Genomic DNA, 52,951 nt, shown 5'->3' with positions numbered 1-52,951 from the left:
GTCTCGCCGATCTTCAGCTTGTGCAGGTCCTGAAGGTTCGGAAGGCCTTCCAGGAACAGGATGCGATTGATCAGCATGTCGGCGTGCTTCATCTCGCCGATGGATTCGTCGTAGGTGATCTTGCCCAGGCGCTTGAAGCCCCAGTTGTCGTACATCCGGGCGTGCAAGAAGTACTGATTGACCGCCGTCAGCTCGTTGGTGAGCACCGCGTTGAGCAGTCGGATAATGCCGGGATCGCCCTGCATGGCGGCCTCCTGAGGTCTTGAGGGATTCGTCGTCCAGGCGACCCTGGGCCAAGCCGAACGCGGCTTCAACCTCCATGGCGCGACCAAACCGCTCGGCGCGCCGAAAATCCTAGGGAATACGGCGCCTTATTCGGCGGCGAAGGCCAGGGCCTCGCGGCTCTCCTGGATCATCTGGCGCATCTCGCACACGCACTTGGCGCATTGGGCCTGGCAGTCCCGGGCGCGGAAGATCTCGGCCGGACGCGCGGCGCCGGCCTCGATGGCCGCGCGGACTTCGCGCTCGCGGATGCCGTTGCAGTTGCAGACGTACAAGGAAGAACGCCCTACCGAATGAGTTTCATTCTCATCTAGCTGAACGCGCGACGTTTTGCAACTGACTCGCATTGCGATGGACGAAAGGCCGCAATGCGCCCCCTCCGTCTCGTCGCTGCGCGCCGATCCACCTCCCCCGCTACGCGAGGGAGGATGACGCTTGTTCCTCCTCACCCGCATCGCGGGGGAGATGGCGCGATGCGGATACGCATCGTGACGGAGGGGGCGCTCGTGCTATGCCCCACCCCATGACGCTCGACTGCCGCCTCTATCTGATCACCCCGCCCGCCCTGCCCGACCTCGCCGGCTTCGGCCGACAGCTGGCCCAGGCGCTGGAGGGCGGCGACGTGGCCGCCTTGCAGATCCGGCTGAAGGACGTTCCAGACGACGTGATCAGGGCCGCCGTCGATGCGCTGGCGCCGATCGCCCAGGCCCGCGACGTGGCGGTGATCCTCAACGACCGTCCCGACCTGGCCGCGCGCCTGCCCGTCGACGGCGTCCATGTGGGCCAGTCGGACATGGCCTATCGCGACGCCCGCAAGCTGATGGGCGAGCGCATGGTCGGCGTCACCTGTCACGACAGCCGGCACCTGGCCATGGAGGCCGCCGAGGCCGGGGCCGACTACGTCGCGTTCGGCGCCTTCTTTCCGACGACGACCAAGGACGCCCCCACCACCGCCGAGCCCGAGATCCTGACCATCTGGCAGGAGACAATGGAGACCCCCTGCGTGGCGATCGGCGGGATCACCGCCGCCAACGCCGCCGGCCTGGCGACCGCCGGGGCCGACTTCCTGGCGGTCTCGGCCGGGGTCTGGGGCCATCCGGACGGTCCCGCCGCCGCCGTCGCCGCCCTCAACGCCGCCATCGCCGAGGGCCTCTCCGCGCGCGCCTGAGCGTCGCGTAACGGCGATATTGTGACGCGCCGCACACAGGCCTAGCTTGCTCCCCAGCGAACAGAAACGGGGGAGGACGCGACATGAAGCGACTCGGAGTGTGTTTGCTTAGCGTAAGCCTGGGCGCGTCGGCCCTGGCTCTGGCGGGCGGCGCGGCCGCCGAGACCTGGAAGCTGGCGCCCGGCGAGACCAAGACCTACTACGACGCGGACTTCACCCGCGTGGACGAGGCCTCGGGCCTGGTCGTGACCCGCATCGCCGAGGGCAAGGCCAACGGCCCTTACAAGGCCTGGCCGGCCGGCAAGGGACCCATCCTGCTCTTCGCCTTGGACTGCGCGGCCAACAAGTGGATGGACCTGGGCATGGACTTCGACGGAACCAAGGGCCTGCCCAAGGGCTGGCGCAAGGAAGCCAAGGTCGACGACATCTCCGGCGCCGTCGGCAAGGCCGGCAAGCTGGCCTGCGAGACCAAGGACAGCCTGCCGAAGGTGGCGCTGCCTTAGGAGGCCGCGTGGCCTAGGGCGCGCTGGGTTTAAGCGTGAGCGGTTAAAACTCTCGGACGCGCGCTCAATATTTGACTCTAGAGCCCGTCGAGACCGGAGAGCTTCTCGGGGTTGCGCATCGTATAGACCGCGGCGATCCGGCCGTCCTCGATCTCCAGGCTCATGGTCTGGAAGACGACGCCGTCGGCGGCCAGCACCAGGCCTGGCTGGCCGTTGACGCGCGCCAGCCGCGCGGTCGTCCCCGCCGGGGGCGGCCACTTGCGGCGCACTCCCAAGATCAGGGCGATGGCCTTGGCCGCGCCCTTCACCGGGTTGAGGGTAGCGTTGACCTTGCCGCCGCCGTCGGCGTGCAGGACGACGTCCTCGGTCAGCAGCCCCCGCAGCGCGACCTCGTCGCCGTTGAACACCGCGTCGAGGAAGGCCGTCGTCAGCCTCCGCTCCTCGTCGACGCTGGGGGCATGGCGCGGGCGGTCGCGGCGCACGTGCGCGCGGGCCCGGGCGGCCAGCTGGCGGCAAGCGGTCTCGGTGCGTCCCAAGGCCGAGGCGATCTCGGCGAAGGGCGTGTCGAAGACGTCGTGCAGCAGGAAGGCCGCCCGCTCCAGCGGGGTCAGCCGCTCCAGGGCCAGCAGGAAAGCCACCGAGAGATCGGCGTCGCCGCCGGCCTCGAAATCGGGCTCGACCACCGGCTCGGGCAGCCACTCGCCGACATAGACCTCGCGCCGGGCGCGGGCCGACTTCAGCCGGTCCAGGGCCAGGCGGGTGACTACGCGATTCAAGTATGCGTCGGGCGACTCGACCGTGTCGGCATCGACCTTGCGCCAGCGCAGCCAGGCGTCCTGCACCACATCCTCGGCCTCGGCCCGCGAGCCCAGCATTCGATAGGCCAAGCCGGTCATGGCCGGCCTGCGGGCCTCGAAGATCGCGTCCGCCCCAAAAGACCTTGGCGTCATGCCCGCACCACCGCCGCCTCGCCGCCGACCCGCACGCGCGAGCAGGTCCTGCCGTGCCCCATGGCGTACTTGATCGTGGGATAAACCCGCGCGGCCGCCATGGCGAGCGCGATGGCGGCCAGGCCCTTGGGCCCCCAGCGCTCCAGCACCGCGTCGCGCAGCGGGTCGGTGGTCGCCATGTCGCGGGCCAGCGAGGCGTTGGCGAAGCGGTGGACCAGGCTAGCGTCCGGCCCCATCCGGTCGTGGTCGCCGGCCAGGATGCCGCGCAGCGTCTCGGCCGGCACGCGAGCCTCCTCGCCCAGCTTCACGGCGATCTGCAGGCAGGGCCCGCAGTCCTCGGCCATGGTCGCGACGATCCGCGCCGCCGCCAGGGCCGCCGGCGGCGCGCCCTCCTCGAACCCCGCCAGGGTCAGCACGCCTTGGAAGGCCCGCAGCGCCCTGGGACTGGCCTCCAGAAGATCGCGAATATAGGTCGCGTCGTAGTCGTAGCGCTTCTCGAACCGATCGATCGCGGCCTTCATGATCGCCTTCAGCATCTCAGACCTCCTGGGATCGGAAGGCGACGACCGCCAGCCAGACGCTCAGCAGGGTGGGCAGGAAGACGCCCGGAAAGTCGCGGGCCAAAAGCGGCCACGGCGTTCCGCTTCCGCAGAAGGGCGTGATCAGATGAATGGCGGCGTGGACGGCCTGGAAGGTCGCGGCGACCACCACCGCCCCGGCGTGACGGCGAAGGTCCAGCGCGCCCAGCAGCGTCCCGACGCCGCAGGTCAGGTAGGCCGCGCCGATGTCGCGCACGAAGTGGTCGTTGAAAGCCCCGGTCTGGATGACCCCGGGAATGGTCAGGTACCAGGGATAAGGCGCGGTCAGCATCACTAGACCGTTGCCCAAGAACAAGACCGTCAAAGCTATCGCGACCCAGCGCATCCTCTCGCCTCCGAAGTGGTTTCGACGACAGGACGAGACACCTTCGGCCGGCGTGACACGGGTCGGCGAAAATCGCCGTTAAGGCTCTCGAATCCGCCCAACTTGCTTTCCCGCCTGTGGACGACTAGGTTCCGCGCCCGTTCTTTCACACCGTCGACCTACCGCTCCGCCGCCGGACGTTCCGGCGGGCGTCGACGGCTTCATTCGAGGATAGCCGACCGTGCCCACGCCTTCCGCCCTCCTGAACGTCATGATCGACGCGGCCCGGAAGGCCGCCCGCGGCCTGGCCCGCGACTTCGGCGAGGTCACGGAACTGCAGGTCTCCAAGAAAGGCGCGGCCGACTTCGTCACCAACGCCGACCTGAAGGCCGAACAGACCCTGTTCGAGATCCTGACCAAGGCCCGCCCGGGCTATGGCTTCCTCGGCGAGGAGCGCGGCATGGTCGAGGGCACCGACAAGACCCACACCTGGATCGTCGACCCGCTGGACGGCACCACCAACTTCATGCACGCCATCCCGCACTTCGCGGTCAACATCGCCCTGCAGCGCGAGGGCGAGGGCGTGGTGGCCGGCGTCACCTACAACCCGATCACCAACGACCTGTTCTGGGTCGAAAAGGGCAAGGGCGCGTTCCTGGGCGCGGAAAAGCGCCTGCGCGTCGCCGCCCGCCGGAACCTCGAGGAGAGCGTCCTGGCCACGGGCGTGCCGTTCGCCGGCAAGCCCGGCCACGGCCAGTTCCTGAAGGAGCTGCATCAGGTCAGCCAGAAGGTCGCCGGCGTGCGCCGCTTCGGCGCCGCGTCGCTCGACCTGGCCTGGGTCGCGGCCGGCCGCTTCGACGCCTACTGGGAGCGCAACCTCCAGCCCTGGGACGTCGCCGCCGGCGTGCTGATGGTCCAGGAGTCGGGCGGCAAGGTCACCACGATCGACGAGAACGACCACGACGTCGTGGCCGGCAAGTCGATCCTGGCCAGCAACCAGGACCTCTATCCGCAGATCCTGGAGCGACTGCGGGCGGCTTGAGGGCGGGGCTCAGCGCCCCCTCCGGCCCTCCGGGCCACCTCCCCCGTTTGCACGGGGGAGGATGGAAGCGGTCCCTCCTCACCCGCATCCCGGGGGAGGTGGCGCGGCGTGAATACGCGCCGTGACGGAGGGGGCGCAAACCGCCTTAATTCCCTAGCCAAACCGTCACATCCGCGCGCTAAATCGCGCGCCATGACCCTGCTCACCCGTCGCGCCCTGACCACCGCCGCCCTCGCCGGCACCTTCCTGCCCGGCCTCGCCCGCGCCCAGGCCAAGAAGCCCCTGATCATCGGCCATCGCGGCTGCAGCGGCGAGCGGCCCGAGCACACGGCCCTCAGCTACGAGCGGGCCATCGACCAGGGCGCGGACTTCATCGAGCCCGATCTGGTGCCGACCAAGGACGGCCACCTGGTCGTGCGTCACGAGAACGAGATCGGCGGCACGACCAACGTCGCCAGCCATCCCGAATTCGCCAGCCGCAAGACCACCAAGGTCATCGACGGCCAGCAGATCACCGGCTGGTTCACCGAGGACTTCACCCTGGCCGAGCTGAAGACGCTGCGCTGCCGCGAGCGGCTGCCGCAGCTGCGTCCGGCCAGCGCGGCCTTCGACGGCCAGGCCCAGATCCTGACCTACGAGGAGATGGTCGCCATCGCCAAGGCCGGGACCCAGCGCACCGGCCGGGTGATCGGCACCTATCCCGAGCTGAAGCACCCGACCTATTTCGCCTCGATCGGCCTGCCCACCGAGGACCGCCTGGTGGCCAAGCTGAAGGCCCTGGACCTGAACTCGGCGACCGCGCCGGTCTTCGTCCAGTGCTTCGAGGTCGGCACGCTGAAACGCCTGCGGGCCAAGACTCCCGCGCGCCTGGTGTTCCTGGTCGCCGGCGAGGGCGGTCCGGCCGACCTGCCGAACGTCAAATACGCCGACCTGGTCACCGCCCAGGGACTCAAGGAGGTCGCGGTCTATGCCGACGGCCTCGGCCCGGAAAAGACCATGGTCATCCCGCAGAACGCCGACACGTTGCTGCCGGCCACGGACCTGGTGAAGAACGCCCATGCCGCCGGCCTGGTCGTCCACCCCTGGACCGTGCGAGCCGAGAACTTCTTCCTGCCCGCGTCCCTGCGCAAGGGAGACCCGAAGGACCCGGCCTATCTGGCGACCCAAGGCGACGTGACGCCGCTGTTCAAGGCGCTGTACGCCGCCGGGATCGACGGGATCTTCAGCGACTTCCCCGGCATGGCCGCCGCCGCGCGCGGTTGACCGAACCGCGTTCTTCGCGAGACAATCGGCGGGCTTTCGGGGGACTGACCACATGCGTCGCGGCGCTGCTGGCCTCTGGAGATCGCCAGCCTCTGACCCGCCCCTTGCGGATGCCGGCCGGAACGGTGCAGCGTGCCGGCCTGAATTTCAGGGGAAGCTCATGAAGCGCCGTCACGCCGTTCTCGCGACCGCCGCCGTCGTCCTGCTGCTGGGCGCGCCCGCCTTCGCCGCCCCGGCGTCTCCGACGCCGGCCGCCGTCGCCTCGGCCAGCCTCGACCAGATCGCCGTCGACTATGTGAAACTGACCCTGGAGGCGGGCGAGCGCGAGCCCGGCTATGTCGACGCCTATTACGGTCCGCGCGAATATCTGACCGTGGCCAAGACAGCTCCGCGCCCGGTCTTCATGCTGCGCAAGGAGGCCGATCGCCTGCGAAAGCTGCTGGCGAAGGTCGCCGACAAGGACCTCTCGCCCGATCTGCGCCGCCGCAAGCTGTTCCTGGCGGGCCAGCTGAAGGCCGCCCAGACCCGCCTGGCCATGCTGGCCGGCGACAAGTTCAGCTTCCAGGACGAGGCCGAGGGCCTGTTCGGCGTGCGTCCGGTCCTCAAGCCCCTGAAAAGCTACGACCCGATCCTGGCGCGGATCGACAAGCTGGTCCCGGGCAAGGGCGACCTGGCCGCCCGGGTCGACGCCCTGCAGAACCGCTACGTGATCCCGACCGACAAGGTCGAGGCGGTGATGCGGGCCGGCATCGCCGCCTGCAAGGCCAAGACCGAGGAACACATCAAGCTGCCGGCCGGCGAGCGCTTCGACCTGGAGTTCGTCACCAAAAAGCCCTGGAGCGGCTACAACTGGTACAAGGGTGACGCCCACAGCCTGATCCAGATCAACACCGACCTGCCGATCTATATCAGCCGCGCCTTGGACCTGGGCTGCCACGAAGGCTATCCCGGCCACCACGTGCTCAACAGCCTGCTGGAAGAAAAGCTGACCAAGGGCAAGGGCTGGGTCGAGTTCAGCGTCTACCCGCTGTTTTCGCCGCAATCTTTCATCGCCGAGGGCTCGGCCAATTTCGGCATCGAGCTGGCCTTCCCCGGCCAGGCCAAGACCGCGTTCGAGCGCGACAAGCTCTACGCCCTGGCGGGCTTGGATCCGAAGACCGCCGAGGTCTACGGCCAGTTGCAGGACGCCAAGGCCGCCCTGGCCAGCGCCAGCAACACCATCGCGGCCGACTACCTGGCCGGCAAGCTGACCAAGGACCAGGCCGTCCAGCTGTTGATGAAATACAGCCTCTATTCGCGCGGCGGAGCCGAGAAGCGGGTGTCGTTCATCGAGACCTACCGCTCGTATGTGATCAACTACAACATCGGCCAAGACATGGTCCGCGACCACGTCTACCGCGCCGGCAAGTCCGAGGCCGCCCGCTGGAAGGCCATGGAGCACGTGATCAGCGAGCCGACGACGCCGGCGGACTTGCGGAAGTAGTTTAAGCCGCCTCGACCCCGAACTGCAGGCTGGCCAGCCGGGCGTAGAGCCCGCCCTTGGCGAAGAGTTCGGCGTGCGTGCCCTGCTCGACCACGCGGCCCTCCTCCATGACCACGATGCGGTCGGCCTTCAGCACGGTGGCCAGGCGGTGGGCGATGACCAGCGTGGTGCGGCCTTCCATGGCGGCGGTCAGGGCCTGCTGGACCAGGCGCTCGCTTTCGGCGTCGAGGGCGCTGGTGGCCTCGTCGAGCAGCAGGATCGGCGCCTCGCGCACCAGGGCTCGGGCGATGGCCAGCCGCTGGCGCTGGCCGCCCGACAGGGTCTTGGCCCGCTCGCCGACCGGGGTGTCGAAGCCCTTGGGCAGGGCCGACAGGAAGCCCGCGGCCTGGGCGGCCTCGGCGGCGGCCTTGAGCTCGGCGTCCGAGGCGTCCTCGCGGCCGAAGCGGATGTTGTCGAAGGCCGAGCCCGAGAACAGCGGCGAGTCCTGGGCGACCAGGGCCATGCGGGCGCGGACCTCGGCCGGCTCGGCGTCGCGCAGATCGACGCCGTCCAGGCGGATCCCGCCAGCCTGCGGGTCGTAGAACCTCAGGAGAAGCCGCAGCACGGTGCTCTTACCCGCCCCCGAGGGGCCGACCAGGGCCACGGTCTCGCCGGGCTTCACCGACAGGGTGAAGCCGTTCAGGGCGGGCAGGTCCGGGCGGCCCGGATAGGCGAAGGTGACGTTGTCGAAGGCGATCGCGCCCTGGGCCGGAACCGGCAAGGCCTTGGGCGTCTCCGGCGCGGCGATGCCCGGGCGGGCGTTCAGCAGCTCGGAGATGCGGTCCATGGCGCCAGAGGCCTTCTGGACATCGCCCCAGACCTCGCCCAGGGCGCCGATCGAGCCGGCGGCCATCACGGCCAGCATGGCGAACTGGGCCAGGGTGCCGCCGGTCATCTCGCCATCCAGCACCAGGCGCGCGCCGGTCCACAGCAGCAGGGTGATGCCGCCGAAGGCCAGGACGATGACCATGGCCGTCATGCTGGCGCGGGTGGCGATGCGGCGCACCGAGGCCTTGTAGGCCGCCTCCACGGCCGCGCCGAAGCGGGCGGTCGAGGTCGCCTCGCGGCCGAAGGCCTGCACCGTCTCCAGGGCGTCCAGGCTCTCGCCGGCATAGCCCACCGCGTCGGCGAACTTGTCCTGGGCGCTGACGGTCAGCTTGCGCACGCGGCGGCCGACCAGGAACATCGGCGCCAGGATCACCGGGACCATCAGCACGATGAAACCGGCCAGCTTGGGCGAGACCACCGCCATATAGGTCAGCCCGCCCACCAGGCTGAGAATATTGCGCAGGGCGATCGAGGCCGAGGCGCCCACCAGTTGCTCGATCAGCGACACGTCGGTGGTCAGGCGCGACAGCACCTCGCCCGTGCGGGTTTCCAGGAAGTATTGCTGGTCCAGGGTCAGGGTGTGGCCGTAGAGCGCCCGGCGCAGGTCGGCCACGACCCGCTCGCCCAGGCGCGTGATGAAGAAGAATCGGCAGGCCGTGGCGATGGCCAGCACCAGGGCCACCGCGCCGAGGCCCAGGAACGAACTGTTGATCGCCGCGACATGGCCCTTGGCGAAGCCGTGGTCGATCACCCCCTTGAAGGCCGCCGTCAGGCCCAGGGTCGCGCCCGTCGAGAACAGCAGGAAAAACCCCGCCGCGAAGCCGTCGCCCTTATGCGCGGCCACGAACGGCAGCAGGTGGACCAGCGGACGGATGTCCTTGCGGCGCGGCCGACGCGCCTTGGCCTCGGCCATGCCCTGGACCAGCTCGGCCCCCGCGCCGGGGCGGCCTTCGACCTTTTGGTCGCCGCTGCTCGCGTCAGTCATCAACAGTCCCTTGCCAAAATCGCGCGGGTTCTTTATAGCCGCGCGTCTTCGAGGGCCACCCCGCGCGTGCGCGGATGGCGCCCATCCCAATTCACTCTCGCCGGCTTAGTCGGTCTGGATCGCCGCCATGAAACAAGACATTCACCCCGACTACCACTTCATCACCGTCACCCTGACCGACGGTTCGAGCTACAAGACCCGCTCGACCTACGGCAAGGAAGGCGCGAACCTCGCGCTCGACATCGATCCGCGCACGCACCCGGCGTGGACCGGCGGCAACGCCCAGCTGATGGACCGCGGCGGCCGCGTCTCGCGCTTCAACGCCAAGTTCGCCGGCTTCACCGGCAAGAAGGCCTAAAAGTCCTTCTCGCCGTAAGGGCGACGAGAGGCCGGTTCCGCGTCGCGGGCCGGCCTTTTTCGTATCTGGGGTCCCGGCCGAAGCCTACGGTCAACCGCCTTCCACCACGTGGGTGTGCAGCCCGGCCGCCTCTACCAAGGCCTTGACCTTGTCGGCCTGCGCGGCGTCCGACAGGATGATCCAGTGGGTCATGTCGAAGCCGAAAACCCAGCGCGCCCCGAATTCGGGAAAGTAGATATCGCTGCTGAACTTCTCCCTTAGCGATCGTCGCACAAGAGCCCGATAGCGAGCGCCGCCGGGTCGCAGCGCCTTGAGCCGCGCGGGCTTGTGGATCAGCGCGACGCCGCCCTCCGCAAGCCGGTCCACCAGGGCGACAAAACGCCGCTCGACCTCAAGGTACTGTGCCTCCAGGCCCTTCTCACGCGCCTGGCGATGGAAGAAGAAAGGGACCAGTTCCGGGTCGGCGCATTCAGCCTCGGTCAAGACGTGGTCGAAGACCGAGACGCCCAACAGCATGAATCCGGCGCGGGCGGCTTCGTCTACCTCACAGGCGGCCAGCCGCCGAAAATCGCTCACTCCTCCTCAGCCTCATACGGATCATCCCCGCGATCGCGCATCAGGTCCATCGCGGTGAAGTCCAGCGCGTCCTCGGCGTCGGCGAAGCACAGTTCCGACACGGTCTGATCGCGCACCGAGACGCCGGCCTTGTGGGTGCTGTCCGGATCGCCGGTGACCAGCGGGTGCCAGGCCGGCAGGGTCTTGCCCTCATGGATCCGGCGATAGCCGCAGGAGCGCGGCATCCATTCCAGGTCCTCGATATTGTGCGGCGTCAGCTTGATGCAGTCCGGCACCGTCTTCTTGCGGTTCGGATAGTCCTTGCAGCGGCACAGGTGTTCGTCGAATAGCTGGCAGTGCACCCGCGTGGGGATGATCTCGCCGGTGTCTTCGTCTTCGAAGCGAACCAGGCAGCAAAGACCGCAGCCGTCGCATAGGCTCTCCCACTCGGAGACGGTCATTTGCAGGAGCGTCTTCGTCTCCCAGAAAGGTTTGCGTGGCGTCATGCCGCCGTCCTAAACCCGATTTAACCGGCGACCAAATAGAGCCTGACCTGAAACCGTGAACGATTGGACGCTGCCGCCCTACAAGTTCGACGATCAGGACCCGCGCGAGCCGGCGCGGGAGCCTCGATCCGGCGCGCCCGAGACCCCGCATGATCCTTGGGCGCAAGAGCCCGCGCCGCAGGACCCTTTCCAGCTTTCCGACGGTCCGCCCCCGCCTCCCCCTCCGCCGACGCCGCCATCGGGTCCGTCGCCCGAGGAGCCGTTCCGGGCCGATCTCCAGCACGCCGCGTCGCGGAAGAAGGCCAACAAGTGGGGCTGGGTGCTGGGCACCCTGGCGGCGCTGGTCCTGATCGCCGTCCTCGCCGTCGGCGGCGGCGCGGCCTATGTCTGGACCAAGTATCTGAAGGACACGCCCCAGCTGCCCTCGCGCGAGGCGCTGTTCGCCGTGAACCGCGCGCCCGGCATCCGCTTCGAGGACCGCAACGGCCAGGTAATCGCCACGCGCGGCCCGCGCTATGGCCAGCGCATCACCCTGGGGTCCGTGCCCAACTACGTGCCGATGGCCTTCCTGGCCGCCGAGGACCGCCGCTTCTACCAACACGGGGCCATCGACGTGCAGGGCATCGGCCGGGCGGCCTGGGCCAACTGGCGCGGCGGCAAGACCCGCCAGGGCGCCTCGACCCTGACCCAGCAGCTGGCCAAGGGCCTGTTCCTGACGCCCGACCGCGTGGTCAAGCGCAAGCTGCAGGAGATGCTGCTGGCCTATCGGCTGGAGAAGGTGCTGACCAAGGACGAGATCCTCGAGCTCTATCTGAACCGCATCTATTTCGGGGCCGGCACCTATGGCGTCGACGGCGCGGCCCAGACCTATTTCGGCAAGCCCGCCAGCCAGCTGACCATCGCCGAAGCGGCCCTGCTGGCCAGTCTGCCCAAGGCCCCGACCCGCCTGGCCCTGACCCGCGACATGGAGCGCGCCCTGGCCCGCTCGCGGCTGATCCTGGCCAATATGCGCAAGGAAGGCTGGATCACCGCGGAGCAGGAAGATCAGGCGCTGCGCGACACTCCGCGCCTGTCGGGCCTGGCCTTGCAGGACGAGGGCGACTTCGGCTGGGTGCTGGACTACGCCACCGCCGAAGCGGTCAAGGTCGCCGGCCAGAACGCGCCCGACCTGGTCGTCCGCCTGACGATCGACCCGCGTCTGCAGCGCGAGGGCGCCGAGATCGTGCGCCAGACCATGGCCACGGAAGCGACCCGCTCGGGCGCGACCCAGGCGGCCCTGCTGTCGCTGTCCGCCGACGGGGCCATCCGCGCCATGGTCGGCGGAACCGACTACGGCGAAAGCCCCTTCAACCGCGCCGTCCAGGCCAAGCGCCAGCCGGGCTCCAGCTTCAAGCCGTTCATCTACGCCGCCGCCGTCGAGAAGGGGGTCAGGCCCACCGATATCCGCGTCGACGAGCCGGTGAAATTCGGCGACTGGTCGCCGGAGAACTACAGCGGCGGCTATCGCGGTCCGATGACCGTCGAACAGGCCCTGATCACCTCGACCAACACCATCGCCGTCAAGCTGGCCCAGGAGGCCGGCGGCGCGGCGATCGGCGACCTGGTGCGCCGGTTCGGGGTCACCAGCCTGCCGCCCGCGCCCGACCTGTCGGTGGCGCTGGGCTCCTACGAGGTCAACCTGCTGCAGATGACCTCGGGCTTCCAGGTGTTCCAGCAGGGCGGCGTGCGGATCGAGCCCTATGTCATCGAGTCGATCGCCACCCAGGGCGGCCAGCCGATCTTCCAGCATCAACCGCCGCAGAGCGACCGCCGCGTCTACGACATCGGCAACGCCAGCATCATGGTGAAGATGATGAAGAAGGTGGTGTCGGACGGCACCGCCAAGCGCGCCGCCTTCGGTCGTCCCGCGGCGGGCAAGACCGGCACCAGCCAGAACTGGCGCGACGCCTGGTTCATCGGCTTCACGCCCGACTATGTCACGGGCGTCTGGGTGGGCAACGACAACGAAAAGCCGATGAACAAGGTGGTCGGCGGCGATATTCCGGCCAGCATCTGGCGGCGCTTCATGATGACCGCTCACCAGGCCCTGGCCGTGCGCGACTTCCCCTGGCTGTTGCCCGATCCGACGCCCCAGATGAGCCCCGACCCGCGCAACGGATTCTACGAGACCCTGTCGGCCGAGTTCGCGCGCGCGGCTTCCGAGCTGGACGATGCGCAACAGGCCAATCCTCCGGCGGCCCAGCCGGGAAGGCCGGTGGATCAACTGCCCTACTGACGATATCGCGTTCCGGAGCAAAATCGGATCGCCCCCTGGCGGCGCGGGGGAACTTGACGCTAAAGCTTCGACGCGCCCGCGAAGACCGCCGAGACCGCCCAGGAGATCCCCATGTCGCGAACGCGCCCGATCGGTCCGCGCCTGTCGATGGCCTTCGTGGCCCTGGCCACGCTGAGCGCCTCTTCCGCCCTGGCCCAGACGGACGAGATCCAGGTCTATGACGGCGGTCTGGCCGCGCCCGGCGTGGTGAACCTGACCCTGCACGACAACTACACGCCGCGCGGCGCGCGGACTCCCGGATTTCCGGGCGGGATCGCGCCGAACCACACGCTGAACGGCGTGCCCGAGTTCGCCTATGGCGTGACGCCCTGGTTCGAGGCCGGGCTCTATCTGCCGCTCTACACGCTCCAGTCCAACGGCCGCGCGCGGCTGGACGGCTTCAAGCTGCGCGCCCTGTTCGCCGCGCCCGACGCCGACCGCCGCGACCTCTTCTACGGGGTCAATTTCGAGTTCAGCGTCAACAGCCGCCACTGGGCCGAAAAACGCACCGGCGGCGAGATCCGCCCGATCATCGGCGCGCGACATGGCCCTTGGACGGTGATCGCCAATCCGATCCTCGACACCGACTATCGCGGCGTCTCGCACATGACCTTCGCGCCCGCCACCCGCGTGGCCTACGACCTGTCCAAGACCTGGACGGTGGCGGGCGAGACCTATAGCGACTTCGGCGAGATCCGGCGCTTCTCGCCGCGCGCCCAGCAATCCCACCAGGTCTTCGCCGTCGTCGACCACAAGGCGGCGAACCTGGACATCGAAGCGGGGGTCGGCTGGGGCCTGACCCAGGCCAGCGACAAGCTGGTGCTGAAGCTGATCCTCTCCAAGGATCTCTGAGCGCCGGCCGTTCCGCCGGCGGCCGAAATATTTCCGACACACTTGCACGCCAAGCCGGCCGCGCGCTTTATCGCGCACCGGTTTTTCGAAGGCTGATCGAATGTCGTTCCTGCTCTCCCTGGCGGCGGCCGCCGCGCTGCAAGCCGCGCCGTCCGCGCCGATCCATACCTACGAGGGCCTGGCCCTGGCGCCGGGCGGCCAGCGCTTCGCCTCCGTCGAGGGCCAGGAGACGCGGGACGCGGCCAGCGAGCATCACGCCAAGGTCGTGGTCCGCTCGGCCAAGGGCGAGATCGTCGGAACCTTCGACCCCTGCGCGACCTGCCGCTACGCCGCCCCGGCCTGGTCGGCGAACGGTCAGGCGCTGGCCTTCATCGGCTCGGGCGGCGGGACCGCCACGCTGTACGTCGTCGAGGGCGACAAGGTTCGCGAGGCCGCCAGCCTGAAGGGCGTGGCCGGCAAGCCGCGCTGGGCGCCCGACGGCCAGTCGATCGCCCTGTTGGCCACCGTCGGCGCGCGCAAGGAGACCGGCGCCACCCAGGCCGGCGCCCGCCAGATCGGCGAGATCGGCGCGGCCGAGGTGACCGATGAGCAGCGCATCGCCGTGGTCCCCGTGGCCGGCGGCCCGCTGAAGTTCGTCTCGCCCGACAATGTCTTCGTCTACGAGTACGACTGGACGCCCGACGCCAAGGGCTTCGTGGCCACGGCGGCCGAGGGCGACGGCGACAACAACTGGTGGATCGCCAGCCTGCGCGCCTACGGCCTGGACGGCCAGGCCCGCGTGATCGCCGCGCCCAAGATGCAGCTGAACGCCCCGCGCGTGTCGCCCGACGGCAAGACCGTGGCCTTCATCGGCGGGCTGATGAGCGACTTCGGCGCGGTCGGCGGCGACGTCTGGACCGTGCCGATGGCCGGCGGGACCCCCACCAACCTCACCCAGGGCTACAAGGGCACGTTCACCAGCCTGGCCTGGACCGCCAAGGGCCCGATGGCCTCGGCCGTGCTGGGCGGCGACAGCGCCATCGCCCGCATCGATCCGGCCGGCGGCGCCAAGGTCACGGTTCTGGCGCGGGGCGAGGTTTCCTACGCCGCCGGCGACGGCCGCGTGGCCTTCGATCCGAGCGGCAAGACGGCCGCGGCGGTCGTCGAGTCGTTCACCCAGGCCGCCCAGGTGCGCCTGGGCGCGCCGGACGCGATGAAGCCGGTCACGCACGACAACGACGCCGCCGCGGCGATCTATTCGGGCAAGAGCGTCACCTGGAAGAACGACGGCTTCGACGTCCAGGGCTGGCTGCTGGCCCCGACAAAGGTCGAGCCGGGCAAGACCTATCCGATGGTGGTCAATGTCCACGGCGGCCCGTCGTCGGCGGTGACGGCCCGGTTCGGGACCAGCGGCTATGTCTATGACCTGCTGAAGGCCGGCTACTACGTCTTCCAGCCCAATCCGCGCGGCAGCTTCGGCCAGGGCGAGGCGTTCAAGGCCTCGAACCGCCGCGACTTCGGCGGCGGCGACCTGCGCGACATCCTGGCCGGCGTCGACGCGGTCGAGAAGATCGCCCCGATCGACGACAAGCGCTTGGGCGTCTATGGCCACAGCTACGGCGGCTACATGACGATGTGGACCGTGACCCACAGCCAGCGCTTCAAGGCCGCCGTGGCCGGCGCCGGCATCGCCAACTGGATCAGCTATTACGGCCAGAACGGCATCGACCAATGGATGGTCCCGTTCTTCGGCGACACCGCCTACAACGACCCGGCGATCTACGACCAGCTGTCGCCGATCCGCTCGATCAAGGCCGCCAAGACACCTACCTTCATCTATGTCGGCGAGCGCGACGTCGAATGCCCGCCGGCCCAGTCGCTGGAGTTCTGGCACGGCCTGAAGGCCATGGGCGTCCCGACCTCGCTGGTCATCTACGCCGACGAGGGCCACGGCATCCGCAAGGCCGAGCACAAGACCGATCTCAGCAACCGGATCGTCGGCTGGTTCGACAAGTATCTGGGAAAGTAGGGCGGCGGATCCTCCCCCGCGAGGCGGGGGAGGCCCTTTGTTTGGGCTTGGATCAGTCCCGCAGCGGCCGCAGGCGGTTCACATGGCCCATCTTGCGGCCGGGGCGGGCCTCGCCCTTGCCGTAGAGATGGACGCGGGTCTCGGGTTCGGCGGCCAGCTTCTTCCAGGCGTCGACGTCCGCGCCCAGCAGGTTGGTCATCTCGACATGGTGGTGCGGCGCGGTCGGCCCCAGCGGCCAGCCGGCGACGGCCCGGATATGCTGCTCGAACTGGTCGACCTCGCAGCCGTCCTGGGTCCAGTGGCCGGTGTTGTGGACGCGGGGCGCGAACTCGTTGACCAGCAGCTTGCCGCCCGCCAGCTCGAACAGCTCCACGCCGATGACGCCCACATAGTCCAGCGCGGTCAGGATCTTGGCGGCGATGGCCTCGGCCTGGTCGCGGGTGGCGGGGGTGATCTTGGCCGGCGCGACGGTGCGGCGCAGGACGCCGCCCTCGTGGTGGTTCTCGCTGACCGGATAGCAGGCGATCTCGCCATCGCGGCCGCGCGCGGCGATCACCGACAGCTCGCGGCCGAAGTCGGCGGGCGCCTCGAGGATCGCCGCCTGACGGCCGATCCGGTCGAAGGCGGCCTCGGCGTCGGTCGCCTTCTGGATCCAGGCCTGGCCCTTGCCGTCATAGCCTTCGCGGCGCGTCTTCAGCAGCGACGGCGCGCCGATCCGGGCCACGGCCTCCGCCAGGCTCTCGCTGTCGTGGACCGGGGCGAAGGCCACGGTCGGCACGCCGATCTCGGCCAGGAAGGTCTTCTCGGCCACGCGGTCCTGGGCGGCCGCCAGGGCCTTGGCGCCGGGCGAGACCACCGCGCCCAGGGTGGTCAGCTCCGACACGGTGTCGGCCGGGACGTTCTCGAACTCGTAGGTGACGACGTCGCAGGCCTCGGCCAGACGCTTCAGCGCCCAGCGATCGTCATAGGCCGCCACGATCTGGCGGGCGGCGACGCGGCCGGCCGGCGCGTTCTCCTCCGGGTCCTGGATAACGACGTCGAAGCCCAGACGCGCGGCGGCCAGGGCCAGCATCCGTCCCAGTTGTCCCCCGCCGAGGATGCCGATGGTCGAACCGGGAACGAGGGGGAAGGAAGGCATCGTCTGTTAGTCCTCGACGCTCTCGGCGACGCTGTCGGTCTGGGCGGCGCGGAACGCGGCCAGGCGCTGGGCCAGCGCCGCGTCCGACAGGGCCAGGATCTGGGCGGCCAGCAGGCCGGCGTTCTTGGCCCCGGCCTCGCCGATCGCCAGGGTCGCCACCGGGACGCCGCCCGGCATCTGCACGATCGACAGCAGGGAATCCAGCCCGCTCAGCGCCTTGGATTGCACCGGAACGCCCAGCACCGGCAGGTTGGTCATCGCGGCGGCCATGCCCGGCAGGTGCGCCGCGCCGCCGGCCCCGGCGATGATCACCTTGTAGCCGGCCTTTTCCGCGCCGGTGGCGAAGTCGAACAGGCGCTGGGGCGTGCGATGGGCCGAAACCACCTTGGCCTCCCAGGCCACGCCCAGGCCGTCCAGCGCATCGGCGGCGCCCTTCAGGGTCGGCCAGTCCGAGCGGCTGCCCATGATGATGGCGACAGGCGGGGTGGCGGCGGTCATCGGCGTCGTCCCTTGGGCGCGTGAGGCGAAAGCCGCGCCTGGCTTTTCGAACCGGGGCCCGCCCCTTTCGACAGACCCCGGACGGCGAATGAAAGCCGCCCCGTATGCGCGTCCGCCCCCTTCGCGCAAGCCCAAAACGTCAAAAGTCGCCCATAAGTCGCGCCGCGGCCTTATGCGCCTGCGGCTTATGGGCGCGACCGATTGCGTCGAACACGGTTCCCGTTAACCATAAGGCAGCTGTGCAATATCGATTCTCGCAAGGCCCATGAAGATTACCGGCGCCCGGACCGAACCTTTCGCCGCCATCCGCAAGCGGGCCCTGGCGCGCGCGGGGGCGCAGGTCGTCGCTCGCGAAGTCGCCGCGCCCGACAGCGCCGCCTTCCTGGGCCTGTCCGAAGCCGACATGACGCCCAAGGTCGTCGAGGCGCTCAAGACCTTGATGACCGAGATCGAGGACCTGCGCGGCGAGGTCGCGATGCTCAAGCTGCGCCTCAACGAAGCCCAGAACCTGGCCGACATGGACGTGCTGGCGCCGGTGCTGAACCGCCGGGCTTTCCTGCGCGAGATGAAGCGCGTGGCCTCGTTCGCCCAGCGCTACGGCTCGCCGGCCAGCGTGGTGTTCTTCGACCTCGACAACTTCAAGAGCGTCAACGACCGCTTCGGCCACGCCGCGGGCGACGAGGCCCTGAGGGCCGTGGCCAAGCGCCTGCAGGCCAATGTCCGCGAGAGCGACCTGGTGGGCCGCATGGGCGGCGACGAGTTCGCCGTGCTGCTGGCCCAGGCCGACAAGGAAACCGCCGTCAGCAAGGCCCAGAGCCTGGCCGACGCCATCCGCGACCAGCCGGTGCAGTTCGGCGAATGGTCGGCCCCGCTGCACGTCTCCTGGGGCGTGCGCGAGATCGAGCCCGGCGCCGATCCGGAAGTGGCCCTGACCGAAGCCGATGCGGCCATGTTCCTGAAGAAGCGCAAGTCCGCCTGAACGAAACTTCTTCCTTTCGTTTACCCTTTTTGCTTATCAACCGCCGGTTATGCGACCTTATCGCACGGCGACTCGCATCCTCGCCGCGCGTTAACAGGTCTTTAGAAACGGTGAAGACAGCTGGGCGCGGGACGAATGCAGCGTATTCTGGTCGCCGAGGATGATCCGGTCCTCTCGATGATCTACGAGATCACCCTGACCGAGGCCGGTTTCGAGGTTCTGCTGTGCCGGGATGGTCAGGAGGCCTTCGAGGCCCTGGACGCCTTCGCGCCGGATCTGGTCATCACCGATCACGTCATGCCGCGCATGAACGGCGGCGACCTCGTCACCGCCGTCCGCGCGCGTCGGCCCCAGGCCCTGACCCTGATGGCCTCGGGCGTCAACGCGCGTCTCCTGAAGACCGACCAGCACGCCGACGCGCGTCTGGAAAAGCCGATCACGCCCGGCGGCCTGCTGCGGACCGTCCGCGCGATGGAGGCCCGCCGCGCGGCGGCGTGACCAGGCTGCAGTATCGCTAGGCTATAATGTCCGGCGTCAGGAGATCCTCCAGCCGGATGATCTCGTCCTTCAACGCCAGCTTCTTCCGCTTCAGGCGGGCGATCTGCAGCATGTCGGGCTGGTAGCGTTCTTCCAGGGCCTGGATGGCGTCGTCCAGATCCTTGTGCTCCTCGCGCAGGTCGGCGAGGCGACGTTCGATCGCGATGTCGGTGTCTTCCGACGGATCATCGTCGTTCATGGACGTCATCTCAGGTGGGCCCCGTCTCGCAGGATAGATAGGAAAGGCTGACGACCGGTAAAGGCGGTCAGGCGTCAGCGGTCTCGAGGGCGGTCGCCAGCCGCTCCAGGGCGGCGCGGCGGGGCGGGTCGCCCGAGGCCTCGGCGGCGGCGATCAGGCCGTCCAGGATCGGCAGGGGCGCGCCCGGCGGACCGCTCAGCGCCTCCAGCCCCTCCATCAGCACGCGTTCGCCGTGGAGTTCGACGGCCTTCACCGTCTCGCGAAAGGCGTCCTTGGCCGTGTCTTCGATCGGGGGACGCGGGGGCTTCAGCGCCCGGCGCACGCCGCGCAGGGGCGCGCCGATCTCGGCGTCCCACTGGCGCATCAGCCGGGCGGCCTCGCTCAGCGGCGCGGAGCGCCCCTCCCCCGCCATCCAGGCGGCCCAGAGAAGCCAGGGCACATTCTGGCCGTGGCCGTCCTGCAGGTTCAGGCACGCCGCCGCGACAGGTTGACGCGCATAGGCCGCCACGGCCCAGTCCCAGAACCGCATCGGCGTTAACCCTCGCCCCCAGTATCGCCCTTGCCGGCCAGGGTCGGCAGGTCCTCGCCCCAGCGCTTCACCGGCCGCCAGGAAAGGTCGAACAGATCCAGCGCCCGGCCCACCGACTGGTCGACCATCTCGGCGATCGAGGCCGGCTTGGCGTAGAAGGCCGGCAGCGGCGGCGCGATCACCGCCCCCATCTCGGCCAGCTTGGTCAGGGTCCGCAGGTGGCCCAGATGCAGCGGCGTCTCGCGCACCATCAACACCAGGGTCCGCCGTTCCTTCAGGGTGACGTCGGCGGCGCGGGTCAGCAGCGAGGACGTCACGCCGGTGGCGATTTCGCTCATCGTCCGCACCGAGCACGGCGCGACGATCATGCCGAGCGTGCGGAACGAACCCGAGGCGATCGAGGCGCCCACGTCGGCGGCGCGGTGGACCACGTCGGCCTTGGCGTTGACCTCGGCGACCGTCAGATCTGCTTCCTGGGCGAGCGTCAACGCCGCCGATTTGGACAGGACGAGGTGACTCTCGACGCCCAGTTCGCGCAGCGCATCCAGCGTCCGCAGGCCATAGACCACGCCCGAGGCGCCCGTGATCCCGACCGTCAACCGCGCCGGTTCCCTTGGGCGATCAACGGTTTTCGAAACGTCGGTCATGGTGAATGTTCGTCCGTCATGGGAGCAAAAGCGCCCGCGTCAAGCGGAGCCCGTTGCAATCATATGTGATCTGACAGCGTCGCGCAGCGGGTGTTCACTTTTGTCTCCAACAGCAAGGAGCCGAGAGCCATGGCCATCGAATCCCGTATCCGCGAGCTTGGGTCCCGTCACGAGAACCTCGATCGCAAGATCCAGGAGGAGACCAATCGACCCGGTTACGACGCGACGCTGCTCAGAGAGCTGAAGCGTCAGAAGCTTAGGCTGAAGGAAGAGATCGAAGGCCTTCGATCGCGAATGCACTAGCTGCTAAGCAGCCGAAAAACGAGAGGCCCCGCTCCGGCAAGGAGCGGGGCCTTTGTTATTTCACCCCCCACACCGTTCTCCCCGGCGAATGCCGGGGCCCAGGTGGAAGGGCGTTTGGGCGGGTCCCAGAAGCTCTGAGTTCATCCGATCAACCCAAACCTCTCGGGCTGGGCCCCGGCGTTCGCCGGGGGAAATCGGACTATCCTACTCTTCGTCTTCCTCGTCGACATAGCCGGTCGACTTGCCGAACACGTCCTCGGCCTTGATGTCGCCGCGCGGCGCGCGGAAATCTTCCTCTTCCTCGACCTCCGGCTCGAACTGGCCGGCTTCCGAGGCGGGACGCAGGGTCGGGTCTTCCGGCACGATGCCGCGCTTGGCGTCGTCCTTGGCCTTCTTCTCGGCGGCCTTCTTGACCAGGGCGTCCAGCTCCAGCTGGCCGACGAGGCCCAGGGTCACGGGATCGACCGGCTTGATGTTGGCCGCGTTCCAGTGCGTGCGGGCGCGAACCTGCTCGATCGTGGCCTTGGTCGTGCCCAGGATCTTGGAGATCTGAGCGTCGGTCACTTCGGGGTGGTGGCGCAGGAACCAGGCGATGGCGTCCGGACGGTCCTGACGGCGCGACACGGGCGTGTAGCGCGGAGCCTTCTTGGCCGGCTTCAAGAGCTCGGCGTGGCGGCTGACCTGGGCCTTCATCCGATAGTCGGGATTGGCCTGGGCGCGGTCCAGCTCCTCGCGGGTCAGCTGGCCGTTGCCGATCGGATCGGCGCCCCGGATGTCGCGCGCCACCTCGCCATCGGCGATGCCGCGCACTTCCAGCGGGTGCAGGCCGCAGAAGTCGGCGATCTGCTCGAAGCTGAGCGAGGTGTTGTCCACCAACCAGACGGCGGTCGCCTTGGGCATCAGGATGTCGGACATGCGGTCCTCCAGAAATGACGGCGCCCGGCCTTTCGGCCGGGCGGGGTATTGTCATCGCTATAATGCGGTTCTCGAAAAAAGGGAACGGGGAAGCGCGGGATTCCCGCCAATTCCATTGAGCCGTCAGTGACTTCAGATTTCCGCGTCTGGCGGCGCGGCGCGCTCGGCCGCGTCGCCGCGGTCGCCGAAGCCGTCGGATCCCGTCCGCCACCCGACGACGGCGCCAAGGCCCCGAGTGTTTCCATGGAATACTCCTATGAGTTGTTATAAGCTGAGCATTCCACCAGAAAGGGGGTTTCGATGGCTTTCGACAAGATTCTCTGGGTCGTGAACTACGACAAGCTGAGCGACTTCGTGGCCGAGGCGTCCGCCGCCAAGGTGACGGGTGTCGCCATCCGCACCGACAACGACCTAGACGCGGCGATCACCGCGTTCCACGCCAAGAACATCAAGGTCTATGGCTGGCGCTGGCCATCGGCCAAGGAAGACGCGGCCATGAAAGAGGCGGCCAAGGCCGTGGCGCTCTTCGGCAAGGGGCTGGACGGCTACTACGTCGATCCCGAAGGCGAGAAGGGCAAGCCCTACGACTGGGATCTCCCGGGCCTGGGGCCGCTGGCGGCGAAGTTCAGCCAGACCATCGCCAACGCGGCCGCCGGCAAGCCTTATGGCGTCACCTCGCACTATCGGGGCAAGGCTCAGCACAAGAACCTGCCCTGGGCCGAGTTCTTCCAGCACGCCACCGTACTGCTGCCACAGGCCTATTGGCGGGTCGAAGTCGGCGTGGTCGGCCACGGCGACCCGGCCGACAACTACGCCCAGGCCCTCAAGTTCTGGAAGGCGGCCGGCGGAAAGTTGGAACGGATCAAGCCCATGGCGGGCGAGATCGCCTTCGCCAAGCCGGCCGAGATCAACGCCTACGCCGCCGCGGCCGCCGCCAACCACGTGTCGGAGCTGCACTTCTATACGGCGACCGACACCGTCAAGCCGGCGGTGTGGGCGGCGATCGCCGCCCTCTGAGGCCTTGACGCCCTTTAGCTTCGGATGAAGGGGCTCTAAACCGCCAGCACCACCTTGCCCACGTGCTCCCCGGCCTCGAGGTGCGCGTGGGCCTTGGCCGCGTCGACCAGCGGGAAGGTGGCGTCGATCAGGGGGCGAACCTTGCCCGCCGCGATCCACGGCCAGACCACGCGCTCGACCTCGGCGGCCAGTCGGGCCTTTTCATCGGCCGAGCGGGGCCGCAGGGTCGAGCCGGTGATCACCGCCCGCTTCTGCATGATCTTCATCACCGGGACCTCCAGCGTCGCGCCGCCCAGGCTGGCGATGTAGACGATGCGGCCGCCCGTCTTCAGGGCGTCGAGGTTCTGGTCGAAATAGCTGGCCCCGACCATGTCCAGCACCACGTCGGCGCCGCCGGCCGCCTTGACGACCTCGGCGAAGTCCTCGGCCTTGGCGTCGATGGCGATGTCGGCGCCCAGCGCGAGCGCCTTGGCCTTCTTGTCGGGACCGCGCCCGGTGGCGATGACCTTGGCGCCGGCCGCCTTGGCCATGGCGATCGCCGTTGTTCCGATTCCGGACGTTCCACCATGGACCACCAGGGTCTCGCCGGCCTTGAGGGCGCCATGCTCGAACACATTGGCGAAGACGGTGAACACCGTTTCGGGCAGGGCCGCGGCGTGAACCAGGTCCAGCGCGCCCGGGATCGGCAGGGCGTGGCGGGCGTCGACGACGGCGTATTCGGCATAGCCGCCCCCGCCCAGCAGGGCGCAGACCTTGTCGCCGACCCGCCAGCGTCCCGCGCCCTCGCCGAGGGCCACGACCTCGCCCGCCACCTCCAGGCCCAGGGTCGTCGGCGCGCCCGGCGGCGGGGGATAGAAGCCCAGACGCTGCAGCAGATCCGGACGGTTGACGCCGGCGGCGGCGACCTTGATGAGCGCCTGGCCCGGCCCCGGTTCGGGCCGTTGGACCTCGACCGCCCTCAGCGCCTCGGCGGGTCCCTTGCCGCCCTCGATCTCGATGGCCGTCATCGTCTGGCTCATGGCCGGCTTTCCTCGTGATGCTTGCCTTGGAGCCTAGGTAGGCGTCAGATATCCGACGGAAAAGGAGAAAAGCCGATGTTCGAGGAGCCTGCGGAACCCCGCGCCTTCAGCGGACGCGCCCTAGGCGAGACGACCCACGAGGACCTGGAGGTCTACGGCGTCTCGGAATTGGAGCAGCGGATCCTGACCCTGCAGGCCGAAATCGAACGCACCAAGGCCCAGCTGGCCAAGAAAAAAGCCGGCCGAGACGCGGCCAATGCGCTGTTTGGCCGCCTGGACTAACGGTTCTTTTAAGGTTTCGGTGAGGTTACTGGCGTCTTAAGCGCAATCCGCTTTAGCCGCCTTGAGTATGGTCGGTTCGAAGGGGTGGGTCGCAACGGGACGGTGGGTTCTGGCACGGGCGTTGCAGTTACGTCGCCGAGCGAGGCGTCCTCGCGGCCTTTCGAGGGGCATTGAGTAGCTATGACCGAAGTGAACGCGTTCGCGGACACGCCTTGGCGCGCTGGAGTGATCCAGGACTTCGCGCGATCGGAACTGTTCGACCGCACGTTCGAGGAAGGCATGCAGCTGGTCGAGGAGACCGCCGCCTATCTCGACGGGGCCGGTCGCCATGACAGCAAGATCCTGTCCCGCAACGCCGCCCTGGGCTACGCCGCCGAGAGCATGCGCCTGACCACTCGCCTGATGCAGGTGGCCTCGTGGCTGCTGGTCCAGCGCGCCGTCCGCGAAGGCGAGATGCCGCCGGAAGCCGCCTGCGCCGAAAGCTACCGCCTGGGCGAGGAAGCCGCCGCCGAGACGCCGGCCGTGGAGGAACTGCCCTTCGGCCTGACCAACCTCTTGACCCGCTCCGAGCGCCTCTACGAACGCGTCCGCCACCTGGACCGCCGCATGTATGTCGAGGCCCCGCACGAGGAAGCCCCCCGCCCGGTGCAAGCCCACTTCGACCGCCTGACGGCGGCGTTTGGGGGGTAGGTTTCAGAGCAGCCCATCTCTTCGAGAGAGAGGGAGCTTTACGCCTTCCCGTACCGCATCCGAGCCAGGGCCGAGACCACCTCGGTGGCTAGGTCCATCGGCTTCAGGCCCGCCTTCCACTTCTCGAAGGCCATGACGTTGTCGATGCGGGCGTCCAGGTGCGACAGCGCCGAGGCGCGGCCCGAGGCCAGGTCGACGGCCAGGGTCGACACGAGGATCCCCGACAGGATGGCCCGCTTCGAATAGTGATTCTCGTCGGTGGCGGTGTCGCCGGCCCAGCGCCAGAGCGCGTCGGCCGAGTCCCAGGTCAGGCGGACGGCCAGGGCCAGGTTGGTCGGGAAGGCCAGGAAGACGGCCAGAGGGCGCAGCACGTCGGCGTTCTGGGCGGCCGCGTCGAGTCGGGCGACGACGCCTTCCCGGATCCGTTGGCGAATCTTCAGGGCCGCGACGTCCAGGGCCGCGAGACGTTCCAGAGCCGCCGCGTTATGGCGCCGCGACAAAAGGGCGGCCAGGTCGCGCGGCCCCTCGGGCAGCAGCAGCTGGCCTTCGGCCTCTGAAAGGCCGGCCGCCGCCAGGGCGCGGGCGACCAGGGCCGTGTTCCAGCCGGTTCGCGGCGCCAGGCGCAGGGCCTCGTCCAGCACGCGCTGCTCGGCCGAGTCGGCCCACGAGGCGGCGGGCGGACCGGAAACTTGGAGGGAGGGGTCGACGGTCTGGCTCATGAATCCGAGTCTACACCGGTGTTTAGGCCGCGTCGCGCATGGACAGACGCCGTCCGCTCTGCTATCAGCCCCGCCTCATCGCCTGGAAGCACCCCTTCCGGGCTGCTGGTTTTGTTCGCCCGCCCGGCCCCTCAAGAGGGACTTGGGAAATTGGTCGGGCTGTCGAATGGAGAGATACCCCTGGTCCAGATTTTCGTCCGCGACAACAACGTCGATCAGGCCCTGAAGGCCCTGAAGAAGAAGATGCAACGCGAAGGCTCGTTCCGCGAAATGAAGCGGCACGTGCACTACGAAAAGCCGTCGGAAAAGCGCGCTCGCCAGAAGGCCGAAGCCGTCCGTCGCGCTCGCAAGCTGGCCCGCAAGCGCGCTCAGCGCGAAGGCCTGCTGCCGATGCCGAAGAAGGCCAGCCGGTAAGACCAGGCGTCTTTCTTCGCTGAAGATTTCGAAAGCCGCGCGGCGATCCGCGCGGCTTTCGTCGTTTCCGGGGTTCAGCCCTTGGCCGCGTCGGCCACGAAGGCGACCGCGCGCACGATATGGTCGGCGAAGCGGCGGCCGATCAGCAGGGTGTGGGTGGCGGCCTCGACGTGATCGACCAGGCCGTGCTGGGACGCCTGGGCGGGGGCCGATTGCAGCGCCTTGAACGCCTCCCGCCCCTTCACCGGGCCGGCGGTGACCACGGCCACCGGCCACTTGGGATCGTAGGGCGGCTGGGCGCCGGCCTGGGCCGAGGCCTGGGGCCACAGCGCCACCTCGTCGGCCGCCGTGCGGTTGTGACGCGCATTGGCGAAGGCCCAGCCCTTCTCGGCCTTGGCGGCCGGCGGCAGGTCGATCTTGTCGCCCAAGCGCGTGTGGATCAGCGGCTTGTAAAGCCCCAGGGCGGCCCCGCGCGCGGCCCATTTCGAGACGCTGGCGAAGACCTCGATGAAATTGCGGATCCGGGGATCCTGGGCGGCTTCCGGCGTCGCGGCGTCGACCAGGACCAGGCCCGCGACCTTGTCGGGATTACGCCCGGCGAACTCGCGCAGCCGCAGGCCGGCCATCGAGTGGCCGACCAGGATGTAGGGGCCCGGCTCGTCCGAGGCGGCGATCAGCTTCTCGAAGTCGGAGACGATGGCCAGGCCGTCGCGAGGGCTGGGGCCGGGCGGGGAATAGCCCATGCCGGCCCGATCATAGGCGCAGGACCGCCAGCCGGCGCCGGTCAGGGCTTCCTGGGTCGCGCCCCAGTCGGCGGCGAAGCCGAACGCCCCCGCCTCCAGCCAGACCACGGGGCGATCGCTCTTGGGCCCTTCGCAGACCAGTCGCAGCGAACGTCCCGGCTCGATCTCGACCATCCGCCCCCGAGGCTTGGGCGCCCCCGCGGCGCTCATCAGCCCGCCGACGGCGATGTAGGAGACGACGAGAAGCGCGAAGCCGGCGGCGCCGCGACCGAGGAACTGGATCATGCCGTCAATGTAGTGGCGGTTTGTGACGCGTCGAGCAAGGTCGCGCCGTCGTCGGAGCTTTAGAGCCCTTCCGATCCGATTGATCCAATCTGATCGGATAAAAGGGCTCTAAATCAAAAGTTCAGAGCATTTTTCGACCGATAACCGTTTCACACCTATCGGAAAATGCTCTAGAGCGTGAGGCTGAAAGTGGGAACCGGTTTCAGCTTATCTCACGCTCTAAACATCTGATTTAGAGCCTTTTTAACGCCTGAAATCGATTCCGATTTCAGGCTAAAGGCTCTAGCCGGCCTGCACGGCGATCCGCGCGCGGACACGGCCGTTCCTTGGATGCGCGACCTTGATCGCCCCAGGCTTGGCGCCGACGCCCTGGGGCCAGGTCGACACGGTGGCCCGGCGCACCTTGCGCGAGACCTTGGCGGCGGCCTTGAGCGGCAGGTCGTCGGCCTTGGCGAAGCTCTGTCCCAGGAAGAAGCTGGGGTTCAGCGGCTTCTTGCCCTGACGGATCTCGAAATGCAGGTGCGGTCCGGTGGAGTGGCCGGTGTTGCCGACATAGGCCAGCACGTCGCCGCGATGCAGATAGGCGCCGCGACGGACGCCCTTGGCCTGGGCCGACAGGTGGGCGTACAGGCTGGTCAGGCCGCCCTTGTGCACGACCTCGACGAAGCGGCCGTAAGAGGAACTGATCCCCGTGCGGATCACCACGCCGTCGGCGGCCGCCTTGACGGCCGCGCCGCTGGGGGCGGCGATGTCGACGCCCTCGTGCAGACGGCCGTTCTCTTCCCAGGGCAGTTGGCGCAGACCGAACGGCGAGTTGATCACGCGCCCCGGCAAGGGCGCGTCGAAGCGGAAGGCCGGCGGTGGGGGCGGCGTCGCCTCGGCCTCCTCGACGGGCGCCGGGGCGGGCGCGAGCGTCGGGCGCATCTCCATCTGGGCGACCCACTGGCCCAGCATCAAGGCCCCGTTCAAGGCGCCGGCCATGGCCGCAACGCCGAGGGCCGTGATGAAGGCGACGCGCAGGGACGTGGACTGAAGCGCCAGGCTCTTGGGGGGCAAACCGCTACCTCTTCGTCGTTAGGCCAGGCGAGAGAACCGCGCGCTCGGACGAGCTCCTCTCACGGCCCAGCTTTCGGGATGATGAATCGAGGGCGGTCTATCTCCCCGCTATGGGGCGAAAGCGGGGCGCGGCTTAACCATTCGTTCACCACGCCGTCAATCCGCGCGGACCGACATGTATTCGTCACAGATTACGGAACGTTCATATATTAAATGGACGTCATTCTCTTAATTACACGTCATGAATGAGGTGTAACGGGACTTCGCCAATGCTTGGGAATACACAGTATTCATCGGCGCACGGAACAGCGCCCAACCAGAGGGATACTTCAAAATGCGCAAGTTCGTCACCCGTATCGCCACCGTCGCCAGCCTGACCCTGGCCGCCGTCCCGGCCCTTGGCCTGACCCAAGCCGCCAGCGCCGCCCCCCGCGAACCGGTCGCCCGCGTCGCCTTCGGCGACCTGAACCTGGCCAACCCGACCCAAGCCAAGATCTTCAAGGCCCGCGTCGAAGCCGCCGGCCAACAGCTGTGCCAACAGAAGCTGGACACCGGCAACCTGGCCACGACGATGTTCGACTGCCGCGCCTCCGTCCGTCGCGAAATCGATCGTCAACTGCCGGCCGCCCAACAACAGGCGCTCGCCGCGGCCGCCCGCAGCCAAGCCTCCGAGTTCGCCGCCAAGTGATCGCGAAGACTCTCCACCTCCCCGCACCCCGCGACAGAGGCCCCAGGCGATCCCTGGGGCCTCTGTTTATTTGGGATTGCGTCGGCGCTATAAATCTCTTATAGGTTGATTTCAACGACGAGACATCGCGTGCCGATTATTTCGACCTTCTTCGGCATCGTCATCCGGATCTATTTCAGCGATCACAACCCGCCTCATCTGCATGCCGAGTATCAAGAATATGAGGCCATGTTCGACATTCGAACCTGTGAGGTCCTAGAGGGGCAGCTACCTCGCCCTCAAAAAATCCAGGTGGTTCGCTGGATTCGGGCCCATCAAGTTGAATTGGCGGACAATTGGGATCGGGCGTACAATGACCGTCCGACGTTCCGGATCCAGGGACTGGACCAACCGTGACCATCAAGCTCGTCAAGGCTGTGCGCGTTAAGGCCGTTCCGGGCTACAAGCTCGACATCGCCTTCTCGGACGGTTCGTTCGGCGTATTCGACTTCAGCGACATCAAAACGTCCCGGGGCGAGATGGCGCTCCCCCTGCACGACGAAACCTTCTTCGCCCGCGTCGTCCTGGAGGAAGGCGCCCCGACCTGGCCAAACGGCTACGATGCCGACCCTAGCAACATCCGCATGAAACTCGAGGCCGCCGGAGCACTTCACACCAAGGGCGCGGCGGCCTGAACGAAAAAGGCCCCGGCGTTTCCGCCAGGGCCTTCGGCGTTTCGCTCCAGAACGAGCCCTACAGCCCCTTCACGATGCCCTCGACCATCTTCTTGGCGTCGGCGAACAGCATCATCGTGTTGTCCTTGAAGAACAGCTCGTTCTCCACGCCGGCATAGCCCGAGGACATCCCGCGCTTGACGAACAGCACCGTGCGGGCCTTCTCGACGTCCAGGATCGGCATCCCGAAGATGGCGCTGGTGGGGTCGGTCTTGGCCGCCGGATTGGTGACGTCATTGGCGCCGATCACGAAGGCCACGTCGGCCGTCGAGAACTCGCTGTTGATGTCTTCCAGCTCGAAGACCTCGTCGTAGGGGACATTGGCCTCGGCCAGCAGCACGTTCATGTGGCCCGGCATCCGGCCCGCGACGGGGTGGATGGCGTACTTCACCTCGACGCCCTCTTCCTTCAGCTTGTCGGCCATTTCGCGCAGGGCGTGCTGGGCCTGGGAGACGGCCATGCCGTAGCCCGGGACGATGATGACCTTGCTGGCGTTCTTCATGATGAAGGCCGCGTCGTCGGCCGAGCCCTGCTTGACCGGGCGCGTCTCGACCTTGCCGCCCGCGCCGGCGGCCGCCGCGTCGGCGCCGAAGCCGCCCAGGATCACAGAGACGAAGCTGCGGTTCATGCCCTTGCACATGATGTAGGACAGGATCGCGCCCGACGAGCCGACCAGGGCGCCGGTGATGATCAGGGTGGTGTTCTCCAGCGTGAAGCCCAGGGCCGCCGCCGCCCAGCCGGAATAGCTGTTCAGCATCGACACCACGACCGGCATGTCGGCGCCGCCGATCGGGATGATCAGGGTGACGCCGATCAGAAGGCTCAGGGCGAAGATTCCCCAGAAGGCCCAGATGGCGTGGCCGCCGCTGACCACCAGCACCACGATCAGCGCTACGATCGCGGCCGCGATCAGGATGTTCAGCAGGTGACGGGCCGGCAGCAGGATCGGCGCGCCGCCCATGTTGCCGTTCAGCTTGGCGAAGGCGATGACCGAGCCGGTGAAGGTGATCGCGCCGATCGCCAGACCCAGGGAGAGCTCGATCAGGCTCTTCAGCTGCACCGAGCCGTCCGGCAGGGCGATGTGATAGGCGCCGGGCGTGTAGATGGCGGCCACGGCCACCAGACAGGCGGCCATGCCGACCAGCGAGTGGAAGGCGGCGACCAGCTGCGGCATCGAGGTCATCGGCACCTTGCGGGCGATCACCGCGCCCACGCCGCCGCCGACGGCGACGCCGGCGATGATCAGGCCCAGGGTCACCGGGTCTAGCGCCCCCTGGCCCCACAAGGTGGCCAGGGTGGTCAGCACGGCGATGGTCATGCCGACCATGCCGTAGGTGTTGCCCTTGCGGCTGGTCTCGGGGCTGGAAAGCCCGCGCAGCGCGAGGATGAAGAGCACCCCGGAGACGAGGTACAGGATGGCGGCGAGATTGGCGTTCATTGTTCTATTTCCCCCTGCTCTCGCCCGCTCACTTCTTCTCTTTCTTCTTGTACATCGCCAGCATCCGCTGGGTGACCAGGAAGCCGCCGAAGATGTTGACCGCCGCGAAGCCCGCGGCGATCGCGCCGGCGCCCTTGGAGATCCAGGTCGAGCCGGCGACCGCGCCGCCGGCCAGGTCGCTATTGGCGCCGTGGGCGGCCGCCGCCAGGAGGGCGCCCACGATGATCACCGACGAGATGGCGTTGGTGACGGCCATCAGCGGCGTGTGCAGCGCGGGCGTCACGCTCCAGACGACGTAGTAGCCGACGAAGATGGCGAGCACGAAGATCGCCAGACGGAACACGGTGGGGTCGACGGCTTCCATGGGAGCCTCCCTTTCGATGCTGGAGTTAGGCGGTCTTCAAATTCGGATGCACGATCGCGCCGCCGCGCGTGACGACGGCGGCCTGCAGGATCTCGTCCTCGAAGTTGGGCGCGAACTCCCCCTCCTTCGTCGTGAACAGGGTCGACAGCGCCACCAGGTTGCGGGCGTAGAGCGCGCTGGCGTCGGCGGCGATGCGGCCGGGCAGGTTGGCGTGGCCAAGGATCTTCACCCCATTGGCGGTGACGACCGTCTCGTTCAGCTTGGCCCCCTCGACATTGCCGCCCTGCTCGATGGCCAGGTCGACCAGGATCGAGCCCGGACGCATCGAGGCGACCTGGGCGGCGCTGACCAGTTTCGGGGCCGGGCGACCGGGGATCAGGGCCGTGGTGATGACGATGTCCTGCTTGGCGATGTGGCTGGAGACCAGCTCGGCCTGCTTGGCCTGGTATTCCTTGGACATCTCCTTGGCGTAACCGCCGGCGGTCTGGGCGTTCTTGAACTCCTCGTCCTCGACGGCCAGGAACTTGGCGCCCAGCGACTCGACCTGCTCCTTGGTGGCGGGGCGCACGTCGGTGGCGGTGACCACCGCGCCCAGACGGCGGGCGGTGGCGATGGCCTGCAGGCCGGCGACCCCCACGCCCATGATGAACACCTTGGCCGCGGCGACGGTGCCGGCGGCGGTCATCATCATCGGCAGGGCCTTGCCATAGGCCTCGGCGCCCTCGATCACGGCGCGGTAGCCGGCGAGGTTGGCCTGGGACGAGAGCATATCCATCACCTGGGCGCGGGTGATGCGCGGGATGAACTCCATGGCGATCGCGGTCGCGCCGGCCTTGGCAAGGGCGTCCAGCGTCTCCTTGTCCTGATAGGGATTGAGCGCGGCGGCGACGATCGCGCCGCTCTTCAGGGCCGCGATCTCGGCGGCTTCCGGCGCGCGGACCTTGAACAGGACGTCGGCGTCCTTGAGGGCCTCGGCGGCGGTCTTGGCGATCTTGGCGCCGGCCGCTTCGTAGTCGGCGTCCGGATAGGACGCGGCCGTCCCGGCGCCGGCCTGGACCACGACCGAGAAGCCGGCGGCGGCCAGCTTCTTGACGGTCTCAGGCGTGGCCGCGACCCGCGTCTCGTTCGCGCGGGTTTCTTTCGTGACGGCGATGACGGCCATCGGCATACCCTCCCCAGAGCGCTGTTACCCCAGCAGCATGACGGGCTCTCTAGGGGATAGTCTTGCCTCTTGTCGAGGCGTGACGTGCAGGTCAGGGCAAAAATATGCCGTTGGCCACCGGTGTCAGTGCGCCGAGCCCGGCTTTTCCTTCAGGGCCATCACGCCGACGGCCACCAGCACCGCGGCGGCGATGAAGCTGCCGATGAAGCCGGTGGGGGTGCAGAACAGCAGGGTGATGAACAGCAGCAGCGTGGCGATCGCCAGCGAGCCCCACTTGGTCATCTTGCCGAAAGCGGCATAGGTCGCGGCTTGCTCGTGGATGTCCATTTCACCGCGGTGATAGTCGCCGGCCATGTGTCTTCCTCGAAAGAACTGAAATTCCAGAGTTCGCCGATACAACGCGGAAGCCGAACGCTCAAGCGCGCGTGTGAGCCCAGGCCTCGGAGACGAAGCGCGCGCGCACCGCCGCGACGGCCTGGTCGACCGTGATGTCGGCGATTCGTCCCGCCCCGGCGTCCAGCCGCGACAGCCATTTCGAATAGGCCGGCACCGGCGCGGTGCCCATCAGGCCCACGCAAGGCGTGCCGACGGCGGCGGCGACGTTCAGCGCGCCCGAGTCGTTGCCCAGGAACCCCGCCGACAGCGCGATCAGCGCCGCCGACTGGTCCAGCGGCAGGTCGCAGGCCACGACATTGTTCGGCAGATCGCTGATCGCGGCCTTGGCGGCGTCGGCTTCATGCGGGCCGCCGACCCAGAATACCGTGCCGAACAGGTCCGCGAGCCGCCTGGCCGTCTCGGCGAAGCGCTCGGCCGGCCAGGTGCGCGCGGGCTCGCTGGCCCCGATCCCCAGGCAGAGCCAGGGACCGGGACGGTCGGCGTACCGGGCCTTGACCGTCGCCAGCGCCTCGGGATCCAGCTTCAGCGCCGGTTCGCGGCTGGTCACGACCAGGCCATGGGCCGCCTCGAAGGCCGCCAGCTTGTCGATCCTGTGAGCGGGCCGCATGGCCTTGGGCAGGAACGGACCCCGGTTCAGCCAGCGCTCCTGGCCGTGACCCAGGCCAAAGCCGCGCCGCTCGGGCGCGCCGGCCAGGGCGGCGGCGATGGCGGGGCGGTCGATCTTTTCCAGGATCCAGACGGCGCGCGGCCTCTCGGCCTTGCAGAGCCGATAGAAGTCGATCGTCTCGCGAACGCCCTTGAGCCTGTCCTTGTAGTGCGGGGCGTACAGCACGCGGGCCACGCTGGGCTCGACCGCCAGCACCTCGGCCGCCCGGCTGGACGGCCGCGCGACCAGCACCACCCGCCCCTCCGGCGTCGTCGCCGCGATCGCCCGGATGGTCGGCAGATGCCACATCAGGTCGCCGATCCCGCGATCGGGCGCGTAAACGAGAACGGGGCCGGACGGTACGTTCACGAAGGATCGATCTCCCCGGCGGCGGCCGGTGGAAGCGGCTTAGCGGTTGGTCGGGAACTTGTCATCCAGCACGCGGGACGCGACTGTCGGCCCTGCCTTCCAGCCGGTATAAGCTCCATGACCCCGGAACTCCTTCGAAACGTCCCTGGCGGCCCCGAACTGGTCGCCTGGTTCGGATACGCGCCCCGCTTTCACGACGCCGAAGTGCTGAGCGTGATCCTGGATCGTGACGAACCGCGCTGCTCCCTGCGCATCCACGGCTTCGAAATGACCTCCGAGGTTGATGCGCAAGGCTTCTTCGTCTGCACGAAGCACACCATCGTGACCTTCCACCTGATCGATCTGCTGAACATCGAGCTATCAGGCTTCAACGGCCAGAATGCCGTGATGGACCTGAGCATCTCGCGCGGCCTCGATGCAGGTTTCCGAATGGTGATCGACGATGCGTGGGGCCTCGCCGGGACCATCGAGGCGCGTCAATTGGAGATCGAACTCCAGCCTGGAATTCCAGCCGGAAGCCAATACGCCAAGCCTGGCGCGATTACCGGCCAAGGACGCGCCAGCGTGGCGCCCGCCCCGAAAGACTAGACGCTCAGGCCCACCCCGCCAGAAGCCCTCTCAACCCCGCGACGAAGGCCAGGGGCTGGTCGATCATCACGTGGTGGTCGGCGTCGGGAATGGCCAGGCGGCGCACGTGCGCGGGCATCTGCTCGACCATGTAGTCCAGGGTTTCGGCGTGCATCAGGTTCGACCGCTCGCCCCACATCAGGGCGGCCGGGCAGGCGATCTCGGGCAACAGCAAGCCCAGATCCGGCATCCGGAAATTGTGCCAGAGCTCGGGATCGAACTTCCACGTCCAGCCGCCCTCGACTTCCTTCAGCGAGCGCCTGGCGATGAAGTCGGCGATATAGAGGTTCTCGCAGGGTTGGGGCGGGGCCAGGCGGAACCGCGCCAGGGCCTCCTCCAGCGTCGGATAGACCCGATTGCCCAGGCCCGAGCGCGGCGGCGGGCCTTTCCAGCGCTTCTCCGGCGGCTGGATGCTGCTGTCGACCATGATCGCGCCGCGCAGGCGCTCGGGATGGCGCGCGGCGCAATAGAGGGTCGGAAAGCCGCCGAACGAGTGGCCGACCACCATCGGCTTGACGCCGCCCGCCTCCAGGCCCGCGGCCTCGACCGCCGCGAAGATCTCGGTCGCGAATAGTTCGGCGCTGTAGGCCGACCGCCAGTCGCTGCCGCCCATGCCCGACCACGAGATGGCCGCCACCCGCCAGTCGTTGGCGAAGAAGGGCGCGATGAAGCTCCACCAGTCGGCGTGCGCGCCATTGCCGTGCAGGAATAGCAGGCCCGGCTTGCCGACCCGCCCCCAGGTCAGGAGTTCGATGTTCGCCCCCTCGACCGCCAGGGCCGAGCGCTCCGGCGTCTGGGCGACAGCGGCCTCGAACCAGGCCGGCGCGGGGGGAAGCTGGCCGCCGAACGGCGCCAGCGGCGCGGCGAGAGCCGCCTGATCGTCAGCCATGTCTTAAGCTTCTTCCTTGAAGGCCAGTTCGCCCGGGCGCGGCTTGCGGGGCGAGAGCGCCTTGAAGACGCCGGTTCCGGTGATCAGCGTCCGATCGCCGGCCCAGATGCGCCCGCGCACGGTGAAGAGCATGTCCTCCTCGCCGATCAGTTCGCCCTCGCCCTCGACCCAGTCGCCCAGCTTGGCGCCCGACAGGAAGTCGCACATCAGCCGGACCGTGACCCAGCTGTAGGACTTCCGCAGCGAGATGATCCGGCCCCAGGCCATGTCGGCGAAACTCATCAACATGCCGCCGTGGCAGTTGCCCAGGCCGTTGGTGTGGTGCTCCTCGACCCGGAAGCCCAGGCGCGCCTCGCCCGGCCCCTCGCGCTTCTCGAACAGCGGACCGATCTGACGGCCAAAGCCGCGCGACCAGTTGAGCTGGGAAAAGCCCTCTGGAATGGCGGCGGTCTGGGCGTCTGTCAGGTCGTCGGACATGGGGCCAAGCTAACGAGCGTTTGAAAAAAGCGAAAGCCTTCCGTAGCGGGCGGGGCGGACCATCCCGGACAGGAACGCGGCCACCCAAACACCGACTTGCCCGGCGAATGCCGGGGCCCAGCTGGAAGAGCGCTGACGTGGGTTCTGGAAACTCGGCGCTACGCCCATCGGATTCAGCGCTTTGAGATCTGGATCCCGGCATTCGCCGGGAAGATCGGGTTTCTAGAGGCCCGCCCCGGCCAAGGCCCTGGCCTGCCGCTCGGCCACCGCCTCTTCCGAGAAGCCCTCCAGCGAGGCCTCGAACAATCGCTTCCAATTGTGCCGCGCGCCCAGGTGCAGGAAGGCCGCGCCCAGGCCGATCGCCGCGCGGTCCATGAACACGAACTCGCGGGGGATGGTGATCCCGCCGATCGCCTTCAGCGCCTGGCGCACCTTGAAGGCCTCGCGGCGTCCGTACTCGCCGGGCGGCACGTCGTCGGCCACGGTGCGGGCGCGGTCGTCCAGCAGCGGGCCGTAGATGAACCGGGCCCAGACGTTCAGGGTGTCGACCATCTCGTGGGTCAGCCCCTGGAAGCCCCAGGTGCGATAGGCCTCGACCTGCTCGTCGCGATCCTCGTTGGACAGGGCGCGATAGAGCCGCACGACCCCGGCCACGAACTTCGGCGGGAACACCCGGATGCAGCCGAAGTCGAGCAGGTTGAGGTGCGCGGCGCCCTCCCCCGCGAAGCTGTAGTTCCCCAGATGCGGGTCGCCGTGGATGACGCCCAGGTGGGTCATCGGGCTCCACCAGGCCTCGAACAGCAGGGCGGCGATGCGGTCGCGGACCTCTTGCGGCGCGGCCTTGAAGGTCAACAGCCCCTGCCCGTCCAGCCAGGTCATCGACAGCAGGCGCCCGGTGGACAGCTCCGGAACGGGCGTCGGCATGCGAATGTCCTCGCGCCCCGCGAAGAAGTTTCCGTACACGGACATCATCGCCGCCTCGCGGCCGTAGTCCAACTCCTCGCGCAGGCGGTCGCCGATCTCGACGATCATCTCCGACGGGTCGATCGAGCCGTCCATGCGCTTGAAGAGGCCGATCAGGGCGCGCAGCTGGGAGAGGTCGCTTTCGACCGCGCTCTGCATGTCCGGATATTGCAGCTTCACGGCCAGGGCCCGGCCGTCATGGGCGACCGCCCGATGCACCTGGCCCAGCGAGGCGGCCGCGGCGGCCTCGTGCTCGAAGCTCTTGAACCGACCCTGCCAGTCCGGTCCCAGCTCGGCCGCCATCCGCCGACGCACGAACGGCCAGCCCATGGCCGGCGCGTTGGTCTGCAACTCGGCCAGCTCCTTGGCGAACTCGGGCGGCAGCAGGTCCGGCACCGTGGCGAACATCTGGGCCGCCTTCATCAGCGGCCCCTTCAGCCCGCCCAGCGCCGCCTTCAGGGCCTTGGCGTTGCGCGCGTCGGCGTCCTCGCCGCCCAAGATGCGGTTGGCGCCGTAGGACACGGCCGCGCCGGACAGCCCCGCGCCCACCTTGGCGAAGCGGGAGAGGCGGCCTGAAAGGCGATCGCGTTCGGGGTCGCGGGCGTCATCGGCCATCAGCTCACCAAGGCTTCGAACTCATCCACAAGCCGCTCCAGCTGGGCGCAGCCGGCGGCCCAGAAGGCCTTTTCGCGCGGGTTCAGCCCGAACGGCGCCAGAGCCTCGACATAGGTCTTGGTCCCGCCGGCCGCCAGCAGCTGCTCATAGAGTGGCGCGAACTTGGCCGGGTCCTCGCGGCGCTTCTCCATCAAGCCGCGCACCAGGAGGTCGCCGAACGCGTAGGCGTAGACATAGAACGGCGCGTGGCAGAAATGGCTGACATAGGCCCAATAGTGCTCGTAGCCCTCGTTCAGCGTGACGGCCGGACCCAGGCTCTCGCCCATGACGTCCAGCCACAACTGGCCGATCTGGTCGGGCGACAGCTCGCCGTCCGCCCGGGCCTCGTGGAAGCGGCGCTCGAAGCGGTGGAAAGCGATCTGGCGGACCACGGTGTTGAGGCCGTCCTCGATCTTGCCGGCCAGGAGGCCCTTGCGGTCCTCCGGCGAGGCCTCGGCCAGCAGGCGGTCGAACACCAGGCCCTCGCCGAAGATCGACGCCGTCTCGGCCAGGGTCAGGGGCGTGTCGGCCAGCAGCGTGCCCAGCGGCTGGCACAGGGTCTGGTGCACGGCGTGGCCCAGCTCGTGGGCCAGGGTCAGCACATCGCGCCGCTCGCCCATGTAATTCATGAACACGAACGGGTGGCGATCGGCCGTCACCGGGTGGGCGAAGGCCCCCGATTGCTTGCCCGGACGCGGTCGCGCGTCGATCCACGGCTTGTCGAAGAACACCCGGGCGGCGTCGGCGAACCTGGGCGCGAGGTCCTGGAAGCTCTCCAGCACCATGCCCTTGGCCTCGTCCCAGGCATAGGCGCGCGGGGCGGCGGCGGTCAGCGGCGCGTTGCGGTCCCAGTAGTCCAGCCGCTCGCGCCCCATCACCTTGGCCTTCAGGGCGTAGTAGCGATGCGACAGGCGCGGATAGGCCTCGACCACCGCCTGCTCCAGAGCGTCGACCGCGTCGGCGTCGACCTCGTTGGCCAGGTGGCGCGACTGGGCCGGATGGTCGTAGCGGCGCCAGCGATCCTCGACCTGCTTTTCGAAGGCCAGGGTGTTGAGCGCCAGCGCCTGGGTGGACGCGCGTTCCTCCAGGGCCTTGGCCAAACCCCGGGCGGCGGCCTCGCGGCGCTCGCCGCTGGGATCGGACAGGCGGTTCAGCGCCTCGGCCAGGGTCAGGCTCTCATCTCCAACAGGAGCCGTGAGCTTGGCCAGGGTCTCGTCATAGAGACGCACCCAGTTGGCGACGGCCGGCGCCTTGTCGACGATGAAGCGCTCCAGCTCCGGCGACAGCTCGTGCGGCCGCGACAGGCGCACGCGGCGCAGCCACGGCGTCCAGCGGGCCGCCTCGGGATGAACCTCCAGCGCCTTGGCGATCTCGCCGTCTTCCAGCTGGTTCAGTTCCAGCGTGAAGAACAGGCTCTCGGCGGCGATCTGGGACGAGCGCGCCCGAAGATCGGCCTCGAACTTGGCCCAGGCCGGATCGTCGCGCGCGACCGACGCGGCCAGGGTCGCGTAGGCGCCGACGCTCCACAGGCCGTTGGTGGCCTGCTCGTAAAGGCGGATCCCGCGATCCAGCAGCACGCCCAGACGGTCCGGCTCCTGGCGAGCCTCGAGGAACAGCCCCTCCAGCGAGGCCAGCTCGTCATTGGCGGCCTTGGCGGCGGCGAGGTCGGCCTCGATGCGCGGATCGTTCCGACCGTCATAGAGATCGGCCAGGTTCCATTCGGGCGGGGCGTCGGGCTTGAAGGGCGCGTTCATGCCCGAGGAAATAGGGCTCGCCCCCGGTCGGTTGCAATCGTTTAGGTCGCCGCGACCCCGCGCGGCTCGACCATCCAGGCGATGACGCAGGCCACGAGATAGGCGCTGAGCGCGCTGCCGCCCAGCGACAGCGGATCTCCGCCCAGCGGCGACAGCAGCGGAACAATCTGCAACAGCAGCAGAAAGCCCAGGAAGGCCGGCGCGCCCCACCAGGAGCGCCCTTCCCGGCCGCGCCGCCAGGCCCAGGCCGCGCCGGCGATGGCCAGCAGGCCCATCTCGAGCGCCTCTTCCAGCACCGCGTGGTTCCACAGGCCCAGCCCGACCTTCGGCCCCGTCCACAGCAGCGGCAGGTCCGGCCGGTGGACCAGGAAGTCGAGAATCCAGTGCGAGAAGACCGTCAGGCCGATGAACAGACCCGCGCGCCCGGGCAATTTCAGCAGGGTCATCAGTCCCGCGCCGATCGCCACCGACCACAGCAGCGCCGCCGGCAGGGCGTGGCTGAAGGGCATGTGGCTGAGCACGAGGGCGCTGCCCGCCAGGTGAGGATCGACGCTGGCCTTCTCGACCCCCGTCGCCACCAGGCCGCCCCACACGATATCCAGCGCCTCGCAGCCCAGCACATAGGTCCAGAACGGCGCGCGCGGCTCGGCCGCCCGCGCGGCCAGAGCCGCCGCATAGTGTCCGACAAACATGAAGACCTCCCCAGGAACCCGTTAACCATAAGCCTTAAGGTTCCCGACACGTCTGCGAAAGCCGGTGTTTACCCGCGCGCTGTATCACTCTGAACCAACAAGAGCCGTGCTCCACGGGAGCATGGCCGGTTCTGGTGGATTGCCCAATGACCAAAACGGTCCTTGTCGTCGATGACGACCCGACACAACGTCGGTTGATTCAAGCGGTGCTCGAGCGCGAAGGCTTCGCGGTCGCGCATGCCGATGGCGGAGACGCGGCGCTGGCGCACCTGACCTCGGGCGCGCCGGCCGACGTGATCCTTCTGGACCTCGTCATGCCCGGCCTGAACGGCCAGGAGACGCTGAAGGAGCTGCGCGCGCGCGGCTTTACCCAGCCCGTGATCGTGTTGACCGCCAGCGGCGGCGTCGACACGGTGGTCAAGGCGATGCAAGGCGGGGCCAGCGACTTCTTCATCAAGCCCGCCTCGCCCGAGCGCATCACGGTCTCGATCCGCAACGCTCTGTCGATGGGCGACCTGAGGGGCGAGGTCGAGCGTCTGACCAAGCGGGCCGGCGGCAAGACCACCTTCGCGGACCTGATCGGCGCCTCGCCGGTCATGACCATGGTCAAGCGGATGGGCGAGCGCGCGGCCAAGAGCGGCATTCCGGTGCTGATCACCGGCGAGAGCGGCGTCGGCAAGGAGCTGATCGCCCGCGCCGTGCACGGCTCGTCTGACCGCGCCGGCAAGCCCTTTGTGGCCGTCAACTGCGGCGCCATTCCCGAGAACCTCGTCGAGTCGATCCTGTTCGGCCACGAGAAGGGCAGCTTCACCGGCGCCACCGACAAGCACCTGGGCAAGTTCAAGGAAGCCGACGGCGGCACCCTGTTCCTGGACGAGGTGGGCGAGCTGCCGCTGGACATGCAGGTCAAGTTGCTGCGCGCCCTGCAGGAAGGCGAGATCGACCCGATCGGCGCCAAGCGCTCGGTCAAGGTCGATGTCCGCATCGTCTCGGCGACCAACCGCGACCTGGCGCAGGCCGTGGCGGCCGGACGCTTCCGCGAGGATCTGTTCTACCGCCTGAACGTCTTCCCGATCGAGGCGCCCTCGCTGCGCGAGCGTCGCGAGGACATCCCCGCGCTGGTCGAGGCCTTCATCCGCCGCTTCAATGTCGAGGAAGGCAAGCGCGTCATCGGCGCCTCGCCCGAGGCCCTGCGGCTGCTGACCGCGTTCGACTGGCCGGGCAATGTCCGCCAGCTGGAGAACACGGTCTATCGGGCCATCGTCCTGGCCGACGCGCCGTACCTGCAGCCCTACGACTTCCCCGCCATTTCGGGCCTGGCCGCGCCGCTGGAGGCGGTGTCGATCGCGCCGGTCCCGCCGCCGGCGGCCCTGCTGCAGGCCGCCCACGCCGCCATGGCCGCGCCGGCCGACTCGCCGGTGCGCATCCTCGACGAGCGCGGCCATCTGCGGACCCTGGAAGAGATCGAACGCGACCTAATTCAGCACGCGATCGACGTTTATGCCGGCCATATGAGCGAAGTGGCCCGCCGCCTCGGGATCGGCCGCTCGACGCTCTATCGCAAGGTTCGCGAGCAGGGCATCGATGTCGATATGAAAGAGGCCGGCTGATGACGAACCCGACGATCCTGCGTCCGATCTCGCGCGAGCAGCGCCTGAAGGTCCTGCTCAAGCCCGCTCGGCCGTCGACGAAGCCGAAGCGGGGCTGACGGAAGGGCGCCGGGCTCGCCTGCGCGCGCCCGTCACGACTTAGCTTAACGCGGTTCTAGAGCCTTATCCGCTCGAATGGAATCATTCGAGCGGATAAGGCTCTAAATCAAACATTTAGAGCGTGATAACCGCCGAAACCGCTCACACTTTCGGCTATCACGCTCTAATGACCTTTCGCGGAGACGCCGAGGCTTAACGGCGCATCCGCCTCGGCCGCCCCCTCGATCCGGATCCAGCCCGACCCCGAGCGGCGGGCCAGTCCCTCCAGCGCCATAGCCTCCAGCTCGCGCCCGACGGCCACGGGCTTCACCGGGCGGCTCCAGCGATGATCCAGTTGGCGAGCGATCTCCGTCTCGTTGAGGCCGGGCGCCTGCTGCAGGGTGATCAGGATCATGTCGCGGGTCGAGCGCCCGCGTCGGCCGCGCTTGCCCGGCGTCGGCGGGGCGAACGGCGCCGGCTCTCCCGCCACCCGTTCGGCCATGCCGGCCTGCTTCAACGCGTCCAGCGCCAGCACGATCGCGCGCAGCTCGCTCTCGAACGGGGCTTGGGCGCGCCGCTGAGCCTCGATCATACCGGTTTCCAGCTCCGCCTTGCGGCGGAGCAGGTATTGATAGGTGGTCGCCATCATCCTTGTTCCGCTGAGCAGCAGGGTTCGCGCCCGAAGCCGATTCAGACCACAAGGTCCGCGTGCATCGAGACAGAGGCCGCCGCGCCCGCTCGCGGCCGGAACCCTACAAAGTGGTTCTTCTTAACTCTTTACAATTGTTCACATTTTCGGCGTCGATCATTACCAAGATCTTAACAAGTCTCGCCGAACGACGGTTTTTGGTAAGCCTTTTAGACGAAAACCTGGGTCTAGCCTGTTGCAAGCCATGCCCAACAGCAATCATGGCGACAGTGGGGCAAGAGCCGAAGAACGGCGGGACAAGAGCCGGAAAAACTCAATCGTCGTCGCTTGGCGGCTCGGGCCGCGCGCCCCGGCGCTGGAAGCCCTTGCCTCGGCTCATGGGCTTGCGTTCGCCCTTGGCCTTGCGGACGATTTCCTTGAGCTTGAGGGTCTGATTGCCGGAGAGCGCCTGGCCGCGCGCGCCCTTCTCGGGATCGGCGAAGGCTCGGCCGTAGGTCTCGACGCGCTGGGCGACGCTGGTCAGGAACTCGCCCTCCCATTCGGAGAGCTCCACGCCCGACTTCTCGGCGGCGCGACGGGCGCGCTTGAGGGCGTTCAGCGCGGCCTTCTTGGCTTGCAGTTTAGGATCGGGCGGCTTGGCGCGCATCGCGGAGGACTATCCCCGACGTTACGCGCCAGCGCACCCTAAAAAACTCAGATCTCGCCAATGGCCGAGAGGTAGAGGTCGAGGATCGCGTCCTCTTCCTGACGTTTGGCGCGGTCCTGCTTGCGCAGGCGGACCACCTTCTTCAGCACCTTGACGTCGAAGCCGTTGCCCTTGGCCTCGTTATAGACTTCCTTGATCTGCTCCATGATCTCGGCCTTTTCGACCTCGAGCCGCTCGACGCGCTCGACGATCGACTTCAGTTGGCCTTGAGCGGTGCTGTTCAGAACGTCGGCGTGGGGAATGGCGTCGTCGGCCATGCGGGAAGTCTCGCGGGCTGGAATTGGGAGGCGCGGAACCTAGTTCGAAGCCGCGCCCCTGGGAAGCGGGATTCAGCGACCGTCCACCGTTACCTGCCCTCGACCCTGGCGCGCGCCACCTCGGCCAGCGCCGCCAGATCCAGATCCTTGTCCTCGCCGCCCAGCAGCATTTCCAGGCTGGCCTCCGCCAGATCGGCCTGCGGCATCGAGAGCCCCTTGGCCTCGGCGGCGTCGAGCACCAAGCGCACGTCCTTGAGGCCCAGCTCGGCGGTGAAGCCGGGCGGGCTGTAACGGCGCTCGGCGATCATGCCGCCATAGATCTTGTGGATCGGGGCGTTGAACAGCGTGCTGGTCAGCATGTCGAGCAGTTCGGGAGCGGGCACGCCATAGGCTTCGCCCAGCGCCACCGCCTCGCCCATGCTCTCGATGGCCGAGACGATCATGAAGTTCCCGGCCAGCTTCAGGGCGTTGGCGCGGACCGGATCCTCGCCCAGCGGCCAGACCTTGGCGGCCAGAAGGTCGAGCACGGGCCTGGCCTTGGCCACCGCGTCGTCGGGGCCGGCGGCCAGCACGTTGAGACCGCCGGCCAGGGCCACGGGCGGGCGACCGAAGACGGGGGCGGCGACATAGCCCAGGCCCAGCTCGGCGTGGAGGGCGGCGAGCTCGACCGCCAGCCCCGCCGAGATCGTGGCGTGGTTGACGTGGACCAGACCCTTCCGAGCCCGGCCCAGCGCGCCGCTGTCGATCAGCGCCTCGCGAACGGCCTGGTCGTGGGCCAGCATCGACAGCACGATGTCGGCGGCGAAGACCTCGTCGACGCTCGCGGCGGGCTTCGCGCCCTCGGCGGCCAGGGCGTCGACGATCGCGCGCGAGCGGTTCCACACGGTCACCGTCACGCCCTTGGCCAGAAGGTTGCGAACCATGGCCGCGCCCATGGCGCCAAGACCGATGAAACCGACGTTCATGCGAGAACTCCGTCTAGTGCTATGGGCGAGGGCCTTGGATCGAGATCCCGCCTCGTCGTCAGAGCAGGCCGTGCCGCTCCACGGCGGCCCGCAGGCGCGCCGGATCCGTGAAATGGTGGGTGTGGAAGCCCATGTCCATGGCCGCGTCGATATTGGCGGCGCTGTCGTCGATGAACAGCAGGTCGGCGGGCGCGAGGCCGGTGCGCTCCAGCACGATCTCGTAGATGCGCCGCGCCGGCTTGATCACCTTCTCGTCGCCCGAGACGATCGCGTCGCGGAAGAAGCCGAAGTGGCGGGGCGCGATGGCCTGGACGACCGGCCACTTGCTCTGCGGCATGTTGGTCAGGGCGAATTGCGGGACATCGCGGTCGGCCAGGGCCTCGATCACCGCGGCGGTCTCGGGCACCGGCCCCGACAGCATTTCATCGAAGCGCTGGTCCCAGGCGCGGATCTCGGCCTCATGCTCGGGAAAGCGCGCGATCAGCGGGGCGGCGTTGTCCGGGAACGCCACGCCCTTGTCGTGCTCGACGTGCCAATCCAGGGTGCAGACAGACGAAAGGAACCGGTCGATGTCGGCCGGTTCCTTGAAGATCTTCGCGTAAAGCGCGCGGGGATCCCAGCGCACGATGACATTGCCGACATCCCAGAGAACGGCTCTGGGACGCGCGGCGGTCATCAGCCCTGCTTGGCCTTGAAGCGCGGGTCGGTCTTGTTGATGATGTAGATGACGCCCTTGCGGCGAACCATCTTGCAGTCGCGGTGGCGACCCTTCAGCGACTTCAGCGAGCTGCGAACCTTCATGACCGTCTCTGTACTTCAGCGGAGAGGTTCGGGCGCGCGAGCGGGCGGCCGGAACTTCCGGGGTGTTTCGGAGGCGGTGCGTATAAGCAGGACACGGCCGCGAGTCAATGCGCGGAAAGGACTTCGCGTCTTATTGGCGCCCGCGCGGAACTTCACCGCGCTGGCGCGCTTGTGATTGAAGCCTTTACACGAACCCCAGTAGCTTCCGCCCCATGGCCATGGATCGTCGCGTCTTTCTCGTTCTCCTGCTCGCCGGTTGCGCGGACACCTCTCCGCAAGGACCGCTGACGGCGGTCGCGCCCCCGCCGCCGCCCCAGCCGACTCCGGCCAAGCCCGCCGCGCCGCCGCCCTCGCCGGACACGCCCGTGCCCGCCGGCGAACTGGCCTTCGACACCTGGATGAAGGATTTCCGCGTCCGCGCCCTGGCCGCGGGCCTGTCCCCCGCCCTGCTGGACCGCGAGCTGTCGGGCGTCACGCCCGATCCCAAGGTCATCAGCCTGGACAGCCGCCAGCCGGAGTTCTCCAAGCCGGTCGGCGACTACATCAGGGGCGTGATCAGCGACGACCGCATCGCCGTGGGCCGCCGCAAGCGCGAGGAGCTGACCTTCCTGCCGGCGATCGAGGCTCGCTACGGCGTGCCGCGCGACATCCTGCTGGCCGTCTGGGCCATGGAATCGGCGTTCGGCCAACTGCAAGGCAATTTCGACGTCATCCGCTCCATGGTCAGCCTGGCCGCCGACGGCCGCCGGCGCGCCTGGGCCGAGGGCGAGCTGATCGCGGCGCTGAAGATCATCGATTCGGGCGAGGTCTCCCGCGCCCAGCTGCGCGGCTCATGGGCCGGCGCCATGGGCCAGACCCAGTTCATCCCGTCCAGCTATCGCTCCACCGCCGTGGATTTCGACGGCGACGGCCGGCGCGACATCTGGACCTCGGACGCCGACTCGCTGGCCTCCGCCGCCAACCTCCTGATGAAGGGCGGCTGGAAGCCCGGCGTCGGCTGGGCCAAGGAAGTCCTCCTCCCCGCCGGCTTCGACTATTCGGTCACCGAGGTCGAAAAGCAGCCGCCGGCGTGGTGGGAGGCCCGGGGCGTGAGCCGGGCCGACGGCCTGGCCTGGACGGCGGCGGACGCGGCCTCGCCGGCCATGCTGATCCTGCCGGCGGGCGCGACCGGCCCGGCGTTCCTGGCCCTGCCCAACCACTTCGCGATCCGCGCCTACAACAACTCGACCGCCTACGCCCTGGGCATCGGCCTGCTGGCGGACCGCTTCGGCGGCGGCGGACCGCTGGTCACGCCGTGGCCGGTCGAGACGCCGCTGAACCTGGCCGACCGCATGGCGGCCCAGATCGCTCTGTCGCGCCTCGGCTTCGACCCCGGACCGGCCGACGGCGTCATCGGCGTGGGCACCCGCAAGGCCCTGCGCGCCTGGCAGCAGAGCCAGCAACTGCCGGCCGACGGCTATCTGTCGGCCGACATGGTCGCTCGCCTGAAGGCCCGGGCGGGCATCAGCCCGTAGAGACGTCCATCCAGATCGAGCGGCTTTCGCCGGGCGCCAGCCTGATCATGCCGGTGTCGCCGGCGCCGAACGGATCGGGACGGCTGGCGCAAGGCTCGACGCACACGAAGTCGTCGCCTGGCGGCGCATAGACGTGCAGCCAGCGGCATTCGGGCGAGGCGGTGATCACCGTGTCCGGCGCGCCGGGGGCCGACAGGACCGCGCGCTGATCCCATCCGGTATAGCAATGGTCGATCAGGTCAGGCCCCTCGACCGCCGCGCCCGTCGCCCAGTCCGGCCCCCAGACGCCCCGATGATGAACGGTCGGCAGCACGTCGGCGTCGACCATCCAGACCCCGTCGTTGGCCGCCGTCAGGGTCTCGCCCGTCCGACGCGGGAAATAGGGATGAAGACCCAGGCCGGCGGGCATGGCCGTCTCGTCCGTGTTGGTCACGGTAAGCGTGACGCGGAATCCGGTGTCGCCGAGCACGAAGCGCTGCTCGGCGCGATAGGACCAGGGCCAGTCGCCCCGCGCGTGGTCGTGGACGAGCGTCGCCTCGGCGGCGTCCGCCCGCGCCACGCGCCAGACGGCGCGCCAGCCCTGGCCGTGCAGGGCATGCGGATGGCCAGGGAGATTCGGCGCCAGGGCGACCTCGCGCCCCTCGAAGACGAAGCGGCCGTTGGGAACGCGGTTGCAGAACGGGACCAGTGGGAAATTGCTCGTGAGCAGGGGGTCCAGAACCCCGGCGGGCGCCGGCCGCAGCACGTCGCGGCCGCTCACGGTGAAGCCCGCGATCGCTCCGCCCGTCTCGGGCGCGAGGATCAGGCGGGCGGACCCTTTTTCGAGGACGGTCATGCGGCGGACTCCCAAACAGCGGACGCGGCGCATCGGTATGGCCGTTCGATCGTCGGGCCAAGCCTTGCGCGCCTTGGCGACGCGAGCTCAACTGCCGCCATGGTCGAAACCCTTTCCGCGAAGGACGCGCGGCGCATCGCTCTGGCGGCGCAAGGCTTTGGCCGCCCGCGTCCCGCCGCGCCCGCCAAACGTCACCTGCTGTCGACGATCGAGGCGCTGGGCGTGGTCCAGATCGACTCGGTCAACGTCCTGTCGCGCTCACACTATCTGCCGTTCTTCTCGCGGCTGGGCGCGTATGACCGGAGGTTGCTCGACGACCTGGCCTGGGGCAAGACGCGCGCCCTGGCCGAATACTGGGCGCACGAGGCCTCTCTGACGCCGCTGGCGCTGCATCCGATGCTGCGTTGGCGGATGGCGGACGCGGCCGCGGGCGTCGGGGTCTGGAAGCATGTCGCCGCCTTTCTCCGCGACCACCCCGACTTCATCGACCAGGCCCTGGCGGCCGTCGCCGAGCGCGGGCCGCTGACCGCCTCCGAGCTGAACCTGGGCGCCAAGGGCCAGGGCGGCTGGTGGGGCTGGAGCGAGGGCAAGCGGGCGATGGAGTGCCTGTTCTGGACCGGCCGCCTGACCACCGCCACCCGCCGCGCCAGCTTCGAGCGGGTGTATGATCTGCCGGAAAGGGCTTTGCGATCGATCAGCCAGACGCCGACGCCCGACCGCGACGAGGCCCATCGCGCCTTGCTGGCGACCGCTGGCCGGGCGATGGGCGTGGCCACCGAGCGAGACCTGCGCGACTATTTCCGCCTTGGCCCAGCCGACACCCGTAAGGCGCTGGCCGAACTCGTCGAAGACGGAATCCTGACGCCGGTCCAGGTCGAAGGATGGGATCAACCGGCCTACCTATGGCCAGGGACCCGCCGTCCCCGCGCCATCAAGGCCGACGCCCTGCTCTCGCCGTTCGACAACCTGATCTGGTTCCGCGAGCGGACCGAGCGCCTGTTCGGCGTGCGCGTGCGGCTGGAGATCTACACGCCGGCCCACAAGCGCACCCACGGCTACTACGTCCTGCCGTTCCTTCAGGACGAGACGATCACCGCCCGCGTCGATCTGAAGGCCGACCGCAAGGCGGGCAGACTGCTGGTCCAGGCCGCCCATGCCGAGCCCGCCGCGAACGCGGAAACCGCCCCTCGACTGTGGCGTGAACTCACGCGAATGGCGGCCTGGCTGGGCCTGGAGGGGATCGAGGTTCGCTCCGTGGGCGAACTCTCACCCAAATTGAGTTTGAATGCCACCTAAGCGCGACGCATCGCTCGCCTCGACTGTAAAGTATTGTAAAAATGCCTGACAAATACGAGCAAGCCTAGGCGGTGCGAGGTAAACATGAATTGCAGGTCTCCTGCTCGTCGCCCCACCGACAGCGAGATGACCGAGGCGCGCCTCGCTCCCCCGCGAGGCGCGCCACTTCCCAGCTTAAGTGATTGCATGAAAGTCGCGCTGCTCGACGACGACCCCAGCCACAACGCGCTCGTCGCCTCGGTGCTGACCCCAAGCGGTTTCGTCTGCACCAGCTTTACTCAGCCCTCGCGGCTTCTGGCGGAACTGCGCAAGCAGACCTTCGACCTGATCATCCTTGACTGGAACATGCCCGAGCTGTCGGGCATCGAAACCCTGAAACTGCTGCGCGAGGATCCCGCGACGGCGCCGCCGGTGCTGCTTCTGACCAGCCGCTCGGTCGAGGCCGACCTGGTGGAGGGCCTGAACGCCGGCGCCGACGACTACATCGTCAAGCCGTTGCAGCCGCAGGTGCTGCTGGCGCGCGTCAACGCCGTGGTCCGCCGCATCCACCGTCCGCCGGTCACGCCTCAGATCGAACAGCACGGCCCGTATCGGCTGGATCCCGGCGCCCAGACCGCGTCCTGGAAGGGTCACGTCGAGGCCCTGACGCCCAAGGAGTTCCAGCTGGCGTCCCTGCTGTTCAACAATCTGTCGCGGCCTTTGTCGCGCGAGTACCTGCTGCGCCGGATCTGGGGCCAGCGGCCGGATCTCGAAACCCGCACCCTGGACGCGCACGTGTCGCGTTTGCGGGCGAAGCTGCACCTGCGGCCGAATAACGGTTTCCGACTCAGCACCGTCTACGGTTTCGGGTATCGTTTGGAAGCGTGTGATCCCGAGACGGGCGGGGGAGAGTAGAGTTATGAACAGGGCCGCGGGGGCGAGCCTCCTTCTGGCGGCGGCGCTGGCGACGAGCGCGGCGCGCGCCCAGACCAGCGCCTCGGCCGAACCGCCGGTGGCCTATATGGTCAAGCCGGGCGACACCCTGATCGGGATCGCCGCGCGCTACATGAACCGCCCTAGCGACTACCGCGCCGTGCAGAAGGCCAATGGCGTGGCCCGCCCCACGCGCCTGCGCAGCGGCTCGCAACTGAATATCGATCCAAACCTGCTGAAGGCGACGCCGATCGTCGCCTCGCTGTCGGCCTTTTCCGGTCCCGTGCTGATCGAGACGGGCGGCCAGAGCACGCCCGCCCGGGTGGGGATGCCGCTGCGGGAAGGCCAGGGCGTGGTGACCGGTCCCGGCGCTTTCGCCACCTTCGAGCTGGAGGACGGCTCGCGCGTCACCCTGCCCTCGAACACCCGCGTTCGCATCGCCAAGCTGCGCCAGGTGCTGATCAACAACGCCCCCCAACGGGTATTCCAGCTGGACCAGGGTCGGGGAACGATCTCTGCCACGCCGAACCAGACGCCCGGCGCCCGGTTCGAGGTGCGCACGCCGGTCTCGGTCTCGGCCGTGCGCGGCACCGAGTTCCGCGTCGGCGCGGACGGCGACAAGGCCCAGACCGAGGTGCTGAAGGGCGCCGTCGGCGTGGACGCCGGCGCGGTCGCCACCGGCGGCGCGCCGATCCCGGCCGGTTACGGCGTCGGAGTCTCGGCCTCGGGAGTCAGCGAACCGGTCAAGCTGCTGCCCGCGCCCAAGCTTGGTCCGGGCGGCCAGACCCAGAGCGACAAGGTCGTCCGCTTCACGGTCCAGCCCCTCGAGGGCGCGGCCGCCTACCGGCTGCAATTGGCCCGCGACGCCGGCTTTATCGACATCTTCGCCGAGACGGTGACAAAGGCCGCCGCCCAGCCGCCCAGCGCCGCCGAATTCGGCGCGGTGAGCAACGGCACCTATTTCGTGCGCCTGACGGCGTTGGACGCCCACGGCCTGGAAGGCTTTCCCGCCGACTACAGCTTCGACCGCGACCTCGACACCCTGGACGCCGGCGCCCCCCGCGACAGCCGCGAGGGCAAGCACCGCAAGTTCCTGTTCCGCTGGAGTTCGGCCGGCGACGGGACGCGCAACTATCGCTTCCAGCTGTTCGCCGCCAAGGATCCTGATCGGCCGTTGGTCGACCAGCCGGGTCTTTCGGAACCGCAACTGACGCTGACCGACCTGCCGCCCGGCGAGTACGCCTGGCGCGTCGCCGTCGTGCGCTTCAAGGACGGGACGGTGACCGAAAAGCTTGGACCGCCCCAGACGCTGCGGATCGGCGGATGACCCGCGCGGGGGCTCGCCCGCAAAAGCCGACCGGACGTTTGCCGTCGTGGCTGCTGTTGTCGGGCCTCGCCAGCATTTGCTTCGCGCTTTTCGCGTGGTTTCCGCCCACGCGGATCGACAACGTGCTGTACGACGTGCTGGCGCGGGTCAGCGCCCGGCCGGCGGATCCCAACATCATGATGGTCGATATCGACGACCGCAGCCTGGCCGAACTGGGCGCGTGGCCGTGGCCGCGGGACCTGCACGCGCGGATGATCGATCGCCTGGGCCAGGCCGGCGCCAAGACCATCGTCTACGACGTGCTGTTCAGCGAGCCTGGCGATCCGGCCCAGGACCAGGCGCTGGGCCAGGCCATCGAACGATCGGGCAAGGTCTATCTGCCGCAGTTCCTGACCAGCGCCGGAGCGGACGCGCCTCGGCGGGTGGTCGGATCGATCCCGGCCATCGCCAAAGGCGCGGCGGGCGCCGGCCTGGCCCACGTCCGGTTCGACGACGACGGCGTCGTGCGCCGCATGGCGCCGTTCGAGATCAACGGCGCGAACCTCGCCCCCGATCTGATGACCGTCGTTCATCGCGCCACCCATCCGGTCGGGGCGCGCGACATGACCCGAGGCTTCGACGAGACCCTGCTGATCCCGTTCGCCGGCCCGCCGTCGATCTATCGCCACATCAGCTTCTCCAGCGTGCTGAACGGCGAGGCGCCGGCCTCGCTGATCAGCGGCCGCACGGTCTTCGTGGGACTGACCGCCCCAGGCCTGGGCCCCGCCTTTCCGACGCCCGTCACGCCCGACGCTTCCAGCATGACCGGGGTGCAGCTACAGGCCAGCGTGCTGGACGGCCTGCGTAGCGGTCTGATGATCCGGGAGGCCGGACCGGAGGGCCGCGCGGCCTTCGCCCTGACGCTGTTGTGGCTGCTGCTGGCCGGCTTTCTGGTCTTGCCGCCGCGCGCCAATCTCGTCTTGCTAGCGGCGCTCTGCGCGGTAGGCCTCGCCTATTCGGCGGCGATGTTCTGGCTGGCCCACCTTTGGCTCTCGCCCATCGCCGCGGTGCTGGGCATGACGCTGGTGGCCCTGATCTGGGGATGGATGCAGTTGGCGCGGGTGAATGATCTTTTGAGCCGAGAACTGGCCCGCATCCGGTCGATCGTGCGCGGCCGCCGCGTCCAGCCGATGGATTTCGAAAGCGACGTGGTCGCGCGCCAGGCCTCGAGCCTGGGCGAGGCGATCACCCGGATGGACGATCTCCGCCGTTTCTCGGCCGACGCCCTGTTCAGCCTGCCCGACGCCACCCTGGTCGCCGACGCCCACGGCCGGGCCATCGCCGCCAACGCCGCCGCCAACGCGCTGTTCCGTCCGACCCAGCTCACCGTGCTGGGCGCGTCGCTGGCCGATCTCGTTAACGCCCTGGAGCCGCTAGGCAAGCGCTTCGAGCTGGACTGGCCCCCGCCCGCCGACGAGCACGAGCCCATCGATCTTCATCTGGTCGATGGCCGGGTCTTCCAGCTGCAGACCGTGTTCCGGCGGGACGAGACCGGCGCCCCGGCGGGGTGGATCGTGCGCCTGGCCGACATCTCGATCCTGACCGCCGCCATGCGCCAGCGCGAGCAGGCCCTGCAGTTGCTGACCCACGACATGCGCTCGCCCCAGACCTCGATCCTGGCCCTGCTGGCGACGACCCCGGACCTGCCGACCGAGACCGCCGACCGCATCGCGGCCTATGCCCGCCGCACCTTGGCCCTGGCCGACGGCTTCGTGCAGTTGGCGCGGGCCGAGGTCACGCCGGTGTCGCTGGAGCCGGTGGATCTGGCTGACATCACCGTCGAGGCGATCGACGAGCTGTGGCCGCAGTCCGCCCAGCGACGGATCGAGATCCAGCAGATCGGCGGCGAAACGCCGCTCGTCGTGCTGGGCGATCGGGGGGTGCTGTCGCGCACCCTGATCAATCTGCTGGGCAACGCGGTCAAATACAGCCCCGAGGGCTCGAGGATCACCGTCACGCTGTCGGAGCAGTCGTCGCCGAACGGTCCGATGGCCCACGTCGCCATCGCCGACCAAGGGCCTGGTTTCTCGCGCGAGGAGGCCGCGGCGGCCTTCCTGCCGTTTCAGCGTTTCGAGCGCCCCGGTTCCGTCGCGGGCGCGGGGGGCGCGGGCCTGGGCCTGG

The 52,951-nt window shown here is 68.6% G+C and carries 61 protein-coding genes and 2 pseudogenes (1 of these 63 cut by a window edge); 28 read left to right on the top strand and 35 right to left on the bottom strand.

Features of this window, described 5'->3' with window-relative positions; all coding sequences use genetic code 11:
• Together bfr and FCU40_RS09910 are read right to left on the bottom strand one after the other, a co-directional pair.
• On the bottom strand, positions 1-245 hold the 5' portion of the coding sequence (bfr, locus tag FCU40_RS09915) for a bacterioferritin (RefSeq protein WP_004616314.1). Its footprint begins 235 nt before the window's first position; the window shows 245 of its 480 coding nt (coding positions 1-245); it begins with the start codon at positions 243-245; the stop codon falls past the left edge of the window.
• 126 nt (positions 246-371) lie between these two features.
• Complete coding sequence (locus tag FCU40_RS09910; RefSeq protein ID WP_168074656.1) at positions 372-557, bottom strand: (2Fe-2S)-binding protein; 186 nt, start codon at positions 555-557, stop codon at positions 372-374.
• Positions 558-642: 85 nt separating this feature from the next.
• On the opposite strand from FCU40_RS09910, the pseudogene FCU40_RS23305 reads away from it, so the two are divergent.
• The 3 genes and pseudogenes from FCU40_RS23305 to FCU40_RS09900 all read left to right on the top strand — a co-directional run.
• A pseudogene (locus tag FCU40_RS23305) lies at positions 643-787 on the top strand (hypothetical protein); the annotation flags it as partial.
• A gap of 18 nt (positions 788-805) precedes the next feature.
• Positions 806-1,450: a thiamine phosphate synthase gene (gene thiE / locus FCU40_RS09905; RefSeq protein ID WP_168074660.1), complete on the top strand. Its 645-nt coding sequence runs from the start codon at positions 806-808 to the stop codon at positions 1,448-1,450.
• Between the two features lie 83 nt (positions 1,451-1,533).
• Positions 1,534-1,953: a hypothetical protein gene (locus FCU40_RS09900; protein WP_168074654.1), complete on the top strand. Its 420-nt coding sequence runs from the start codon at positions 1,534-1,536 to the stop codon at positions 1,951-1,953.
• Positions 1,954-2,030: 77 nt separating this feature from the next.
• Here the strand turns inward: FCU40_RS09900 and FCU40_RS09895 are convergent, their stop codons facing one another.
• Genes FCU40_RS09895 through FCU40_RS09885 form a run of 3 tightly spaced genes read right to left on the bottom strand, consistent with a single transcriptional unit; the run spans position 2,031 to position 3,827 of the window.
• On the bottom strand, positions 2,031-2,903 hold the full coding sequence (locus tag FCU40_RS09895) for a sigma-70 family RNA polymerase sigma factor (RefSeq protein ID WP_168074651.1): 873 nt from the start codon (positions 2,901-2,903) through the stop codon (positions 2,031-2,033).
• On the bottom strand, positions 2,900-3,439 hold the full coding sequence (locus FCU40_RS09890) for a hypothetical protein (protein ID WP_168074649.1): 540 nt from the start codon (positions 3,437-3,439) through the stop codon (positions 2,900-2,902). Before FCU40_RS09890 ends, FCU40_RS09895 begins: the two co-directional genes overlap by 4 nt.
• A 1-nt stretch (position 3,440) precedes the next feature.
• Positions 3,441-3,827, bottom strand: coding sequence for a hypothetical protein (locus FCU40_RS09885; protein WP_004616324.1), 387 nt, complete (start codon positions 3,825-3,827; stop codon positions 3,441-3,443).
• A gap of 220 nt (positions 3,828-4,047) precedes the next feature.
• Between FCU40_RS09885 and FCU40_RS09880 the strand changes: the two genes are divergently transcribed.
• The 3 genes from FCU40_RS09880 to FCU40_RS09870 all read left to right on the top strand — a co-directional run bounded on the left by FCU40_RS09880 (position 4,048) and on the right by FCU40_RS09870 (position 7,594).
• Entirely contained in the window at positions 4,048-4,848 is an 801-nt protein-coding gene (locus tag FCU40_RS09880) for an inositol monophosphatase family protein (RefSeq protein ID WP_004616326.1), read from the top strand.
• Between the two features lie 192 nt (positions 4,849-5,040).
• A complete protein-coding gene (locus tag FCU40_RS09875; RefSeq protein WP_168074647.1) occupies positions 5,041-6,111 on the top strand; it encodes a glycerophosphodiester phosphodiesterase in 1,071 nt (356 codons plus the stop codon).
• A 160-nt stretch (positions 6,112-6,271) separates the two neighbouring features.
• Positions 6,272-7,594: a hypothetical protein gene (locus FCU40_RS09870; protein WP_168074645.1), complete on the top strand. Its 1,323-nt coding sequence runs from the start codon at positions 6,272-6,274 to the stop codon at positions 7,592-7,594.
• A gap of 1 nt (position 7,595) precedes the next feature.
• Here FCU40_RS09870 and FCU40_RS09865 read toward each other — a convergent pair whose 3' ends face one another.
• Complete coding sequence (locus tag FCU40_RS09865) at positions 7,596-9,449, bottom strand: ABC transporter transmembrane domain-containing protein (RefSeq protein WP_168074644.1); 1,854 nt, start codon at positions 9,447-9,449, stop codon at positions 7,596-7,598.
• A 124-nt stretch (positions 9,450-9,573) separates the two neighbouring features.
• Here FCU40_RS09865 and rpmE point away from each other — a divergent pair, with 124 nt between their 5' ends.
• Positions 9,574-9,804, top strand: a complete 231-nt coding sequence (gene rpmE / locus FCU40_RS09860; protein ID WP_004616338.1) for a 50S ribosomal protein L31 — start codon at positions 9,574-9,576, stop codon at positions 9,802-9,804.
• A 90-nt stretch (positions 9,805-9,894) separates the two neighbouring features.
• Here rpmE and FCU40_RS09855 read toward each other — a convergent pair whose 3' ends face one another.
• Together FCU40_RS09855 and FCU40_RS09850 are read right to left on the bottom strand one after the other, a co-directional pair.
• Positions 9,895-10,380: a hypothetical protein gene (locus FCU40_RS09855; RefSeq protein ID WP_168074643.1), complete on the bottom strand. Its 486-nt coding sequence runs from the start codon at positions 10,378-10,380 to the stop codon at positions 9,895-9,897.
• Entirely contained in the window at positions 10,377-10,865 is a 489-nt protein-coding gene (locus FCU40_RS09850) for a YcgN family cysteine cluster protein (RefSeq protein WP_168074642.1), read from the bottom strand. The genes FCU40_RS09855 and FCU40_RS09850 overlap by 4 nt, the downstream gene beginning before the upstream one ends.
• A gap of 55 nt (positions 10,866-10,920) precedes the next feature.
• On the opposite strand from FCU40_RS09850, the gene FCU40_RS09845 reads away from it, so the two are divergent.
• The 3 genes from FCU40_RS09845 (at position 10,921) to FCU40_RS09835 (ending at position 16,039) form a co-directional block, all read left to right on the top strand.
• On the top strand, positions 10,921-13,140 hold the full coding sequence (locus tag FCU40_RS09845) for a PBP1A family penicillin-binding protein (RefSeq protein ID WP_168074641.1): 2,220 nt from the start codon (positions 10,921-10,923) through the stop codon (positions 13,138-13,140).
• 111 nt (positions 13,141-13,251) lie between these two features.
• Positions 13,252-14,031 (top strand): hypothetical protein, encoded by a 780-nt coding sequence (locus tag FCU40_RS09840; protein WP_004616343.1) that lies wholly within the window; start codon positions 13,252-13,254, stop codon positions 14,029-14,031.
• Between the two features lie 100 nt (positions 14,032-14,131).
• The gene (locus FCU40_RS09835; protein WP_168074640.1) at positions 14,132-16,039 is read left to right on the top strand and encodes a S9 family peptidase; all 1,908 of its coding nucleotides are present in this window, start codon (positions 14,132-14,134) and stop codon (positions 16,037-16,039) included.
• A gap of 52 nt (positions 16,040-16,091) precedes the next feature.
• Here FCU40_RS09835 and FCU40_RS09830 read toward each other — a convergent pair whose 3' ends face one another.
• Both FCU40_RS09830 and purE read right to left on the bottom strand, forming a co-directional pair.
• On the bottom strand, positions 16,092-17,177 hold the full coding sequence (locus tag FCU40_RS09830) for a 5-(carboxyamino)imidazole ribonucleotide synthase (protein ID WP_004616346.1): 1,086 nt from the start codon (positions 17,175-17,177) through the stop codon (positions 16,092-16,094).
• Between the two features lie 6 nt (positions 17,178-17,183).
• A complete protein-coding gene (gene purE, locus FCU40_RS09825; protein ID WP_004616348.1) occupies positions 17,184-17,675 on the bottom strand; it encodes a 5-(carboxyamino)imidazole ribonucleotide mutase in 492 nt (163 codons plus the stop codon).
• 265 nt (positions 17,676-17,940) lie between these two features.
• Between purE and FCU40_RS09820 the strand changes: the two genes are divergently transcribed.
• Positions 17,941-18,654: a GGDEF domain-containing protein gene (locus FCU40_RS09820; RefSeq protein ID WP_004616350.1), complete on the top strand. Its 714-nt coding sequence runs from the start codon at positions 17,941-17,943 to the stop codon at positions 18,652-18,654.
• A gap of 135 nt (positions 18,655-18,789) precedes the next feature.
• Positions 18,790-19,152 carry a response regulator gene (locus tag FCU40_RS09815; RefSeq protein WP_004616352.1) on the top strand — a complete coding sequence of 121 codons (363 nt, stop codon included), beginning with the start codon at positions 18,790-18,792 and terminating at the stop codon, positions 19,150-19,152.
• A 16-nt stretch (positions 19,153-19,168) separates the two neighbouring features.
• Here FCU40_RS09815 and FCU40_RS09810 read toward each other — a convergent pair whose 3' ends face one another.
• The 3 genes and pseudogenes from FCU40_RS09810 to FCU40_RS09800 all read right to left on the bottom strand — a co-directional run bounded on the left by FCU40_RS09810 (position 19,169) and on the right by FCU40_RS09800 (position 20,566).
• A complete protein-coding gene (locus FCU40_RS09810) occupies positions 19,169-19,399 on the bottom strand; it encodes a DUF465 domain-containing protein (RefSeq protein ID WP_081612869.1) in 231 nt (76 codons plus the stop codon).
• 58 nt (positions 19,400-19,457) lie between these two features.
• Positions 19,458-19,941, bottom strand: a pseudogene (locus FCU40_RS09805) (TIGR02444 family protein).
• A complete protein-coding gene (locus FCU40_RS09800) occupies positions 19,925-20,566 on the bottom strand; it encodes a UbiX family flavin prenyltransferase (RefSeq protein ID WP_004616358.1) in 642 nt (213 codons plus the stop codon). Before FCU40_RS09800 ends, FCU40_RS09805 begins: the two are co-directional and overlap by 17 nt.
• Positions 20,567-20,695: 129 nt before the next feature.
• Here FCU40_RS09800 and FCU40_RS09795 point away from each other — a divergent pair, with 129 nt between their 5' ends.
• On the top strand, positions 20,696-20,869 hold the full coding sequence (locus FCU40_RS09795; RefSeq protein WP_004616360.1) for a DUF465 domain-containing protein: 174 nt from the start codon (positions 20,696-20,698) through the stop codon (positions 20,867-20,869).
• A 204-nt stretch (positions 20,870-21,073) separates the two neighbouring features.
• Here FCU40_RS09795 and FCU40_RS09790 read toward each other — a convergent pair whose 3' ends face one another.
• Positions 21,074-21,784: a DUF1013 domain-containing protein gene (locus FCU40_RS09790; protein ID WP_004616362.1), complete on the bottom strand. Its 711-nt coding sequence runs from the start codon at positions 21,782-21,784 to the stop codon at positions 21,074-21,076.
• Positions 21,785-22,084: 300 nt separating this feature from the next.
• Here FCU40_RS09790 and FCU40_RS09785 point away from each other — a divergent pair, with 300 nt between their 5' ends.
• The gene (locus FCU40_RS09785) at positions 22,085-22,801 is read left to right on the top strand and encodes a hypothetical protein (protein ID WP_168074638.1); all 717 of its coding nucleotides are present in this window, start codon (positions 22,085-22,087) and stop codon (positions 22,799-22,801) included.
• A 35-nt stretch (positions 22,802-22,836) separates the two neighbouring features.
• On the opposite strand, the gene FCU40_RS09780 is transcribed toward FCU40_RS09785, so the two are convergent.
• Positions 22,837-23,820 (bottom strand): NAD(P)H-quinone oxidoreductase, encoded by a 984-nt coding sequence (locus FCU40_RS09780; RefSeq protein WP_168074637.1) that lies wholly within the window; start codon positions 23,818-23,820, stop codon positions 22,837-22,839.
• 75 nt (positions 23,821-23,895) lie between these two features.
• Here FCU40_RS09780 and FCU40_RS09775 point away from each other — a divergent pair, with 75 nt between their 5' ends.
• Together FCU40_RS09775 and FCU40_RS09770 are read left to right on the top strand one after the other, a co-directional pair.
• Complete coding sequence (locus FCU40_RS09775) at positions 23,896-24,102, top strand: DUF1192 family protein (RefSeq protein ID WP_004616368.1); 207 nt, start codon at positions 23,896-23,898, stop codon at positions 24,100-24,102.
• Positions 24,103-24,282: 180 nt separating this feature from the next.
• Entirely contained in the window at positions 24,283-24,792 is a 510-nt protein-coding gene (locus FCU40_RS09770) for a DUF1465 family protein (RefSeq protein ID WP_004616370.1), read from the top strand.
• 38 nt (positions 24,793-24,830) lie between these two features.
• Here the strand turns inward: FCU40_RS09770 and FCU40_RS09765 are convergent, their stop codons facing one another.
• On the bottom strand, positions 24,831-25,511 hold the full coding sequence (locus tag FCU40_RS09765; RefSeq protein ID WP_168074635.1) for a COQ9 family protein: 681 nt from the start codon (positions 25,509-25,511) through the stop codon (positions 24,831-24,833).
• 180 nt (positions 25,512-25,691) lie between these two features.
• Here FCU40_RS09765 and rpsU point away from each other — a divergent pair, with 180 nt between their 5' ends.
• Positions 25,692-25,925 (top strand): 30S ribosomal protein S21, encoded by a 234-nt coding sequence (gene rpsU, locus FCU40_RS09760; RefSeq protein WP_081612876.1) that lies wholly within the window; start codon positions 25,692-25,694, stop codon positions 25,923-25,925.
• A gap of 74 nt (positions 25,926-25,999) precedes the next feature.
• Here rpsU and FCU40_RS09755 read toward each other — a convergent pair whose 3' ends face one another.
• Positions 26,000-26,953: an alpha/beta fold hydrolase gene (locus FCU40_RS09755; protein WP_004616376.1), complete on the bottom strand. Its 954-nt coding sequence runs from the start codon at positions 26,951-26,953 to the stop codon at positions 26,000-26,002.
• Positions 26,954-27,235: 282 nt separating this feature from the next.
• The gene (locus tag FCU40_RS09750; RefSeq protein ID WP_168074633.1) at positions 27,236-28,009 is read right to left on the bottom strand and encodes a M23 family metallopeptidase; all 774 of its coding nucleotides are present in this window, start codon (positions 28,007-28,009) and stop codon (positions 27,236-27,238) included.
• Between the two features lie 334 nt (positions 28,010-28,343).
• On the opposite strand from FCU40_RS09750, the gene FCU40_RS09745 reads away from it, so the two are divergent.
• From FCU40_RS09745 to FCU40_RS09735, 3 genes are all read left to right on the top strand, one after another.
• Complete coding sequence (locus FCU40_RS09745; RefSeq protein ID WP_168074631.1) at positions 28,344-28,697, top strand: UrcA family protein; 354 nt, start codon at positions 28,344-28,346, stop codon at positions 28,695-28,697.
• Between the two features lie 129 nt (positions 28,698-28,826).
• Complete coding sequence (locus FCU40_RS09740) at positions 28,827-29,093, top strand: DUF4160 domain-containing protein (RefSeq protein ID WP_168074629.1); 267 nt, start codon at positions 28,827-28,829, stop codon at positions 29,091-29,093.
• A complete protein-coding gene (locus tag FCU40_RS09735; protein WP_168074627.1) occupies positions 29,090-29,371 on the top strand; it encodes a DUF2442 domain-containing protein in 282 nt (93 codons plus the stop codon). Before FCU40_RS09740 ends, FCU40_RS09735 begins: the two co-directional genes overlap by 4 nt.
• 58 nt (positions 29,372-29,429) lie before the next feature.
• On the opposite strand, the gene FCU40_RS09730 is transcribed toward FCU40_RS09735, so the two are convergent.
• The 5 genes from FCU40_RS09730 to FCU40_RS09710 all read right to left on the bottom strand — a co-directional run bounded on the left by FCU40_RS09730 (position 29,430) and on the right by FCU40_RS09710 (position 33,725).
• Positions 29,430-30,848, bottom strand: coding sequence for an NAD(P)(+) transhydrogenase (Re/Si-specific) subunit beta (locus tag FCU40_RS09730; protein WP_004616386.1), 1,419 nt, complete (start codon positions 30,846-30,848; stop codon positions 29,430-29,432).
• Between the two features lie 28 nt (positions 30,849-30,876).
• Positions 30,877-31,212, bottom strand: coding sequence for a proton-translocating transhydrogenase family protein (locus tag FCU40_RS09725; protein WP_004616388.1), 336 nt, complete (start codon positions 31,210-31,212; stop codon positions 30,877-30,879).
• Between the two features lie 25 nt (positions 31,213-31,237).
• On the bottom strand, positions 31,238-32,380 hold the full coding sequence (locus tag FCU40_RS09720; RefSeq protein ID WP_168074625.1) for a Re/Si-specific NAD(P)(+) transhydrogenase subunit alpha: 1,143 nt from the start codon (positions 32,378-32,380) through the stop codon (positions 31,238-31,240).
• Between the two features lie 117 nt (positions 32,381-32,497).
• Positions 32,498-32,728, bottom strand: a complete 231-nt coding sequence (locus tag FCU40_RS09715) for an aa3-type cytochrome c oxidase subunit IV (RefSeq protein WP_168074623.1) — start codon at positions 32,726-32,728, stop codon at positions 32,498-32,500.
• Between the two features lie 61 nt (positions 32,729-32,789).
• The gene (locus FCU40_RS09710; protein WP_241693583.1) at positions 32,790-33,725 is read right to left on the bottom strand and encodes a glycosyltransferase family 9 protein; all 936 of its coding nucleotides are present in this window, start codon (positions 33,723-33,725) and stop codon (positions 32,790-32,792) included.
• A 177-nt stretch (positions 33,726-33,902) separates the two neighbouring features.
• Here FCU40_RS09710 and FCU40_RS09705 point away from each other — a divergent pair, with 177 nt between their 5' ends.
• Positions 33,903-34,373 (top strand): Imm50 family immunity protein, encoded by a 471-nt coding sequence (locus FCU40_RS09705; RefSeq protein ID WP_168074621.1) that lies wholly within the window; start codon positions 33,903-33,905, stop codon positions 34,371-34,373.
• Between the two features lie 4 nt (positions 34,374-34,377).
• On the opposite strand, the gene FCU40_RS09700 is transcribed toward FCU40_RS09705, so the two are convergent.
• From FCU40_RS09700 to FCU40_RS09680, 5 genes are all read right to left on the bottom strand, one after another.
• Positions 34,378-35,301, bottom strand: coding sequence for an alpha/beta hydrolase (locus FCU40_RS09700; protein WP_168074620.1), 924 nt, complete (start codon positions 35,299-35,301; stop codon positions 34,378-34,380).
• Positions 35,302-35,304: 3 nt separating this feature from the next.
• A complete protein-coding gene (locus FCU40_RS09695; RefSeq protein ID WP_004616399.1) occupies positions 35,305-35,778 on the bottom strand; it encodes a hotdog domain-containing protein in 474 nt (157 codons plus the stop codon).
• A 222-nt stretch (positions 35,779-36,000) separates the two neighbouring features.
• Positions 36,001-37,356, bottom strand: a complete 1,356-nt coding sequence (locus FCU40_RS09690) for an AarF/UbiB family protein (RefSeq protein WP_168074619.1) — start codon at positions 37,354-37,356, stop codon at positions 36,001-36,003.
• On the bottom strand, positions 37,356-39,149 hold the full coding sequence (locus tag FCU40_RS09685) for a M3 family oligoendopeptidase (protein ID WP_168074618.1): 1,794 nt from the start codon (positions 39,147-39,149) through the stop codon (positions 37,356-37,358). Before FCU40_RS09685 ends, FCU40_RS09690 begins: the two co-directional genes overlap by 1 nt.
• 41 nt (positions 39,150-39,190) lie before the next feature.
• Positions 39,191-39,841: a hypothetical protein gene (locus FCU40_RS09680; protein ID WP_168074617.1), complete on the bottom strand. Its 651-nt coding sequence runs from the start codon at positions 39,839-39,841 to the stop codon at positions 39,191-39,193.
• 146 nt (positions 39,842-39,987) lie between these two features.
• Here FCU40_RS09680 and FCU40_RS09675 point away from each other — a divergent pair, with 146 nt between their 5' ends.
• Together FCU40_RS09675 and FCU40_RS23300 are read left to right on the top strand one after the other, a co-directional pair.
• The gene (locus tag FCU40_RS09675) at positions 39,988-41,451 is read left to right on the top strand and encodes a sigma-54 dependent transcriptional regulator (RefSeq protein ID WP_168074616.1); all 1,464 of its coding nucleotides are present in this window, start codon (positions 39,988-39,990) and stop codon (positions 41,449-41,451) included.
• On the top strand, positions 41,451-41,549 hold the full coding sequence (locus FCU40_RS23300) for a hypothetical protein (protein ID WP_004616410.1): 99 nt from the start codon (positions 41,451-41,453) through the stop codon (positions 41,547-41,549). The genes FCU40_RS09675 and FCU40_RS23300 overlap by 1 nt, the downstream gene beginning before the upstream one ends.
• Before the next feature lie 164 nt (positions 41,550-41,713).
• Here the strand turns inward: FCU40_RS23300 and FCU40_RS09670 are convergent, their stop codons facing one another.
• From FCU40_RS09670 to ykgO, 6 genes are all read right to left on the bottom strand, one after another.
• A complete protein-coding gene (locus FCU40_RS09670; protein ID WP_168074658.1) occupies positions 41,714-42,175 on the bottom strand; it encodes a hypothetical protein in 462 nt (153 codons plus the stop codon).
• 316 nt (positions 42,176-42,491) lie between these two features.
• Positions 42,492-42,824, bottom strand: a complete 333-nt coding sequence (locus FCU40_RS09665) for a hypothetical protein (protein WP_004616414.1) — start codon at positions 42,822-42,824, stop codon at positions 42,492-42,494.
• Positions 42,825-42,871: 47 nt separating this feature from the next.
• Entirely contained in the window at positions 42,872-43,141 is a 270-nt protein-coding gene (locus tag FCU40_RS09660) for a DUF2312 domain-containing protein (RefSeq protein WP_004616416.1), read from the bottom strand.
• An 89-nt stretch (positions 43,142-43,230) separates the two neighbouring features.
• Positions 43,231-44,211, bottom strand: coding sequence for an NAD(P)-dependent oxidoreductase (locus tag FCU40_RS09655; RefSeq protein WP_275052047.1), 981 nt, complete (start codon positions 44,209-44,211; stop codon positions 43,231-43,233).
• Positions 44,165-44,782 carry an HAD family phosphatase gene (locus FCU40_RS09650; RefSeq protein ID WP_168074614.1) on the bottom strand — a complete coding sequence of 206 codons (618 nt, stop codon included), beginning with the start codon at positions 44,780-44,782 and terminating at the stop codon, positions 44,165-44,167. Before FCU40_RS09650 ends, FCU40_RS09655 begins: the two co-directional genes overlap by 47 nt.
• Positions 44,782-44,907, bottom strand: coding sequence for a type B 50S ribosomal protein L36 (gene ykgO, locus FCU40_RS09645; RefSeq protein WP_004616427.1), 126 nt, complete (start codon positions 44,905-44,907; stop codon positions 44,782-44,784). The genes FCU40_RS09650 and ykgO overlap by 1 nt, the downstream gene beginning before the upstream one ends.
• A gap of 212 nt (positions 44,908-45,119) precedes the next feature.
• Here ykgO and FCU40_RS09640 point away from each other — a divergent pair, with 212 nt between their 5' ends.
• Positions 45,120-46,421: a lytic murein transglycosylase gene (locus tag FCU40_RS09640; RefSeq protein WP_168074613.1), complete on the top strand. Its 1,302-nt coding sequence runs from the start codon at positions 45,120-45,122 to the stop codon at positions 46,419-46,421.
• Here the strand turns inward: FCU40_RS09640 and FCU40_RS09635 are convergent.
• Complete coding sequence (locus tag FCU40_RS09635) at positions 46,411-47,256, bottom strand: aldose 1-epimerase (protein ID WP_168074612.1); 846 nt, start codon at positions 47,254-47,256, stop codon at positions 46,411-46,413. The genes FCU40_RS09640 and FCU40_RS09635 overlap by 11 nt on opposite strands.
• Positions 47,257-47,355: 99 nt before the next feature.
• Between FCU40_RS09635 and FCU40_RS09630 the strand changes: the two genes are divergently transcribed.
• From FCU40_RS09630 to FCU40_RS09615, 4 genes are all read left to right on the top strand, one after another.
• On the top strand, positions 47,356-48,552 hold the full coding sequence (locus FCU40_RS09630; protein WP_168074610.1) for a winged helix-turn-helix domain-containing protein: 1,197 nt from the start codon (positions 47,356-47,358) through the stop codon (positions 48,550-48,552).
• Between the two features lie 84 nt (positions 48,553-48,636).
• Positions 48,637-49,446, top strand: coding sequence for a response regulator transcription factor (locus tag FCU40_RS09625; RefSeq protein WP_168074608.1), 810 nt, complete (start codon positions 48,637-48,639; stop codon positions 49,444-49,446).
• Positions 49,447-49,450: 4 nt separating this feature from the next.
• On the top strand, positions 49,451-50,791 hold the full coding sequence (locus FCU40_RS09620) for a FecR domain-containing protein (protein WP_168074606.1): 1,341 nt from the start codon (positions 49,451-49,453) through the stop codon (positions 50,789-50,791).
• On the top strand, positions 50,788-52,951 hold a 2,164-nt coding region (locus tag FCU40_RS09615), incomplete at its 3' end, for a CHASE2 domain-containing protein (protein WP_168074604.1). The genes FCU40_RS09620 and FCU40_RS09615, both read left to right, overlap by 4 nt.

Origin of the sequence: Caulobacter sp. SSI4214, from assembly GCF_012184455.1 — a bacterium.
GTDB lineage: Bacteria > Pseudomonadota > Alphaproteobacteria > Caulobacterales > Caulobacteraceae > Caulobacter > Caulobacter vibrioides_E.
Note: the sequence above shows the minus strand (reverse complement) of the source record. Positions and strands in the feature narration are given on the sequence as shown.

Bases quoted from the DNA above. Each gene is read 5' to 3' on its own strand.
- FCU40_RS09765 (WP_168074635.1), bottom strand. From the start codon at position 25,511: ATGAGCCAGACCGTCGACCCCTCCCTCCAAGTTTCCGGTCCGCCCGCC.
- FCU40_RS09650 (WP_168074614.1), bottom strand. From the start codon at position 44,782: ATGACCGCCGCGCGTCCCAGAGCCGTTCTCTGGGATGTCGGCAATGTC.
- FCU40_RS09800 (WP_004616358.1), bottom strand. From the start codon at position 20,566: ATGACCGACGTTTCGAAAACCGTTGATCGCCCAAGGGAACCGGCGCGG.
- FCU40_RS09680 (WP_168074617.1), bottom strand. From the start codon at position 39,841: ATGTTTGTCGGACACTATGCGGCGGCTCTGGCCGCGCGGGCGGCCGAG.
- FCU40_RS09885 (WP_004616324.1), bottom strand. From the start codon at position 3,827: ATGCGCTGGGTCGCGATAGCTTTGACGGTCTTGTTCTTGGGCAACGGT.
- FCU40_RS09700 (WP_168074620.1), bottom strand. From the start codon at position 35,301: ATGGCTGACGATCAGGCGGCTCTCGCCGCGCCGCTGGCGCCGTTCGGC.
- FCU40_RS09720 (WP_168074625.1), bottom strand. From the start codon at position 32,380: ATGCCGATGGCCGTCATCGCCGTCACGAAAGAAACCCGCGCGAACGAG.
- FCU40_RS09785 (WP_168074638.1), top strand. From the start codon at position 22,085: ATGGCTTTCGACAAGATTCTCTGGGTCGTGAACTACGACAAGCTGAGC.
- FCU40_RS09820 (WP_004616350.1), top strand. From the start codon at position 17,941: ATGAAGATTACCGGCGCCCGGACCGAACCTTTCGCCGCCATCCGCAAG.
- FCU40_RS09640 (WP_168074613.1), top strand. From the start codon at position 45,120: ATGGCCATGGATCGTCGCGTCTTTCTCGTTCTCCTGCTCGCCGGTTGC.
- FCU40_RS09705 (WP_168074621.1), top strand. From the start codon at position 33,903: ATGACCCCGGAACTCCTTCGAAACGTCCCTGGCGGCCCCGAACTGGTC.
- FCU40_RS09815 (WP_004616352.1), top strand. From the start codon at position 18,790: ATGCAGCGTATTCTGGTCGCCGAGGATGATCCGGTCCTCTCGATGATC.
- FCU40_RS09875 (WP_168074647.1), top strand. From the start codon at position 5,041: ATGACCCTGCTCACCCGTCGCGCCCTGACCACCGCCGCCCTCGCCGGC.
- FCU40_RS09725 (WP_004616388.1), bottom strand. From the start codon at position 31,212: ATGGAAGCCGTCGACCCCACCGTGTTCCGTCTGGCGATCTTCGTGCTC.
- FCU40_RS09895 (WP_168074651.1), bottom strand. From the start codon at position 2,903: ATGACGCCAAGGTCTTTTGGGGCGGACGCGATCTTCGAGGCCCGCAGG.
- FCU40_RS09670 (WP_168074658.1), bottom strand. From the start codon at position 42,175: ATGGCGACCACCTATCAATACCTGCTCCGCCGCAAGGCGGAGCTGGAA.
- FCU40_RS09835 (WP_168074640.1), top strand. From the start codon at position 14,132: ATGTCGTTCCTGCTCTCCCTGGCGGCGGCCGCCGCGCTGCAAGCCGCG.
- FCU40_RS09665 (WP_004616414.1), bottom strand. From the start codon at position 42,824: ATGCGCGCCAAGCCGCCCGATCCTAAACTGCAAGCCAAGAAGGCCGCG.
- FCU40_RS09775 (WP_004616368.1), top strand. From the start codon at position 23,896: ATGTTCGAGGAGCCTGCGGAACCCCGCGCCTTCAGCGGACGCGCCCTA.
- FCU40_RS09770 (WP_004616370.1), top strand. From the start codon at position 24,283: ATGACCGAAGTGAACGCGTTCGCGGACACGCCTTGGCGCGCTGGAGTG.
- FCU40_RS09710 (WP_241693583.1), bottom strand. From the start codon at position 33,725: ATGTGGCATCTGCCGACCATCCGGGCGATCGCGGCGACGACGCCGGAG.
- FCU40_RS09810 (WP_081612869.1), bottom strand. From the start codon at position 19,399: ATGACGTCCATGAACGACGATGATCCGTCGGAAGACACCGACATCGCG.
- rpmE (WP_004616338.1), top strand. From the start codon at position 9,574: ATGAAACAAGACATTCACCCCGACTACCACTTCATCACCGTCACCCTG.
- FCU40_RS09780 (WP_168074637.1), bottom strand. From the start codon at position 23,820: ATGAGCCAGACGATGACGGCCATCGAGATCGAGGGCGGCAAGGGACCC.
- FCU40_RS09830 (WP_004616346.1), bottom strand. From the start codon at position 17,177: ATGCCTTCCTTCCCCCTCGTTCCCGGTTCGACCATCGGCATCCTCGGC.
- FCU40_RS09630 (WP_168074610.1), top strand. From the start codon at position 47,356: ATGGTCGAAACCCTTTCCGCGAAGGACGCGCGGCGCATCGCTCTGGCG.
- FCU40_RS09745 (WP_168074631.1), top strand. From the start codon at position 28,344: ATGCGCAAGTTCGTCACCCGTATCGCCACCGTCGCCAGCCTGACCCTG.
- thiE (WP_168074660.1), top strand. From the start codon at position 806: ATGACGCTCGACTGCCGCCTCTATCTGATCACCCCGCCCGCCCTGCCC.
- FCU40_RS09660 (WP_004616416.1), bottom strand. From the start codon at position 43,141: ATGGCCGACGACGCCATTCCCCACGCCGACGTTCTGAACAGCACCGCT.
- FCU40_RS09730 (WP_004616386.1), bottom strand. From the start codon at position 30,848: ATGAACGCCAATCTCGCCGCCATCCTGTACCTCGTCTCCGGGGTGCTC.
- ykgO (WP_004616427.1), bottom strand. From the start codon at position 44,907: ATGAAGGTTCGCAGCTCGCTGAAGTCGCTGAAGGGTCGCCACCGCGAC.
- FCU40_RS09840 (WP_004616343.1), top strand. From the start codon at position 13,252: ATGTCGCGAACGCGCCCGATCGGTCCGCGCCTGTCGATGGCCTTCGTG.
- FCU40_RS09635 (WP_168074612.1), bottom strand. From the start codon at position 47,256: ATGACCGTCCTCGAAAAAGGGTCCGCCCGCCTGATCCTCGCGCCCGAG.
- FCU40_RS09715 (WP_168074623.1), bottom strand. From the start codon at position 32,728: ATGGCCGGCGACTATCACCGCGGTGAAATGGACATCCACGAGCAAGCC.
- FCU40_RS23300 (WP_004616410.1), top strand. From the start codon at position 41,451: ATGACGAACCCGACGATCCTGCGTCCGATCTCGCGCGAGCAGCGCCTG.
- FCU40_RS09795 (WP_004616360.1), top strand. From the start codon at position 20,696: ATGGCCATCGAATCCCGTATCCGCGAGCTTGGGTCCCGTCACGAGAAC.
- FCU40_RS09625 (WP_168074608.1), top strand. From the start codon at position 48,637: ATGAATTGCAGGTCTCCTGCTCGTCGCCCCACCGACAGCGAGATGACC.
- FCU40_RS09620 (WP_168074606.1), top strand. From the start codon at position 49,451: ATGAACAGGGCCGCGGGGGCGAGCCTCCTTCTGGCGGCGGCGCTGGCG.
- FCU40_RS09695 (WP_004616399.1), bottom strand. From the start codon at position 35,778: ATGTCCGACGACCTGACAGACGCCCAGACCGCCGCCATTCCAGAGGGC.
- FCU40_RS09685 (WP_168074618.1), bottom strand. From the start codon at position 39,149: ATGAACGCGCCCTTCAAGCCCGACGCCCCGCCCGAATGGAACCTGGCC.
- FCU40_RS09890 (WP_168074649.1), bottom strand. From the start codon at position 3,439: ATGCTGAAGGCGATCATGAAGGCCGCGATCGATCGGTTCGAGAAGCGC.
- FCU40_RS09900 (WP_168074654.1), top strand. From the start codon at position 1,534: ATGAAGCGACTCGGAGTGTGTTTGCTTAGCGTAAGCCTGGGCGCGTCG.
- FCU40_RS09755 (WP_004616376.1), bottom strand. From the start codon at position 26,953: ATGATCCAGTTCCTCGGTCGCGGCGCCGCCGGCTTCGCGCTTCTCGTC.
- purE (WP_004616348.1), bottom strand. From the start codon at position 17,675: ATGACCGCCGCCACCCCGCCTGTCGCCATCATCATGGGCAGCCGCTCG.
- FCU40_RS09690 (WP_168074619.1), bottom strand. From the start codon at position 37,356: ATGGCCGATGACGCCCGCGACCCCGAACGCGATCGCCTTTCAGGCCGC.
- FCU40_RS09850 (WP_168074642.1), bottom strand. From the start codon at position 10,865: ATGACGCCACGCAAACCTTTCTGGGAGACGAAGACGCTCCTGCAAATG.
- FCU40_RS09790 (WP_004616362.1), bottom strand. From the start codon at position 21,784: ATGTCCGACATCCTGATGCCCAAGGCGACCGCCGTCTGGTTGGTGGAC.
- FCU40_RS09870 (WP_168074645.1), top strand. From the start codon at position 6,272: ATGAAGCGCCGTCACGCCGTTCTCGCGACCGCCGCCGTCGTCCTGCTG.
- FCU40_RS09675 (WP_168074616.1), top strand. From the start codon at position 39,988: ATGACCAAAACGGTCCTTGTCGTCGATGACGACCCGACACAACGTCGG.